At 71.0% G+C, this 56,775-nt stretch carries 51 protein-coding genes (2 of these 51 only partly in view); 19 read left to right on the top strand and 32 right to left on the bottom strand.

Translation table 11 applies throughout. The annotated features are described in order from the left end of the window. Positions 1-175 carry the end of an IucA/IucC family C-terminal-domain containing protein gene (locus EDD27_RS41325; RefSeq protein WP_127937230.1) on the top strand. The gene continues 1,400 nt to the left of window position 1, outside the view, so only the last 175 of its 1,575 coding nucleotides appear in the window; its start codon lies off the left edge, out of view; its stop codon occupies positions 173-175. A 5-nt stretch (positions 176-180) separates the two neighbouring features. Here EDD27_RS41325 and EDD27_RS41320 read toward each other — a convergent pair whose 3' ends face one another. Continuing rightward, the gene (locus EDD27_RS41320; protein ID WP_127937229.1) at positions 181-642 is read right to left on the bottom strand and encodes a hypothetical protein; all 462 of its coding nucleotides are present in this window, start codon (positions 640-642) and stop codon (positions 181-183) included. A gap of 28 nt (positions 643-670) precedes the next feature. After that, the gene (gene rfaE2, locus EDD27_RS41315; RefSeq protein WP_127937228.1) at positions 671-2,116 is read right to left on the bottom strand and encodes a D-glycero-beta-D-manno-heptose 1-phosphate adenylyltransferase; all 1,446 of its coding nucleotides are present in this window, start codon (positions 2,114-2,116) and stop codon (positions 671-673) included. Positions 2,117-2,185: 69 nt separating this feature from the next. Here rfaE2 and EDD27_RS41310 point away from each other — a divergent pair, with 69 nt between their 5' ends. The 5 genes from EDD27_RS41310 (at position 2,186) to EDD27_RS41290 (ending at position 5,269) form a co-directional block, all read left to right on the top strand. Next, positions 2,186-3,301 carry a glycosyltransferase family 9 protein gene (locus tag EDD27_RS41310; RefSeq protein ID WP_241564532.1) on the top strand — a complete coding sequence of 372 codons (1,116 nt, stop codon included), beginning with the start codon at positions 2,186-2,188 and terminating at the stop codon, positions 3,299-3,301. Beyond that, positions 3,279-3,548, top strand: coding sequence for a hypothetical protein (locus tag EDD27_RS41305; RefSeq protein ID WP_127937227.1), 270 nt, complete (start codon positions 3,279-3,281; stop codon positions 3,546-3,548). The genes EDD27_RS41310 and EDD27_RS41305 overlap by 23 nt, the downstream gene beginning before the upstream one ends. Before the next feature lie 125 nt (positions 3,549-3,673). After that, on the top strand, positions 3,674-3,862 hold the full coding sequence (locus EDD27_RS41300; protein WP_127937226.1) for a hypothetical protein: 189 nt from the start codon (positions 3,674-3,676) through the stop codon (positions 3,860-3,862). 53 nt (positions 3,863-3,915) lie between these two features. After that, positions 3,916-4,494, top strand: coding sequence for a TetR/AcrR family transcriptional regulator (locus EDD27_RS41295; protein ID WP_127937225.1), 579 nt, complete (start codon positions 3,916-3,918; stop codon positions 4,492-4,494). Between the two features lie 16 nt (positions 4,495-4,510). After that, entirely contained in the window at positions 4,511-5,269 is a 759-nt protein-coding gene (locus EDD27_RS41290) for an SDR family NAD(P)-dependent oxidoreductase (protein ID WP_127937224.1), read from the top strand. Between the two features lie 90 nt (positions 5,270-5,359). Here the strand turns inward: EDD27_RS41290 and EDD27_RS41285 are convergent, their stop codons facing one another. Continuing rightward, complete coding sequence (locus tag EDD27_RS41285) at positions 5,360-8,728, bottom strand: putative Ig domain-containing protein (RefSeq protein ID WP_127937223.1); 3,369 nt, start codon at positions 8,726-8,728, stop codon at positions 5,360-5,362. Positions 8,729-8,742: 14 nt separating this feature from the next. Beyond that, positions 8,743-10,524, bottom strand: coding sequence for an Ig domain-containing protein (locus EDD27_RS41280; protein ID WP_127937222.1), 1,782 nt, complete (start codon positions 10,522-10,524; stop codon positions 8,743-8,745). A 248-nt stretch (positions 10,525-10,772) separates the two neighbouring features. Here EDD27_RS41280 and EDD27_RS59020 point away from each other — a divergent pair, with 248 nt between their 5' ends. Next, on the top strand, positions 10,773-11,057 hold the full coding sequence (locus EDD27_RS59020) for a DUF5753 domain-containing protein (protein ID WP_421917357.1): 285 nt from the start codon (positions 10,773-10,775) through the stop codon (positions 11,055-11,057). 197 nt (positions 11,058-11,254) lie between these two features. Here the strand turns inward: EDD27_RS59020 and EDD27_RS41265 are convergent, their stop codons facing one another. Continuing rightward, entirely contained in the window at positions 11,255-12,094 is an 840-nt protein-coding gene (locus tag EDD27_RS41265) for a PhzF family phenazine biosynthesis protein (protein ID WP_241564531.1), read from the bottom strand. A gap of 84 nt (positions 12,095-12,178) precedes the next feature. Here EDD27_RS41265 and EDD27_RS41260 point away from each other — a divergent pair, with 84 nt between their 5' ends. Continuing rightward, positions 12,179-13,165: an ABC transporter substrate-binding protein gene (locus EDD27_RS41260; protein WP_127937219.1), complete on the top strand. Its 987-nt coding sequence runs from the start codon at positions 12,179-12,181 to the stop codon at positions 13,163-13,165. A 52-nt stretch (positions 13,166-13,217) separates the two neighbouring features. Here EDD27_RS41260 and EDD27_RS41255 read toward each other — a convergent pair whose 3' ends face one another. Continuing rightward, the gene (locus EDD27_RS41255) at positions 13,218-14,732 is read right to left on the bottom strand and encodes a golvesin C-terminal-like domain-containing protein (protein WP_127937218.1); all 1,515 of its coding nucleotides are present in this window, start codon (positions 14,730-14,732) and stop codon (positions 13,218-13,220) included. A gap of 156 nt (positions 14,733-14,888) precedes the next feature. Here EDD27_RS41255 and EDD27_RS41250 point away from each other — a divergent pair, with 156 nt between their 5' ends. From EDD27_RS41250 to EDD27_RS41240, 3 genes are all read left to right on the top strand, one after another. Further along, positions 14,889-16,832, top strand: a complete 1,944-nt coding sequence (locus EDD27_RS41250) for a family 10 glycosylhydrolase (protein WP_127937217.1) — start codon at positions 14,889-14,891, stop codon at positions 16,830-16,832. Positions 16,833-16,884: 52 nt separating this feature from the next. Then, positions 16,885-17,982 carry a sensor histidine kinase gene (locus EDD27_RS41245; protein WP_127937216.1) on the top strand — a complete coding sequence of 366 codons (1,098 nt, stop codon included), beginning with the start codon at positions 16,885-16,887 and terminating at the stop codon, positions 17,980-17,982. Between the two features lie 96 nt (positions 17,983-18,078). Beyond that, positions 18,079-19,218: a monooxygenase gene (locus EDD27_RS41240; protein WP_127937215.1), complete on the top strand. Its 1,140-nt coding sequence runs from the start codon at positions 18,079-18,081 to the stop codon at positions 19,216-19,218. On the opposite strand, the gene EDD27_RS41235 is transcribed toward EDD27_RS41240, so the two are convergent. The 10 genes from EDD27_RS41235 to EDD27_RS41190 form a co-directional block, all read right to left on the bottom strand. Beyond that, positions 19,215-20,645, bottom strand: a complete 1,431-nt coding sequence (locus tag EDD27_RS41235; RefSeq protein WP_127937214.1) for a pyridoxal phosphate-dependent decarboxylase family protein — start codon at positions 20,643-20,645, stop codon at positions 19,215-19,217. The genes EDD27_RS41240 and EDD27_RS41235 overlap by 4 nt on opposite strands. Before the next feature lie 77 nt (positions 20,646-20,722). After that, positions 20,723-21,901, bottom strand: a complete 1,179-nt coding sequence (locus tag EDD27_RS41230) for an ABC transporter permease (protein WP_127937213.1) — start codon at positions 21,899-21,901, stop codon at positions 20,723-20,725. Next, complete coding sequence (locus EDD27_RS41225; protein WP_127937212.1) at positions 21,901-22,575, bottom strand: ABC transporter ATP-binding protein; 675 nt, start codon at positions 22,573-22,575, stop codon at positions 21,901-21,903. The genes EDD27_RS41230 and EDD27_RS41225 overlap by 1 nt, the downstream gene beginning before the upstream one ends. Then, positions 22,568-24,298: a peptidoglycan-binding protein gene (locus EDD27_RS41220; RefSeq protein WP_127937211.1), complete on the bottom strand. Its 1,731-nt coding sequence runs from the start codon at positions 24,296-24,298 to the stop codon at positions 22,568-22,570. The genes EDD27_RS41225 and EDD27_RS41220 overlap by 8 nt, the downstream gene beginning before the upstream one ends. Positions 24,299-24,307: 9 nt before the next feature. Further along, entirely contained in the window at positions 24,308-25,189 is an 882-nt protein-coding gene (locus tag EDD27_RS41215; RefSeq protein ID WP_127937210.1) for a hypothetical protein, read from the bottom strand. After that, positions 25,189-26,058, bottom strand: a complete 870-nt coding sequence (locus EDD27_RS41210) for a protein-tyrosine phosphatase family protein (RefSeq protein WP_127937209.1) — start codon at positions 26,056-26,058, stop codon at positions 25,189-25,191. Before EDD27_RS41210 ends, EDD27_RS41215 begins: the two co-directional genes overlap by 1 nt. A 33-nt stretch (positions 26,059-26,091) precedes the next feature. Beyond that, complete coding sequence (locus EDD27_RS41205) at positions 26,092-27,054, bottom strand: hypothetical protein (RefSeq protein WP_127937208.1); 963 nt, start codon at positions 27,052-27,054, stop codon at positions 26,092-26,094. Further along, positions 27,051-27,374, bottom strand: coding sequence for a PadR family transcriptional regulator (locus EDD27_RS41200; protein ID WP_127937207.1), 324 nt, complete (start codon positions 27,372-27,374; stop codon positions 27,051-27,053). Before EDD27_RS41200 ends, EDD27_RS41205 begins: the two co-directional genes overlap by 4 nt. Positions 27,375-27,449: 75 nt before the next feature. After that, positions 27,450-29,963, bottom strand: a complete 2,514-nt coding sequence (locus tag EDD27_RS41195) for a glycoside hydrolase family 9 protein (protein ID WP_127937206.1) — start codon at positions 29,961-29,963, stop codon at positions 27,450-27,452. Positions 29,964-30,074: 111 nt separating this feature from the next. Next, positions 30,075-33,284: an ATP-binding protein gene (locus EDD27_RS41190; protein WP_127937205.1), complete on the bottom strand. Its 3,210-nt coding sequence runs from the start codon at positions 33,282-33,284 to the stop codon at positions 30,075-30,077. A 170-nt stretch (positions 33,285-33,454) separates the two neighbouring features. Here EDD27_RS41190 and EDD27_RS41185 point away from each other — a divergent pair, with 170 nt between their 5' ends. After that, positions 33,455-33,937, top strand: a complete 483-nt coding sequence (locus tag EDD27_RS41185; RefSeq protein ID WP_127937204.1) for a hypothetical protein — start codon at positions 33,455-33,457, stop codon at positions 33,935-33,937. 370 nt (positions 33,938-34,307) lie between these two features. Continuing rightward, positions 34,308-35,318, top strand: a complete 1,011-nt coding sequence (locus tag EDD27_RS41180) for an N-acetylmuramoyl-L-alanine amidase (protein WP_241564530.1) — start codon at positions 34,308-34,310, stop codon at positions 35,316-35,318. Here the strand turns inward: EDD27_RS41180 and EDD27_RS41175 are convergent. After that, on the bottom strand, positions 35,299-35,943 hold the full coding sequence (locus EDD27_RS41175; RefSeq protein ID WP_127937203.1) for a TetR/AcrR family transcriptional regulator: 645 nt from the start codon (positions 35,941-35,943) through the stop codon (positions 35,299-35,301). The genes EDD27_RS41180 and EDD27_RS41175 overlap by 20 nt on opposite strands. Before the next feature lie 103 nt (positions 35,944-36,046). On the opposite strand from EDD27_RS41175, the gene EDD27_RS41170 reads away from it, so the two are divergent. After that, positions 36,047-37,144: a serine hydrolase domain-containing protein gene (locus EDD27_RS41170; protein WP_127937202.1), complete on the top strand. Its 1,098-nt coding sequence runs from the start codon at positions 36,047-36,049 to the stop codon at positions 37,142-37,144. Positions 37,145-37,186: 42 nt separating this feature from the next. Here EDD27_RS41170 and EDD27_RS41165 read toward each other — a convergent pair whose 3' ends face one another. Further along, positions 37,187-37,372 (bottom strand): hypothetical protein, encoded by a 186-nt coding sequence (locus EDD27_RS41165; RefSeq protein ID WP_127937201.1) that lies wholly within the window; start codon positions 37,370-37,372, stop codon positions 37,187-37,189. Between the two features lie 234 nt (positions 37,373-37,606). Between EDD27_RS41165 and EDD27_RS41160 the strand changes: the two genes are divergently transcribed. Next, positions 37,607-38,425 carry an SAM-dependent methyltransferase gene (locus tag EDD27_RS41160; RefSeq protein ID WP_127937200.1) on the top strand — a complete coding sequence of 273 codons (819 nt, stop codon included), beginning with the start codon at positions 37,607-37,609 and terminating at the stop codon, positions 38,423-38,425. Here EDD27_RS41160 and EDD27_RS41155 read toward each other — a convergent pair. From EDD27_RS41155 to EDD27_RS41145, 3 genes are all read right to left on the bottom strand, one after another. Continuing rightward, complete coding sequence (locus tag EDD27_RS41155; RefSeq protein ID WP_127937199.1) at positions 38,415-38,975, bottom strand: hypothetical protein; 561 nt, start codon at positions 38,973-38,975, stop codon at positions 38,415-38,417. The genes EDD27_RS41160 and EDD27_RS41155 overlap by 11 nt on opposite strands. A gap of 33 nt (positions 38,976-39,008) precedes the next feature. Continuing rightward, on the bottom strand, positions 39,009-40,157 hold the full coding sequence (locus tag EDD27_RS41150; RefSeq protein ID WP_127937198.1) for an FAD-dependent monooxygenase: 1,149 nt from the start codon (positions 40,155-40,157) through the stop codon (positions 39,009-39,011). Positions 40,158-40,682: 525 nt separating this feature from the next. After that, the gene (locus EDD27_RS41145; RefSeq protein ID WP_206641876.1) at positions 40,683-43,838 is read right to left on the bottom strand and encodes an AfsR/SARP family transcriptional regulator; all 3,156 of its coding nucleotides are present in this window, start codon (positions 43,836-43,838) and stop codon (positions 40,683-40,685) included. A gap of 187 nt (positions 43,839-44,025) precedes the next feature. On the opposite strand from EDD27_RS41145, the gene EDD27_RS41140 reads away from it, so the two are divergent. Continuing rightward, positions 44,026-44,847: an AfsR/SARP family transcriptional regulator gene (locus EDD27_RS41140; protein WP_164904016.1), complete on the top strand. Its 822-nt coding sequence runs from the start codon at positions 44,026-44,028 to the stop codon at positions 44,845-44,847. Positions 44,848-45,012: 165 nt separating this feature from the next. On the opposite strand, the gene EDD27_RS41135 is transcribed toward EDD27_RS41140, so the two are convergent. From EDD27_RS41135 to lepB, 4 genes are read right to left on the bottom strand one after another with little or no spacing between them, the layout of a single operon-like run. Then, positions 45,013-46,893, bottom strand: a complete 1,881-nt coding sequence (locus EDD27_RS41135; RefSeq protein WP_241564529.1) for an ABC transporter ATP-binding protein — start codon at positions 46,891-46,893, stop codon at positions 45,013-45,015. Positions 46,894-46,898: 5 nt separating this feature from the next. Next, positions 46,899-47,444 (bottom strand): TlpA family protein disulfide reductase, encoded by a 546-nt coding sequence (locus tag EDD27_RS41130; RefSeq protein WP_127937195.1) that lies wholly within the window; start codon positions 47,442-47,444, stop codon positions 46,899-46,901. Between the two features lie 14 nt (positions 47,445-47,458). After that, a complete protein-coding gene (locus EDD27_RS41125; RefSeq protein ID WP_164904015.1) occupies positions 47,459-47,974 on the bottom strand; it encodes a MauE/DoxX family redox-associated membrane protein in 516 nt (171 codons plus the stop codon). 20 nt (positions 47,975-47,994) lie between these two features. After that, entirely contained in the window at positions 47,995-48,438 is a 444-nt protein-coding gene (lepB, locus tag EDD27_RS41120) for a signal peptidase I (RefSeq protein ID WP_206641875.1), read from the bottom strand. Between the two features lie 382 nt (positions 48,439-48,820). Between lepB and rarD the strand changes: the two genes are divergently transcribed. Continuing rightward, positions 48,821-49,783 (top strand): EamA family transporter RarD, encoded by a 963-nt coding sequence (gene rarD, locus EDD27_RS41115; RefSeq protein WP_127937193.1) that lies wholly within the window; start codon positions 48,821-48,823, stop codon positions 49,781-49,783. Here the strand turns inward: rarD and EDD27_RS41110 are convergent. Continuing rightward, on the bottom strand, positions 49,677-50,510 hold the full coding sequence (locus EDD27_RS41110; protein WP_127937192.1) for a phospholipase D-like domain-containing protein: 834 nt from the start codon (positions 50,508-50,510) through the stop codon (positions 49,677-49,679). The two genes, rarD and EDD27_RS41110, sit on opposite strands and share 107 nt — an antisense overlap. 203 nt (positions 50,511-50,713) lie before the next feature. Here EDD27_RS41110 and EDD27_RS41105 point away from each other — a divergent pair, with 203 nt between their 5' ends. Further along, positions 50,714-50,917, top strand: a complete 204-nt coding sequence (locus EDD27_RS41105) for a hypothetical protein (protein ID WP_127937191.1) — start codon at positions 50,714-50,716, stop codon at positions 50,915-50,917. 1 nt (position 50,918) lies between these two features. Here EDD27_RS41105 and EDD27_RS41100 read toward each other — a convergent pair whose 3' ends face one another. Next, the gene (locus EDD27_RS41100; protein WP_164904014.1) at positions 50,919-52,121 is read right to left on the bottom strand and encodes a tetratricopeptide repeat protein; all 1,203 of its coding nucleotides are present in this window, start codon (positions 52,119-52,121) and stop codon (positions 50,919-50,921) included. Then, complete coding sequence (locus EDD27_RS41095; RefSeq protein ID WP_127937189.1) at positions 52,115-53,512, bottom strand: ATP-binding protein; 1,398 nt, start codon at positions 53,510-53,512, stop codon at positions 52,115-52,117. Before EDD27_RS41095 ends, EDD27_RS41100 begins: the two co-directional genes overlap by 7 nt. A gap of 133 nt (positions 53,513-53,645) precedes the next feature. Between EDD27_RS41095 and EDD27_RS41090 the strand changes: the two genes are divergently transcribed. Continuing rightward, positions 53,646-54,368, top strand: a complete 723-nt coding sequence (locus EDD27_RS41090) for a hypothetical protein (RefSeq protein ID WP_127937188.1) — start codon at positions 53,646-53,648, stop codon at positions 54,366-54,368. An 83-nt stretch (positions 54,369-54,451) separates the two neighbouring features. On the opposite strand, the gene EDD27_RS41085 is transcribed toward EDD27_RS41090, so the two are convergent. The 4 genes in view from EDD27_RS41085 to EDD27_RS41070 are tightly spaced (at most 23 nt apart) and all read right to left on the bottom strand, a layout consistent with a single transcriptional unit that may run on beyond the window. Beyond that, positions 54,452-55,000, bottom strand: coding sequence for a GNAT family N-acetyltransferase (locus EDD27_RS41085; protein WP_127937187.1), 549 nt, complete (start codon positions 54,998-55,000; stop codon positions 54,452-54,454). Continuing rightward, positions 54,997-55,233, bottom strand: coding sequence for a hypothetical protein (locus tag EDD27_RS55985; RefSeq protein WP_206641874.1), 237 nt, complete (start codon positions 55,231-55,233; stop codon positions 54,997-54,999). The genes EDD27_RS41085 and EDD27_RS55985 overlap by 4 nt, the downstream gene beginning before the upstream one ends. Positions 55,234-55,250: 17 nt before the next feature. Further along, a complete protein-coding gene (locus EDD27_RS41075; protein ID WP_127937186.1) occupies positions 55,251-56,018 on the bottom strand; it encodes a sulfite exporter TauE/SafE family protein in 768 nt (255 codons plus the stop codon). A 23-nt stretch (positions 56,019-56,041) separates the two neighbouring features. Further along, on the bottom strand, positions 56,042-56,775 hold the 3' portion of the coding sequence (locus EDD27_RS41070) for a long-chain-fatty-acid--CoA ligase (protein ID WP_127937185.1). The gene runs 772 nt beyond the window's last position; 734 of the gene's 1,506 nt are visible here — the last part of the coding sequence; the start codon falls outside the window, past its right edge; it ends in the stop codon at positions 56,042-56,044.

The following is a 56,775-nucleotide window of genomic DNA, read 5'->3' as shown; positions in this document are numbered from 1 at the left end:
GGCCGTGTTCGCCGGCACGGCGAAGGAGTACGGCGATCCTGAGGAACTGCGGGCCCTGCTCGCCGATGCCCACATTCCGGCCAAAGCCAACCTGCTCCTGCGGTGGACGGACGCCGAGGGTGAGGCGATGCGGTGTGTGCCCGTGCCGAACCCGCTGCGGCTCCTTACGGCCTGACCTGTTCAGCGGTCGCGGTGCGGCCAGGGAGAGGCGGCCACCACGGCGCCGTACAGGATGTGGTCGGCCAGCAGGGCCAGCCGTTCCACTCCGGTCTCCGGCTTGCGGGGCAGGCCGAGGACAGGCGCGATGGCCATCTCGAACCCGGCCCAGAACAGCACGCCGTAGAGCGGACCGGCCCACGGCCGAGTGCGCACCGCCTGCGGCAGCATGCCGAAGAACGCGCCGCCGCCCGCTCCGTACAACCAGTGCACCGCCTCCACGACGGCGGGCCGGCGCTCGACCGGGACACGGTGGAACGCCTCAGGCGCGGTCTTCTTGATCACGGCCTCCGGCGGCGTCTGCGCCACCAGCCCGAGCGAGGTGGTGAGCTGCCGCAGCCCGGACATCGCCATGGAAGCGATCGCGCCGCGGGCGGCCGCGCGCACGATCGGCTGACGGCCGGCGTCCTTTGCCTGGTCGTTCATGGTCAGTGGCTACCGAAGGGCGCGCCGGCTAAACCTCGGGCGGCAGGAGTCGCTCGGGCAGGGATCTCATGCGGCCGATGATGGCGGTGGTCGAGCGGTCGGGAAGGTAACCGAGCACGCGTACCTCGCCGCCCAGCGCGCGCACCAGCGGTGCTTCCGGCAACATCTCCGGCAGGTAGTCGCCGCCTTTGACGTAGAGCTCCGGGCGGATCATCCTGAGCAGCCGCTCCGGGGTGTCCTCGTCGAACTCGACCACGTAGTCCACGTCGTTCAGCGCCCCTAGCACGGACATCCGGTCCTCGCACGGGTTCACCGGCCGTCCGGGGCCCTTCAGCCGGGCCACGCTCGCATCGCTGTTGACCGCCACCACCAGCACGTCGCCGAGCCGCCCGGCCTCCTCCAGATAGGTCACGTGCCCTCGGTGCAGCACGTCGAAGCAGCCATTGGTGAACACGATCCGCTCACCCCTGCGCCGGTGCTCGTCCAGCAGCTCGGCCAGCCGCTCGGGGGTCTGCACCGCGCCCTCTCGGCGGCGCAGGGCACGCAGCAGGTCGTGCCGGGTGCAGATGGCCGTTCCGGAGCGGCGCACGACCACGCCTGCCGCGGCCTGGCCTGCCTGCGCCGCCTCCTCCGGCGACGCGCCGCTCGCCAGCCAGAGCGCGAAGGCGGCGGTGTAGGTGTCGCCGGCGCCCGTCGCCATGTGCTGCGGCGCGGGCTCGGCGTAGGTCCGGTACGGCGGGCAGCCGCTCCTGTGCATCAGCGTGCCCTCGCCGTCCAGCGTGGTCACCACGATCCCGGCGCCGGTGAGCTCCAGCAGCCGGTCACTCCGCGCCATCAAGTACGCCGGCCGGTCCACCTCGTCGTCCTCGTCGCCCAGCAGACGGACGACCTCGGCGTAGTTCGGCAACACCGCGGCCGGCGCGCACTCCCGCCACGGCGCCACCGCGTGCGCGTCCACCACCAGCAGGTCGACCCCGGCGAGCGCCCCTCGCACGGTGGGAGTGAACACGCCGCCGCCGTAGTCGCAGGCCACCACCACGTCGGCCCGGCGCACGGCCGCCGACACCCGCCGCCGCAGCTCCCGCTCGGCCTCGGCCGGGATGACGTCGTGGTCCTCCTCGTCGTAGCGGGCCGTGAGCTGGCCGCTGGCGACCAGCCGCCGCTTGTGCGCGGTGCGCCGCCCCGGCACGGTCACCAGGTCCGTCTCCACGCCGAGCAGGCGCAGCGACTGCACCAGCTCCTCCCCGGGAGGGTCGTCGCCCACGACACCGACGAGCCGGACGCGGGCCCCGAGCGCCACGAGGTTGGCCGCCGTGTTGGCGGCGCCGCCCGGCGCGTTCTCGGTCGCCTCCAGGTTCATCACGGGCACCGGCGCCTCCTGGGCCAGCCGTTTGGCCGAGCCGAGCAGCCACGAATCCAGCATGACGTCGCCAATGACCACGGCGTTGACCGTCTTCTCGTTCGCGATGCCCATGATGAGCGAGTACCTGTGAAAGCTCTGCTCAAACCCATGGGGTCACGGCCTGCGCCAGGTATGGAGGGCATGTCCTGGGGTAGCCGGGCGGCTATGCACGGCTGCTCGGACCTGGTCGACGGCGTGGAGCGGATCGCGGTGCTGAGAGCCAACGCGATCGGCGACTTCCTGCTGGCCGTGCCGGCGTTGGAGGCGCTCAAGCGGGCCTACCCCGGCGCCCGGCTGACCCTGCTCGGCACCGACTGGCACGCCAGGTTCCTCACCGGGCGGCCCGGGCCTGTGGACGACGTGGTGGCACTGCCGCCGATCTCGGGGGTCTCGACGTCGGAGCGCGGGCACACGGCACCGGCCGAGCTCTGCGAGCGGCTGCGGGAGCGCGGGTTCGACCTGGCCGTGCAGATCCACGGCGGCGGCCGCTTCTCCAACCCGTTCATCCGGCGGCTCGGGGCACGGGTGACGGCCGGGCTGCGGGCGCCGGACGCCGAAGGGCTCGACCGCTGGGTGCCGTACACGGACTACCACCACGAGACGCTGCGGTTCCTGCAGGTCGTCGCGCTGGTCGGCGGGGTCGCGGACGGGCTGGAGCCCCGCCTGACGGTCACCGGCGAGGACCGGGACGAGCTGGCTCGCGCCTTCGGCGAGCCACCGCCGGGGCTGGTCGCCGTGCACCCGGGTGCGAACGATCCGCGCCGCCGATGGCCGGTGGAGCGCTTCGCCGCGGTAGCCGACCGGCTCGACCGGCCCATCGTCATCACGGGCACGGACAAGGAGCGGGACCTGGTGGAGGGCGTGGTGGCCGCCATGCGCCGCCCGGCCGTCCCAGTCGTGGGCACCCTCAGCCTCGGCGGCCTGGCCGCCCTCTACGAGCGCTGCGACCTGGTGATCGCCAACGACACCGGCCCCCGGCACCTGGCCGCCGCCGTCGGCACGCCCACGGTCGCCGTCTACTGGTGCGGCAACCTCATCAACCACGGGCCGCTGACCAGGACCCGGCACCGGCCGCTGATCTCGTGGACCACGGCGTGCCCGGTATGCGGCGCGGGCGGCGTGGACCCGCGGGCGGAGCGTTGCCCGCACGACCCGTCGTGGGTGACCGACGTGTCCGTGGGCATGGTGATGGAACAGGTCAGAGACTTGCTCACGGTGGAGGGGAGATGTGGACATGAGTCATCACGCGGTGCTTGACGAGCTGCGCCAGGCCATCGACGAGGCGTTCGGCGGGCGTGACCGGGTCTCGATCCGGGAGGTGTACTCGCACGCCTCCGAGCACGTGAACCTGCCCGCCGACCTGCTCGCGCACCTCAACGAGTTGCCCGAGGGCGCCTACAACCGGCAAGAGGTGACCGAGGCGATCAATGACGTCATCCGGCGCCGGGGTGAGCAGGACAGCCTGGGGCTGCTGGATCAGGATTCTCCGGAATCGGGCGCATAGCGGGCTCGCCGGTGACGGTACACGATCCGCAGGGAGCAGGTCGCGGAGGGGGTGCCCCTTCAACGTGAGCGCCCGCCAGGACCATCACCGATCGCGAGACCGGTCAGGTCGTCGGCCGCCAGAACGTGCTGCAGCTGCACGCATGGGCGGACGACGACAACGTTCTCGCGCTGGGCTGCGCGGGCTCGTGCGAGAGCGAGTTCAACAACGGCCTGGTCCTGGTGAGCATCGACGGGAAGCGGATGACCCAGCTCGCCGCCAACCGCGACACCAACAAGGACGACGCCTGGCGGTGGGTCCTCACACCCAGGTGATGCCGGCGGACAGTTTTTGACCGATCGTTCTTGATAGTGCTAGCTTCGTCCCCGTGGCACGGAGCAAGGAGTTCAATCCTGAGTCGGCGCTGGAGAAGGCGCTCGAGCTGTTCTGGGAGCGCGGTTACGAGGCGACCTCGATGGCCGATCTCGTGGCGCACCTCGGCATCGCGCGGGCCAGCCTCTACTCGACCTTCGGAGGCAAGCGCGAGCTCTATCTCAAGGCGCTGGAGCTCTACCTGGCCCAGCGCGACGTGGTGGAGCCGCTGTCCCAGCCGGGTCCCGCGCTGCCCGCGCTGCGGGCCTTCCTCGACTCCTACGTCGCGGAATGCCTGGCCGACGAGCTGCGGCGCGGGTGCATGGTGGTGAACACCGCTGTGGAGTTCGCCTCCCGCGACCCGGCCGTGTCCCGCAAGGTCGCGGCCAGCTGGACGGGGCTGGAGACCGCCCTGGCCGCAGCGCTGATGAGGGCTCGCGCTCAGGGGGAGATCCCGGAGGGCAAGGATCCCCACGCGCTCGCCAGGTTCCTGCTCGTGCTGCTGCAGGGCATGAGGGTGCTCGGCCGGGCCGATCCGGACCCGCGCCGGCTGCGTGACGCGGTCGATCAGGCCATGGCGGCCGTCCAAATATGAGAACGATTGGTATGGAATGAAGAAATTCGAGGGCAAAGTCGCGCTCGTCACCGGCGCGACCGGAGTCGTGGGCGGGGCGGTCGCGCGGGCGTACGCGCAGGAAGGCGCGGCCGTGCTGGCCGCCGGGCGCGACGCCGGCCGGCTGGCCGCGCTCGTGAAGGGCATCGAGGAGGACGGCGGGCGGGCGAGCGCGTTCACCGGGGACGTCACGAAGTCCGCCGAGGCCGCCGCCATGGTGCGGGCCGCCGTCTCCCGCTATGGCGGTCTCGACGTCGCCTGCAACGCGGCCGGGATCTTCGGCATGCTGGCGCCCGTGGCGGACTACGACGAGGACGTCTGGGACCAGGTGCTCGCCGTGAACCTCAAAGGCGTGTTCCTGTCGATGAAGCACGAGATCGCCCACATGCGCGCGCACGGCGGCGGCGCCATCGTCAACGTCGCCTCCAACCTGGGCGCGCACTGGCGCCTACCGGGGGCCGCCGCCTATGCCGCCTCGAAAGCCGCGGTGAGTCACTTGACCCGCACCGCCGCCCGCGACCACATCGCCGACGGCATCCGCATCAACGCGGTCAGCCCCGGCCCCATTGACTCCCCGATGTCCATGCGACCGAGGGAGACCCGGGAGGAACGGGACGAGCGTATGCGCGGCGCGCTGCCTATCGGCCGGGTCGCCATGCCTGAGGAGATCGCCGCGTCGGTGTTGTGGCTGTCGTCCGAGGAGTCGAGTTTCGTCGTCGGCCAGGACCACGTGATCGACGGCGGCGCCACGGCCTGATCTTCATCACAGAGCCCTCGGCGGGCGGTCCGGCCGGCCGCGCGGCGCCGCGCGGCCGGCCCAGGTGCGGCTCTTGATCGCCGGTGTCCCTCAGGTACGCCACGTGATCTGGTCGAACACGGCGGTGGCCAGGGTGTCCGGGCTCCCGGACGTCACGGCGAGGCCCGCGTAGTACGGGGCATCGCCGAAGGCCGCCAGTGTGTCCTGGCTCACCGTCGTCCAGGTCGTACCGTCGCCCGACACGGAGGCAGTGAAGACCATGCCCGTGCGCCGCAACCGCAGCCACACCGGGGCTCCGGAGAACGACGGGCCGTTCACCGCCGGCGCGCTGCCGGCCACCTTCGTCCGCCGGATCAACTGGCACACGCCGCTTCCTCCGGCGGTCACCACCGTCCCCGCCATCAGGTCGAAGGGATTGAGTGACTTCGCCATCACCACCCCGATCCGGCCGGGTTCGCCGGTCGGCCGGGTCAGCCGGGCCGTGAACTCCGCGTCCCCGGACAAGGGCACGTACGCGAAATGGGCGCTCGCGCCCTGCCCGTTGACGTTGAGGTCGGCGCCCGCGCCACGTACGGTGAAGACCCCGTCGTCGTGGTGGGTGACGCCCGGAGTGCGGACGAACGCCACGCCGTACGTGCCGTGGAGCCGCTCGTCATAGACCACGTCGCCGAGGTCCCGGTACGCCCAGGGGTCCGGTGGAGCGGCGGCCACGGTTAGAGGGAGCGCTGCCGTTCCCGAGCCGCTCGCGTTCTCCGCCGTCAGCCGGATGGTGTGCTCTCCGGACTCAGCGGGGGTGCCAGTGATCACACCGGTCCGAGGATCGAGGCTCAGCCCGCCGGGCAGTCCCGTCGCCGTGAACCGTACCGGATCGCCCGTGGCGCGCACGACGAGGCGGAACGGCCGCCCGGCGGCGCCGTACGCGATCTTGGGGGTGGACAGTGCGGGCGCCGTGGAGGGCTGGGGCATCCGGGCGCTCACCGGACGCGAGCGCGGCCCCGTCCCGGCCGTGTTGCCGCGCGCGACGACGTAGTGGTACGTGCGGCCGGGAACGCCGGTGGCATCCCTGAACCGGGTCCGCGTGCCGAACCCGACAGGGGCGACGCCGGTGGCCAGCACCTCGTACGGGCCTCGCTCAGCGTCCCCGCGCCACACCGTATACCGCCCGGACAGGTCGTCGTCCCGCCACGTGAGCTGAACCGCGGAGTCGTCCTCTGCCGCCTCCGCCTCGCTCACGCCGCCCTGCGGCTCGGAGACCGACCAGCCGGTGCCGCCTGCCGCCTCGATCGTGACGTTGTCGAAGCAGGCCGTGCCGGTCTCCGCATAGTCCTGCGCGACCCCAAGGCACGAGGTGAAGGCCAGCCCCACCAGGGCGTGCCGGCCCAGCGGCAGCTCGTCCGAGCCCACCGTGGTCCACTCGTGCCCGTCCGGCGAGATCTCTCCCGTGAGGAGGGATCCCTTGCGCGTGATCCGCACCCAGTAGGGCATCCGCAGCCGGTAGCCGTCGCCCGCCGCCTCCACATAGGGAGATTCCAGCGGCGTCGCCGACTCGGGCAGCGGCCCGAGCTCAGAGATCGGGAAACCGGCGTTCACCGTGATCGCCGAGCGCTGTGACGGCGGCACGGGGATGGAGCCGGTGCCGCGCGTGGCGCCGCCGGGAGTGGCCCGTACCGTCCACACCCCGCTCCAGGTGTGCAGCGGCAGACCCTGTAGCAGCATCGCCGCGTGCGGCGCCCCCGCCTCGAGCGAGCCGCGTACCATGACACCCACCTGGGAGTACTGCGAACTGAGTGGGTACACGACCCGGGCGGTGACGGTGCCGTCCGCCGCCAGCGGCAGCCAGGCGAAGCGGAAGGAGTCGGCGTTTTCGGCGATTCCCGTGCCGCCCGCCTCCATGGTGACGCGCTCACCGTCGTATCCGGTCCGGCCCTTCGGCCGGGTCGCGCCGATGTCACCGGTACGCCAGGGCGCGGGCAGTCCGGAAGCCGCCACGGCAGGCAGTGATCGAGGGCCGGCGCCTTGGCCGTTGGCCGCCGTGACCGTGTAGGCGTAGGCGCGGCCCGCGCCTGCGGTGCGGTCGGTGTAAGAGGTCGCGGTGAGGTCGTCGGCGAGCCGCGTGTACGCGTCGGCGTCCGGCTCCTTCCGCCACACCGCGTAACTCTGGGCGCCGACCGCCGGCGCCCAGGCGACCTCGATCCCCGCGTCGCCGGAGGCCGCCGTCACACCGGCCGGGGCAGTGGGCGCGCCGGCCGGCAGGCCCGCGCCGCGCTCCGTACCGGCGAAGGTGAGGGTCCCCCACGACGGGTGGTCGTCGTTGTAGCCCTCGACCACGCGCGTCCCGCCCTCGCCCCGGAAGATCACCTTCTCGGTGTAGGGTGCGGGCTTGCCGAGGCGTCCCGCGTAATGGGCGTACCCCATCTCCCACAGCGGCCGGAACACGGCGCGCTGCCGGTTGGAGACGGCCGTCTTGATGTACTTGCCGGTGCGGTCGAGATCGGGAGTGAACGGCACGGAGTCGTCGCCGAGGTTGTAGCGGGCAAAGTACTCGAAGTTGGCGAGCATCCGGTCGTCGGCGAAGCCGAAGAGATCCACGCCCTGCTGCCAGGCGACCTCGGCCGCGTCCGCGAGCAGGCCTACCGCGAGCTGCTCGTGGGCCTGGTCGCGGCCGGACTCCTGGCCCTGCCCGGCGGCCGTGACGACGCGGTTGAGCACGGAGCCGTTGCCGGCCCCGGCCGTCGCGAACCGCATGGCGTCCTCGAACATCACCCGGTCGTCGCAGAACACCGCGATGGCGAGGATCGTACGGAGCGCGCCGAGGTCCCAGTTGCCGTTGGCGTACAGGCAGTAACTGGACACCGCCGGGTACCAGACGTCGGTGAAGGAGCGGACGCAGCGCCGCACCGACGCCTCGGGCCAGCCGTCGTAGCCGGTGTGCCGGAGGATCTCCGCGGCGTTGACCAGCTTGAACCCCTGGATTCCTGCGCCGAGCTGCCCGTCCGCGCCGGTGATTCCGGTGAGGGAGGCCGCCCAGGCGTCCAGGATGTCGCGTGCCTTGTCGGCGTGGCGGACGTCGCCGGTGATCGCCCACATCAGGGCGTTCTGGTAAGCGGCGGCCGCGTCGGCGGCGGCCTGGTTGGCGAAGTTGGTGGGGCCGCGGCCCCAGGTTGTGATCTGCCCGGTGTTCTGGACGGTGTAGGCGTGCTGGGAGCGGGCGTGGGCGGCCATCGCGGCGAAACCGGCGGCGATCGGCTCGCGTCCGGCCGCGACCGCGGACTTCATCCGGTCCAGGTCGGCGCGGGAGTGGAGGAGGCCAGGGTGGGCGAAGGCGAATGCTTCTTCCGCATTCGTTCCTTCCGGGCTCAGGGCCCACGCGGGAGTGGCGGAAGCGGACAGCAGCCCGCTCCCGGCCACGGCCGCGAGCCCCGCCGCGCTGAGGAACGACCGTCGGCTCAGGGGATTCACGGGAGTCTCCTTGCTCAGGCGGGGTGCCCGACGGTGACGGTGAGGGACTTCGTCGCCGTGCCCACGTTGTTCGTGGCCGCGACGGTGACCGTGTAGGTGCCGGGGACCTGCGGGATTCCGGAGATCAGACCGGTGTTCTTGTCGACCGTGAGGCCCTTCGGCAGGCCTTCGGCGTTGAACGACGTCGGCAGCGCGGTCGCGGCGATCAGGTGGTTGAAGACCTGCCGCGCGGTGGCCGCCGCCTCGCCCGGGCTCGTGATCTGCGGCGCGACGGTGGCCGCCGGCGCGGCGGCGTCCAGAAAGCGCAGGTTCTTCACGTGTTCGTTGACGAACATCGGGACCATGTCCTGGGTCAGGTACCAGCGAGGCTTCTGCATGGTGTCGGCGATGACCGTGCCGTTGATCGCCAGGTTCTGGAAGGTGACGTTCGTGACCGGGCGGTCCGCGTCGTAGCCGACGATGAGCGACATGTTGGCGCGGGTGCCGTCGTACTTCAGGTTCCGCACGTACACGTCCTCGATGCCCCGGCCTGGCGAGGAGTTGTACCGGTTGGCCATGACCCGCATGTTGATCAGCTGGCCCCAGCGGAAGTCTTCCACCCGTACGTCCTGGATGCGGACGTTGCGGATCAGGTTGCTGTCGCCGGTGTTCATGGCGAAGCAGCCCTGGTAGAGGACCTGCGGCTCGCGGTGGTCGAGAACGTCGATGTTGCTGAACACGATGTTCTCGATGACCTCCGGTTTCTCCGGGTTGCCGTGCGTGCCCATGTTCACCGGGTGCGCGACGTCGGCCCAGAGGATGGAGTTGCGTACGGTGACGTTGCGGGTGTCTCCGTAGTAGTCCCAGCGGTGGGCGTAGATGGCGATGCAGTCGTCGCTGTTGCGCATGAAGACGCCCTCGATCAGGACGTCCTCGCTGCTGAACACGTCGATGCCGTCGCCCCACTGGCCGCTGCTGTAGGAGTGCAGGTTGCGGACGGTGACCTGCCTGGACTGGCCGATGGTGCAGGCGTAGCCGGTGCGTGGGTTGAGCACCATGATGCCGTCGATCTCGATGTTCTTGGAGAACGCCGCGGTGATGCCGCCATCGGCGTTCCACAGGATGCCCCGGCCGAGCAGCCGGGCGTTCTCGACGTTGCGGAACTCCACCCGGGCCTTCAGCACCGCGCCGCCGGCCAGGTACACCGTCTTGCCGCTGGGCACCATCAGCACGTTGTTGGGGACGGTGTGCAGGCCGGGGCCGAAGTAAATGACGGTCGGGTCGTCCTGCTCGGGCCGTTGCGCCTCGATCGGGTTGGCGTGCAGTTGCAGGTTGTCGAAGATCTCGCCGTCGACCTCGATGGAGAGGTTGCGCGGCTCGCTGAGGCTGAAGCACACCGTGTCGCCGGCCACATCGGGCTTGATGCCGTACGACAGCGGGCGGATCCGCGCGGAGCCGATGGCGCCCTTGGCCGAGGTGACCTCGACCTCCACGGTGCCGTTGAAGTCGAAGGTGGCGACCGAGGTGTTCCGGAGGATGCCGGCACCCGTCTTCTCGTTGATCGTCTTGGTCGTGCCGCGGAGGACGGGCACGGGCTGCCACTGGCCGTTCGGGGTGCGAGCCTTGACGGAGAAGCTCGCGTTGGTCGGCACCCCGTCCGGGACGGGGTACACCACCAGCCGGTCGGCGACCTCGGACCTGTCGTCCGCATGCGCGGCGCCGGCCATTGTGCCGATCAATGGGTATGCGACCGCGGTGGCGCCCGCGGCCTGGAGGAGCGTGCGCCGGGTCAGCCCGATGCCGTGGGGGTCGGTCATTGGGAGTCCTTGGGGGTGAGGGTGAATCGGGATGGGAGCGTGATGTGCCCGTGCCGAGGGGTCGAAGGACGGCACAGTCAGGCATAGAAACCGGTCTCCATGCCCTGCGTAGATATATCGCGGATAGCCCTCACAGGTAAACGGCTTGACCTAGATTTGCTCACAGGCTAGGTTTCGCTCCGGTGCGTGAAGCGGTAGGCACCGGTAACTGTTGCCGTCGTGCGCCGCGGCGCCGTAACTGACGGGCCCTGCTCTCTGCCGAGCCGGGGGCCACCGAGCGGTGGATCGAAGGCGCCGTCGAGACGCGGCTCCGGCGGCAGTCCGTATTTCAGCGCGAGGACCCGCCCATGTACTGGGCGCTGCTCGACGAATGCGCTCTCCTTCGGCCGGTCGGTGGGAGGGAAGTGATGCGAGAACAGCTGGAGCATTTGCTGAAGCTGACCGAGCGACCCAATATCTCGATCCAGGTCGTGCCGCTGGAGGTTGGGTGCCACAGCAGGTCTGCTGGGAGGCTTCGCCCTCGCGCAGGGTGACGACATCCCAGACCACATCTCACTCGAAGACGCCGCACAGGGCGCTGTATCCGCTCATGAGGACATGGTGCGGCGCGTTAGCCTCATCCGGGACTCCGAGCAACCCGACGTCCCACCGATGATCCTTCGGGGCGATGTCTTCCGCGCTTTCGTGGGCGGCGCGAAGCTCGGAGAATTCGACTTCTGAATCGTGTCCGCTACGGGATGGGCACCGCGGTGCCGGATACCTTGACGCGGGTGTCGCCGGGGATCGCGGTGCATGTCAGGAGGCTTGGCCGCCCCATGTCGACGCCCTGGTGAATGGTGATGCTGCTGCCGTCCTGGAGGTGTCCCAGGGTGCGCAGGTAACCGGTGAAGGCGGCCGCCGCCGCGCCGGTGGCCGGGTCTTCGACCACGCCGCCGGGTGGGAACGGGTTGCGGGCGTGGAAGACGGCGGGAGACTCGGCCCAGAAGAGGTGGACAGTGGTCCAGCCCAGCTCCGCCATGATCTTGGCGAGGGCGTCGTAGTCGTAGTCGAGGTCGGCCAGGCGGTCTCGGGTGGCCGCCGCCAGGACGAGATGGTCGTTGCCGGCGTTGGCGACGTGTGCCGGATAGGCGGGGTCCAGATCGTCGGCCGACCAGCGCAGTCCGGCGAGCGTCCGCCGTATCTCCTCCTCGGTGGCTGGGCGGGTGGAGGCAGGCGGGCTCGTCAAGACAGCGGTGATGTCACCGGCCGGGCCTGGGACGATCTCCACCGGGACCGGGCCCGCCTGGGTGGCGAGGTGCACGGTTCCCTGGCCGATCCGCTCGCCGAGCGCGACCGACGTCGCGATCGTCGCGTGGCCGCAGAAGGCGACCTCGGCCAGCGGGCTGAAGTATCGGACCCGGTACTGACGCTCTCCCGTGGGAAAGAGGAAGGCCGACTCGGAGTAGCCGAGCTCGGCGGCTATGGCCAGCATCTCGGCGTCGGACAATCCCTGGGCGTCCAAGACCACTCCGGCGGGATTGCCCCCAGAGGGGGTGGTGGTGAAGGCGGTATATCTCAGGACTTCGGTCACCTGACCATCATTGCGCCTGCCCATCGGCGGTCAACGGGGGTAGGGGCGTGCCGGGAAACGGGTTTCCGCTGGAGGGGGAGTGGGATGACTCGTCGGCTTCGGGTCGGGGCGGCGCTGTCGCTGTCCGGGAAGCATGCCCGGTTCGGGAAGCAGGCGAAGCTGGGCCTCGACGTCTGGCAGACCTTCGACGAGTCGGCAGAGCTGATCGTCGAGGACGACCGGAGCGATCCCGAGGTGCTGGAGCAGGTCCTGGTCTCGCTGGCGGCGCGCTGCGACCTCCTGCTGGGGCCGTACTCCACCGGGCTCATGCGCAGGGCGGGACGTGTCGCGGCGGCGATGGACCGGCTGATCTGGAATCACGGGGGTTCGGGCGATGACGTGGAAGAGGCCCATCCCGGGCATGTCGTCTCGGTCCTTACGCCGACGAGCCGGTACGCCGAACCCTTCGTCCGCCACCTCGCGGAGAACGGCCACCGGAGCCGGTTGTGGATCGCCGAGGGCAAGGGGAGCTTCGGGCGGCAGGTGGCCGAGGGCGCGGAGGCCTGCGCGAGGGAATGGGGCATTCCGGCGAGCCGTATCGGGTCCGGGGAAAGCCTTCCGGCGCATGGGGAGTGGAATCTGCTGTGTGCCGGGTCGTTCGACGAGGACGTCGAAGTGATCAAGCGGGCGGGCGGTCCGCGGGTCGTTTGTGCTGTGGCGGCGGGAGTGCGGGAGTTCGGCGAGGCCGTGGACGATCCGCGGGGGATTTACGGGGTCGGGCAGTGGTTCCCGGGGAGCGGGCACGCGGAACTCGGTGTTTCCGAGCGGGAGTTTCTCGACGCCTACCGGGAGCGGGCCGGGGCCCTGCCCGGTTATCCCGCCGTCCAGGCCGCGGCCACCGCGATCATCGCGACTCACTGCGCCGCCGAGGCCGGAAGCGCTGAATGTGCGCAGTTGTGGGCGGTCGCCGGTGCGCTGGAGACCACCACGTTGTTCGGCGCGTTCGCGATCGACCCGCACACCGGTCTCCAGGTCGGCCATCGGGCGGCGCTCACCCGGTGGGAGGCTCATGGGCCCGTTGCCGTCGGCTGAGCGAAGGGTGCGGCCCGCACCCGCCGGAGCGGGCGCGGGCCGCACGAAAGGGTCAGACCCGGCTGATGCGGACCGCGTCGGCGATGACGAGGCCAGTGCCGGAGGTCCACCGGCTCACGCCGACCACGTTGTACGTGCCCGCGTTGAGGGTGAACGTCCCGATGCTGCGCCATGTCCCGCCGCCGGAGCGTTGGTCGACGTACACGGTCTGGTTGCCGCCCGACGCTGCCACGATGTACGGCGCCGAGCTGTTGTACCCGGGATCAGCCGGATACCAGACCTCGACCCGGTACGTGCCGGCGCTGGGGATCGTGGCCGAGTACCACGCCGGGTCGCTGGCGGCGACCGGGTCGGCGAAGCGGTAGTCGGCGCCGTAGCGCTGGCTGGAGTAGGCGGAGGTGCCCCAGTTGGCGCTGGCGGTGAACTGGCCGGCCGTGGTGTTGTCGACGGTCGTCGTCCACGACGGGGTGCCGCCACCGGTCACGTAATTCATGTACGTGGTCCAGTTCCAGTGCGGACCCGGGTCGGTGTGGGTCGCGCCGGGCACCTCGTTGTGGCCGATGATGCCGGTACGGGTCTTCGGGATGCCGTACTTGTCGCACAGGTAGCGGGTCAGCGCGGCCGAGGACCGGTACATCGCGTCGGTGAACCACGAGGCGTCGTTGACCCAGCCCTCGTGCTCGAGGCCGATGGAGCGGGTGTTGTAGGTCCAGTTCCCCGCGTGCCAGGCGATGTCCTTGTCGCGGACCATCTGGGTGATGGCGCCGTTCGAGGACTTGATCACGTAGTGCGCCGAGACGTTGGCGCTGGGGTTCTGGAACCAGGAGATCGTCCCCGCGTACGAGCCCTGGGTGACGTGGATGATCACCCGGTCGATGTTGTAGCTGGACTCGCGGCTGGAGACGGTGTAGTTGCCGGAGTTGGCGGGAACCCACGCGGCGTCCGGGTAGTCCGGGCTGGCGACCTCGGCCTGCGCGTTCAGGTCGCGGGCCTTGGCCAGATCGCCGCGATCGGCGGTGACCTCCTGCGGCTTGACCTGCACGCCGCGGGCGTCGATGCCGAGGCCGAGTTGCTCGTACACGGCGTCGGCGTACAGGCGCGCCAGCTCGGGCGAGGAGGCGTTGCCGTACTTGGCGACGGCCTGGTACCAGCGGCCGATGTCCTTCCTGGCGGTCTCGTCAAGGGCCAGCGCGTCGGCGTGGGAGCGCAGGACCGCGGCGCCGCCGAGGATGTTGGCCGCGTCGTCGGTCTTCAGCTTCTCGACCGGGAGCTTGGTGAGCTCGGCGGCCTTCTCGAGCGAGTGGTTGGTCGGGTTGCTGACCAGGTGCGTCATGCCGTAGCCGCCGCTGGCGCTGGGCTCGCCGTTGTGGCCGTCGAGGTGGGTCTCGGCGTAGGCGAGCGCGACGAGCAGGTCGCGCGGGACGTCGTATGCGGCCGCCGCCTTGGCGAACGCCGCGGGCAGTGGGGCCTCCTTTGCCGCAGCCATGGTGGGCTGGCCTGCGACGATGAGGAGGACGGCGAGAATCGAAGTGGCGAGGGCTGCTAATCGCGTGCGGGCGAGAGTCATGGGTGCTCCTCGTTCACAAGGGTGACGGGAGCAACGTATGGCATGTCCTGACTGATGTCGATAATTGACATTACTTCGGTGTTAGGTGAAACTTTCCGCCTATCGATCGCTTGAAGACTATTGCGCTTTAGTCTGATTGCCCTGAAAATTCCCTTCGTGACCGCGCTTCTGCGTACCGTCTTAGCGGCGCTCACCGCCGCATTCGTCAGCATCGTCACTCCCACCGCCTCCGCCGCCGCAGCCGCCTGCGCGACTGATCCCGCCACCCCCAAACGCCAGCTCAGGGCCATGTGGATCTCGTCTGTCGCGAACATCGACTGGCCGAGCCGCACCGGGCTGAGCGCGTCCGCGCAGCAGGCCGAGTTCCGCGCCTGGCTGGACCTGGCCGTCGCCAAACGGATGAACGCCGTGGTCGTGCAGGTCAGGCCGACGGCTGACGCGTTCTGGCCGTCGCCGTACGAGCCGTGGTCGCAATGGCTGACCGGCACGCAGGGCGGCAACCCGGGCTACGACCCCCTGGCGTTCATGGTCACCGAGGCCCACGCCCGCAACCTGGAGCTCCACGCCTGGTTCAACCCGTACCGGATCGCCAACCACGACGACCCGACCAGGCTCGTCTCCACGCATCCGGCGCGCCAGAACCCGAGCTGGCGCTTCGCCTACGGCGGCAAGCTCTACTACAACCCGGGCATCCCGACGGTACGCGACTTCATCCAGGACGCGATCATGGACGCCGTCTCCCGCTACGACATCGACGGCGTGCACCTCGACGACTACTTCTACCCCTATCCGGTCAGCGGCGAGAGCATCCCGGACGCGGCCACGTACCAGCAGTACGGCGGCTCGTTCAGCAACATCGGCGACTGGCGGCGCAACAACGTCAACCTCCTCGTCCGCGAGCTCGACCAGCGCATCCACGCCGCCAAGCCGCACGTGTCCTTCGGCATCAGCCCGTTCGGCATCTGGCGCAACTCCGGCACCGACCCGCTCGGCTCGCGCACCTCGGGCCTGCAGTCGTACGACGCCATCTACGCCGACAGCCGGCAGTGGGTGAAGCAGGGCTGGGTCGACTACATCGCGCCGCAGATCTACTGGCACATCGGCTTCTCCACCGCCGCCTACGAGGTCCTCACCGCCTGGTGGTCCGACGTCGTCCGGGACACCGGCGTGCAACTCGTCGTCGGCCAGGCCGCCTACCGCGCCGGCGCCTCCGGCCAGGACGCCGCCTGGCAGGACCCGGCCGAGCTCAGCGACCACCTCACCGACAACAGGAAACATCCCGAGATCGTCGGCGACGTCTACTTCAGCGCCAAGGACGTCAAGGCCGATCGGATCGGCGCGATCACCAGGCTCGTCAACAGCCACTACACCAAGCCCGCGCTGCTGCCCGCCCGCGGCTCGGCCGCCGCCCCCGCCGCGCCGGCCATCACCTCCGCCACCCAGGTCACGGGCGGCGTCCAGCTGGCCTGGACCGGGTCGGGCACGTCGTACGCGGTCTACCGCGTGGCCGGCTCCCCGTCCGCGGCGGACCCGTGCTTCTTCGCCGACGCCCGCAACCTGATCACCACCACCAGGAAGACGTCCTTCACCGACACGACCGCCAGTGGCACGCAGACCTACTACGTGACCGCGCTCAACAGGACGCACCAGGAGAGCGCGCCCAGCGCCGGCCGGGTCGCCTCCGGCGGCTCGGCGTTCAGCGTGGTGGTCGACAACGCCGGGTCCGGCTTCACCGCCAGCGCCAACTGGGGCACCTCGACGTACTCTGCGCAGCTGCACGGCACCGACTACCGCTTCGCCGACCCGGTCGCGGCCAGCGATCCCGCCTGGTTCCAGGCCGCCATCCCGAGCGCGGGCAGCTACCGGGTGGAGGTGTGGTATCCGGCCAACTCCGGCTACAACAGCGCGACGCCGTACATCGTGGCCGCGTCGGGCGGCAACCAGACGGTCACCGTGGATCAGCGGTCGGGGGGCGGGGCGTGGCGCGGCATCGGCACGTTCTCCCTCAACGCGGGCACGTACAACGTGGTCGGCGTGAGCCGCTGGACCTCCACCACGGGGTATGTCATCGCCGACGCGGTCCGCATCACCAAGGTCTGACCGCCGGTCGAGCGGGCTGGGCAGGCCGGGCCGATGATCGTACGATGAGCCGGTGGACGGTGCCCGTCCGCGGCCTGCCGACGTGGTCGCGGCCCTGGTCGCGGCAGGCTTGACGCTGACGATCGGCTACGAGGGCCCGCTGCTGCCGATCCTCCTGGCCGCCGCGCTGGCGGTGGTGTGGATGCGCCGCGCGCCGCTCACCGTGGCGTGGATCGCCGCCGGCGCGGCGGTCGCGCTGCCCGTGCTGTGCGTGCTGGCGCCTTCCGTCGTGCCGCCGCTGGATGACCTGCTGGTGTGGCCGCCGTCGTGCGCGTTCGGGGTGTACGCGGCGATGCGGTTCGCGGCCGGGCGGCATCGCCGCGTCCTGCGGTGGTTACCGGTGATCACGCTTGCCGCGGCCGTGCTGCTGCTCGCCGAGTGGCCGGCCGCCGCGCCCCTTGTCCTGCGTACTGAGGTGGTGATCGCGCTGGCGGCGCTGTACGGCCTGTACGCGGAGGTCCGGACGAGGCTGGACCGGGCGCTGGACGAGCGGGCCGAGCGGGTCGAACGCGAGCGGCTGGCCGGCGAGATCCACGACGTCGTCACCCACCGCGTCAGCCGGATGGTGCTGCAGGCCGGAGCCTTGGCCGCGGCCACCGCCGACGACCGGAGCAGGGCGGTGGCGGAGGAGCTGCGCGCCACGGCATTCGAGGCGCTGGAGGAGCTGCGTCACATGGTGGCGTTGTTGCGGCGCGGCAACGGGGAGGGCTTCGACCTGGGCTTGCCGCTGCCCGACCTGCGCTCGCTGATCTCGGAGTTCGCCTGCGCGGGCGTGCCCGTGGAACTGGTCGTGACCGGCACGCCGGTGCCCGTCTCCGGCGCTGTGGGGCGGACGGCGTACCGGGTGGTCCAGGAGGCCCTGAGCAACGTCTGCGACCACGCTCCCGGCGCGGACGCCCGCGTGGAGGTGCGCTATCTCCCCGGCATCGTGCGGATCAGCATCAGCAACACGCCGCCGGACAAGGCGGCGCCCATGCTCGACCAGGAGGACGCGGGCGGCCTGCACGACGTCCGGCAGTGGGTGGAGCTGGCGGGCGGCACGCTGAAGGCCGGTCCAGTGGCGGACGGCGGCTTCCACGTCGAGGCCGTTCTCCCCACGTCCCCGCCTTGACCGACCAAGGTCTTTAGTCGGCATCCTCCCAAGGAACGACAGAAACCGTCCCAGGGACGGATCCCCTGCGGCCCTCGCCAGGCGAGTCTGGAACCCATGAACCGACTAGCCCGGACAGCTGTCTTGGTCGTTGCGGCCGTCCTGATCGCGTCATGTGGCGGGCGCTCCACCACCGCCACCCCGGCGGGTGGGCACGCCGGCCATTCCGGCCACACCGCCACGTCCACGCCCGTGGCCGCCCCGCTCCGGGCCGGCGAACGGTTCGTGAATCTGACCATGGCGGAGCCGTACACGCCGGGCCCGCCCAACGGCGGCACGGACGACTACCGTTGCTTCCTCATCGACCCGAAGCTGGCGAACCGGATGTTCCTGACCGGCGCCCAGTTCCAGCCCCAGAACACCGACCTCGTCCACCACGCGATCTTCTTCCGGCTCAACCCCGAGCAGGCCGCGCGGGCCCGCGACCTCGACGCCGCCACCCCCGGTCAGGGCTACACCTGCTTCGGCGACTCGGGCGTCGACGAGGCGTCCTGGGTGGCCCATTGGGCGCCCGGCACGAACGAGACGCTCCTCGACGCGAAGTACGGATACGAGCTGCCGCCGGGTAGCCAGCTCGTCATGCAGGTTCACTACAACCTGCTGGGCGCGGCGGGCAAGCCGGGCACCGATCGTTCGGGGATCCGGCTGCGTCTCACCGAGCAGTCGCTGACGCCGCTCGAGACCGCGCTGTTCCCCGCCCCGGTCGAGCTGCCCTGCACGCCGAAGGAATCGGGCCCGCTGTGCGACCGGGCCGCCGCGGTGAAGGACGTGATCGGCAGGTTCGGCAAGGAGATCGAGGACCAGCTGGCCGGACTCGCCGAGTTCTGCCGCGCCGCCGAGCCCGGCCCCACGCAGCACTGCGACCTGCCCGTCCAGGGCCCGGCCACCGTCCATGCCCTGGCGGGCCATATGCACCTGCTCGGCCGCGCCATCAAGGTCGAGCTGAACCCCGGCGCACCCGGCGCTCGCACGCTGCTGGACGTCCCCGACTACAACTTCGACGACCAGTCGCTTCGCGTGCTCCCCGCGCCCGTCCAGCTCAAGAAGGGCGACGTCGTCCGGGTGACCTGCACGCACGACGCCGGTCTGCGCGCCCTGCTGCCGCAGCTCCAGAACCAGCCGCCGCGGTATGTGGTGTGGGGCGACGGCACCAGCGACGAGATGTGCCTCGGCATCGCCATCGTGTCCCAGGCCTAGGATCCGTAGACCACCGAGAGGAACCGCACCAGGACCGCCTCCCTGCTCGCCGCCGGCAGCGCGTCCAGGACTGTGTTGACCACCGCCATCTCCGGCTGTCCCGCCCCTGGCCGCAGGTCCACCCCCACGGACGCGGCCAGCTCGGCGAAGGTCGCGTCGTCCAGTGCCTCCAGATCCAGGCCCGCCACCAACTCGACCAGCCCATCGGGCAACACGACGGGCCCGCGCTCCCGGGCGGCCGCGGCCGAATCGGCGATCACCTTCAGCATGGCGTCGACCCCGGCCAGCGTCACCCCGGTCACGGTGATGTGCAGGTTGGCCGGGATGCCGGCGTACGACAGCTGCGGCTGCAGGAACCAGCCCCGGCCCCGCGCCTCGTCCGCCAGCACGAACACGTCGATCCCGTCCCCGGCGAAGGCCACCAGCGACGACTCCGGCTCACCCAGCACCGGCAGCCCGGGGATCGCGGCGATGCCCTTACGCAGCCGGGTCGTGGCCTCCAGCGTGACGCGGCCCAGCTCCTCGTACCCCTGCCGGCCGAGCGCCTGCAGGGTGGCCCAGGCGCCGCCGAGCGGGCCCGCCGACCTGGAACTCTGGACGGTCGCGTTGATGATCGTGTAGCCGGGCCAGCCGGCCGAGGCGAAGTACGCCTTGCGGCGCATCGCGGGGTCGGCGAAGAGCACGACCGAGGCGCCTTTGGGGGCGTACCCGTACTTGTGCAGGTCGCAGGAGATCGAGGTCACGCCGGGCACGGACAGGTCGAACGGCGGGATGGCCGCGCCCGCGGCACGCAGCCACGGCAGCAGCCACCCGCCCACGCACGCGTCCACATGACAGGGCACGCCGGCAGCAGACGCCACGGCGGCGACCTGCTCGATCGGATCGATCACGCCTTGCGGATAGGACGGCGCCGAGGCGACGACCAGGATCGTGCCGTCGTCGATCGCCGCCGCCACGTCCTCCGCCCGCACCCGGTACGTGTCCAGGTCCACCGGCACGGCGACGACCTCGACCCCGAGGTAGTGGGCGGCCTTGTGGAAAGCGGGGTGGGCGGTGACCGGGACCACCAGGTTGGGGCGGTCCTTGGCCAGGGAGTCCCGGGCCGCCTTCACGGCCAGCATGATGGACTCCGTGCCGCCGCTCGTGAAGATGCCGTGCCCGCCGGAGCTCGCGCCGAGCACGTCGGCGACCGCGCCGACGACCTGCCGCTCCATCTCGACCACGCTGGGGAACGCGGTCGGGTCGAGGCAGTTGACCTCCAGCATCTCGAAGTACGCCCGCGCCGCCGCGTCGTTGACCTCGGCCCGCCCGGTGTCGTAGACGTAGGCCGTCACCTGGCCGCCCCGCACCGGTAAGTCGTGCTGCTTGAGCCTGGCCACCTCGGCCAGCAGGTCCTCGACGGGCCGTCCGGTGAAGGGGAGGTTCACGCAGGCTCCTTGCTCACGGCCCCGCCGCCCACGGGTGTCATGCGCCCGAACATAGTTCGGCCACCTGTCGTGGTCAATCACCTCAGCGCGTCCACGGGCTCCATCCTGGCCGCCCGCAGGGCCGGGTACAGCCCGGCCAGCAGGCCCACCACGGCCCCCGCGACGGGCGCGGCGAGCGCCAGGCGCACGTCGAGGAGCGGCGTCCACTGCTTGGCGGCGGACACGCCGACGACCGTCACCACGCCCAGGCTCGCGCCGATCACCCCGCCCGCCAGCCCGATCAGCGTCGACTCCAGCAGGAACTGGGCGGCGACGTGCCGCCTGGCCGCGCCGAGCGAGCGCCGCAGGCCGATCTCGGCGATCCGCTCCATCACGGTGACGAGCGTGACGTTCGCGATGCCGACCGCGCCGACGACGAGCGAGACCAGGCCGAGGATCAGGAACAACGCGTTGGCGTCAGCCTGCGCCTGGTCCCTCGCCCGCGTCGGGCTCGGCGGGGCGATCACCTGCAGCATGTCGCCGTTCCCCGGGCTGAGCGCGTCCGGGGCCTGCCCGGCGATCAGGCCCGCGGCGCCCAGGCTGGTGTTGACCAGCACCCTGGTGACGTCGCGCAGGCCGAAGCGGCGGCCGACGGTGGGCGGCACGATCACGGCGGTGCTCAGGTTCCGTTCGCGGCGCAGGTCGCCCAGGATGCCGATGACGGTGTACGCGTGCCCGCCGACGAAGATCGCCGGCGCCCGGTCGAGGTCGCCGATCCCGAGCATCTTGGCCGCCTGGTCGCCGATCACCGCCACCCGGTCGCCGCGCCGGATGTGCCCAGCGTCGTAGAACCGGCCCCGCACGATCCTGCCGCGTGCCGCCTCCGGCAGGCCGGTGGTCGCCGCCATCACCGTCAGGGTCTGCGCGGTCACCCTGGTGGGGTCCACGATGGCGTTGGCGCGTACCGAGACGTTCGCGCCGTCCTTCGACTCGGCCACGGCGGCTGCCGACTCCACGCCGCGCAACCGGGTCAGCCGGTCGATCGCGTCCCACTCCACCAGCGGGACGTTCTCCGACTCCGGCACCTCCACCGTGATGGCGGTGGCGACCAGCTCGTCGAAGCGGCCGACGATCTGGTTGCCCGCCGTGGCCGCCACGCCGAGCGTGACGACCAGCGTGGTGATGCCGAGCACGGTGCCGAGCGTGGTGAGCGCCGTGCGCACGGGCCTGGCGAGCAGCCCCGCGAGGGCCTCACCGGCGAGATCGCGAATGTGCATCAGAGCTCCGTCAGCACGCCGTCGGTGATGCGGACCCGCCGGGCGGCCCGCTCGCCGACCTCCCGCTCGTGGGTGATCACCACCAGAGTCAGCCCCTGTGCGCGCAACTCGTCGAACAGGTCGAGCACGGCCTCGGTGTTGCGGCTGTCCAGGTTGCCGGTGGGCTCGTCGCAGAGCAGCAGCGACGGCTCGCCCATGAGGGCCCTGGCGATGGCCGCGCGCTGGCGTTCGCCGCCCGACAACCGGCCGGGCGGGAAGCCCGTCCGGTGGCCGAGCCCGACGCGCTCCAGCGCCGCCAGGGCCCGCTCCCTCCTCCCCTTGCGCGGCCGCCGGTGGTAGATCTCGGCGAGCATCACGTTCTCCGCCACGCTGCGGTGGGAGAGCAGGTGGAAGGACTGGAAGACGAAGCCGATCCGCTCGCCGCGCAACCTGGTCCTGGCGCCCTCCCGCAGCGTCGTGGTCTCGGCGCCGTCGAGGCGGTAGCTGCCCGCGCTCGGCCGGTCCAGCAGGCCCAGCACATTGAGCAGCGTGGACTTTCCCGACCCCGACGGGCCGGCGATCGCCAGGTAGTCACCCCGGTCCACCCGCAGCGAGACGTTGTCCAGGGCCCTGACCGGCGGCTGGGCGGGAAAGTCCTTGCGGATGCCGCGCAGCTCGATGACCGGCTCAGCCATCGCCGACCACCACCCGGTCACCCTCCTTGAGCGCGCCGGCGACCTCGACGTTCCCGTCCGCGGCCAGGCCGGTGCGTACGCCGACGTCCCTGGTCCGGTCGGGTGCGTACTCCACCCGGACACGGGCCCTGCCGTCGGCCCCGGTGATCACGGCGGCCACCGGCACCACCAGGACGGGCTTCTCGGTCGCGCCCACCGTAACCCTCGCCGTCACCGGGGTCCCCGCCCGCAGCCCTTTCGCCGAGCCCGGCGTGAGTAACACCGGCTGGGCCCCGTCCTCGGGCTCCTCGGCACCTGGCACTCTGGCCCGCTCGCCGACCGCGGTGAGCCGCGCCCGGTGCGTCTTGCCCGTGTCGAGCTCGATCACCGCCTCCATGCCCGGCCGCAGCAGCTCGGACTCGGCCGCCTCGACCGAGCCCGTCACCATGAAGGAAGACCCCGTGACGGTGGCGACCTCGTCCTCGATCCGCTGCCCCGCCTTCACCGCGGTCTTGTCCACCCGCGCGGGCAACGTGGGCAGGAACACCACCTCACCGGGCGGGACGGAGGTCCCATACGTACGCGCGAACTCGGCCAGCATCGCCCTGGCCGCCGCCACGTCCTTCCCGGCGCCCGCCACCTTGAGCCGGGTCGGCGAGAGCCGCCTGGCCTGGCGCAGCGCCTGCTCGGCGGTGGCGAGCGTCTCCCGGGCGGTGCGCACGGCCTTGCGCAGCTCCTCCAGTTTGGTCTCCCGGGCCTGCTCGGCCTCCTCGAGAACGCGTTGCCGCGTCGCGCGGGCGGCCGCGAGATCCTCCCTGGCGTTGGCCACGCGCAGCTCGAGAAGCCGCGTGTCGGCGGCCGGGGCAGCGGTGGACGGCGGGGCGGTGGTTCCGGGGGCGGCGGAGGGGGTGCTGCTGGGCGGGTTCCTGGCCGCGTCGAGCGCCTGCTCGGCCTCCAGCAGCTTCTCCTCCGCCGCCCGCACCGCCGCGTCGGCCGCCGCCAGCTTGGTCTCGTCCTCGGGCGTCAGGCGCCGCGACTCGGCCAGTCTCAGCGCCCGTTGCGCCGCGGCCAGGTCGGCCTTCGCGTTGCGGGCCTTGAGCTTCCACGGGAGCACGTCACGGCCCTCGTCGAGTGCCTTCTTCTCGGTCGCGAGCGTCTCCTGCGCCGTCTGCACGGCCTTGCGCAGCGTGTCGTACGTCTGACGGTCGGTCAACGACGGTTGCTGGGCCTCGTAGCCCTTCGCCGCGTACATCCTGGTGACGGCGGCGATCGTGGCCCGGTCGAACACGCCGGAGCGCGGCCCGCCGTATCCCAGCCTGCGCAGCGCCCCCTGCAGTTGCTCGACGTCGTCGCCCTTGGCGCCGGGCGCGATCGTACGGTGCATCGGCACCGGGCCGCGCAGCGCGAACACCGGGCGGCCGTTGACCTCCATCAGCACCGCGCCTTCCGCGAGCCGGCCCTTGCGCGGCGCCCGGGTGGCACGCTGCAGTTCGGACGTGCCGCCGACGGCCCCGGCGAGGCTGATCGGCAGTGGGGAGCCGTACTCCAGCGTGCCGCTGACCACAACGGTGCTGACGAGCTTGCGGCGCTCGACGGCGGCGGTGATGAGCGAGGCTTTCGGCGCGGCGCGGCGGGCGGCCTCGTCGGCGGGGGAGCGCAGCCGTGTGCTCAGCGCCCAGCCGATCGCGGCGACGACCACGACGCCCGCCATGACCGTGACGAGTAGCTTGCGTGGTGAGGTCATGAGCGGTCGTCACATGCCGAACTGCTCGTAGATCTGCTTCTGGATGGCGAGATCCTTCGGCAGGTAGGCCGCGTAGAAGTCCTTGCCGCATTCCAGGTCGTCGAGCGCGGCCTTGATCTCCTTGGCCAGGTACGGCCTGGCCTCCTCAGGGGTGAGCGTCGGCGAGTACCTCATCGGGATCTCGCCCTCCTTCAACGGAGGCGGGACATCGGGTATGTCGTCACGCTGGGCCCGTCCCAGCCGGTCCTCCTGATCGGCGAACTGCTTCGTGCCCCGCTCGGACAGGGCCTTCGGCGTGGTGTCGGAGATGGAGTAGCCCTTGCCCTTCAGGCACGTGGCCATGGCGGAGGCCAGCTCCACCAGCCGGGGATCGGAATTGAGGGTGCTCTCGATCGCCCGGTTGGAGGCCTTGTTCAACTGGGCGTAGTAGTCCATGTCCGACTTCACGTCCAGGCCGAGCACCTGCTTGACCGCCACGGCCATGCAGGCGTCGCTCGCCTTCCGATAAGCGCTCATCTGGGTCTTGGACAGCGAGGACTGAATCGCCCAGTTCGGGTTGATCTCGGGGTTGTCGGGCTTGACAGCCGGGTTGCCGAACTCCTTGGGGTAGACGTGCATGGCGAACACGCCGAACCCATATTTTTCGCGAAATTTCCGCATTACTGAGTAGTCGCCGGAATCGCGCTTGTCGTCCTGCAGGGCCCACTTCTGCTTTGACACGAAGGCGACGTACTTGAAGCCCTTCTGCTTCATGCAGTCCGCCTTGGCCGCTTCAAGCTGGTGCTTCTTGTCCCCGGCGGTCGGGGATGGCGGCGCGCTCTCGGCGGCGCCCCCGCAGCCGCTGAGAACGGCCACCGCGGCCAGGGCGAGGAACGTTCTCCTGGGCCTCATCAGAACGCCCCTCCACCGAACTGCTGGACGACCCGCTCGCTGATCTCGGTGTTCTTCGGCAGGTAGGCGGCGTAGAACTTCTTGCCGCACTCCAGGTCGTCCAGGGCTGCCTGGACCTCTTTGGCCAGGTATTGACGGGCGGCGGCCGGCGCGAGGCGCGGTTCGAAGTATCGCCCGCGGGGCAGGCCCTTCTCGGGGATGTCGTCGTTCATGGCGATCCGCTTCTTCTTGTCCTCGAACTCGTTCCAGCCCCGGTTGCTCATGTCCACCGGCCTGACGGAGTCGACGCGATAGCCCTTGCCCTTGAGACAGTCACCCATGGCGGCGGCCAGCTCGACAAGCCGGGGATCGCCGTTGAGCTCGCGGTCGAGCGTCTGCTTGAGCATCTGGTTCTCCTGCTCGGCCCAGTCCTCGTCGGACTTCACGACGCGGCCGTTGATCTGCTTGATCGCCTGTGTCCTGCAGGAGGTGAGCGCCTTGCCGTAGGCGGCCTGCTGAGCCGGAGAGAGCTCATTTTTGATCGCGAAGTTGGGACTGTCGGTCTCGCTCCAGATCGCGCGTTTGCGGTCCGGGTGGGCGAGGAGGAAGAAGACGCCGAAGCCCTCTTCCTGGCGCTGCTTGCGCATCGCCGCGTAGTCGCCCGAGACGGCCTTTTTCCATTGGTCGTCGATTTTCGGATCCGGGACCCAGGCGACGTACTTGAAGCCCTTCTGCTTCATGCAGTCGGCGATGGCTGACTGAATGCGTTGCGGCTGATCGGATGGGCTGCCGCTGGTCGTCTCCGGCGCGGGTCGCGCCTGCGTCGTGGAGGCGCATCCGGCCATCCCGACGAGGCAGAGCACGGCCAGAAACAGGGGTCTGTTCGGCATGCCGATGACCATACTCCGTTTAACGAAGCATGGTCAATCCAGACAATGCCGCCGGTGACGGAAGGGCGCGACGGCGGCCCATCCGGCCAGCACGACGAGCACACCCCAATAGGCGAGGTGTTGCCTGGTCAACTGCTCGACATGGATGATCAGCTGGCCGGAGGCGGCCAGCAGGTAGATGCCGCACGCCAGCGCCCACCGGTGGTCGCGCGCCAGGTAACAGCCCGCCGCCGCCAGCCCGAACGCTGCCGCCTCCACCGCCATCCTCGGCAGCCCGAGCGGGTACGACGTCTCCTCGGCCATCCACGCGGGACCGGCCCACGCCGCGGCGAGAACAGCCGCGCACCACCACCACGACCTGGCCCGCAGCGCCGGGCGAGGCACCGAGGCGAGCACCACCAGGCCGGCCAGCACCACGGCGTATGCGGCCGCCACCGCGAATGGGCTGCTGTCCGCGAAGAGGGCCCGGTCGGCGAGCCACGACGGGTGGACGGGCAGCAGCGTGACGTCGAACGGTTGCTCCCCGCTCGCGATCGCGACCGCTTTGACGCCGACGGCGAGGGTGAGGGGGACTGCCGCGCGGACCCGTCCCCGCAGGACGGCCAGCAGCGCCAGCGCCGACAGCAGCGTCCACACCGGTAACGCCCCCGCGTACGGCAGCAGTGCCGCCAGGTTCGCCGCCGCCACGGCCGTGACCGCAAGGTGCAGGCCGTCCACCCACACGTTGCCCGTCGCCTGATGGGCGACGCGGCTGCGCACGCCGCCCACGAGCAGGCCCCAGGCCTCCTTGAGCGCCGGGACGGACCGGCCCGGTTCGGCGGATTCCAGCAGGACGTCGAGCAACTCGTCGCCGTGCGTCGCGCGGTACTGCCTCGGATAGGCCAGCAGCAGCCTGCGGTAACGCCGCTCCAGCGGCGTCGAGGGGAGGGCCGGGGCCGTCGACGGGGCGGTCGGCTCGGCTGCGGGCAAGTGGCCGGTCGGCTCGACCACCGTCATGGAGCGGACGGTCTCAGGACGAGGGACGCGGCCGCCTGCATCCGTCTGGCCTCGGCCTCCACCAGCGCCTGGCCCTCGTCGGTGATCCTGAAGTATCGGCGGTTGCGGCCGTTGACGACCTCCTCGCGATCCACGGTGATCACGCCACGCTCGTTCAGGCGTTCCAGGATGCCGTAGAGGGTGCCGACCGACGGCTGGACCCGGCCCTCCGACAGCTCCTTGATCGACTTGCTGATCGCGTGTCCGTGCAGCGGGCCGGCGCGCAGTGCGGTGAGCACGAAGTACATCGGCTCGCTGACTTCAGACGTTCCCCTCGGCATGACGCCGACATTATTCCGTTGAACGGAGCGTGCGCAACGCCCGGCGGCCTTCCCCGAGCCGCCGGGCGTGCACGCTCACCTACACCGTTCGCCGTTCAGGTGGAACACCTCGGGCGCCGGGTTCGGTCCCCACGGGTTCGTGCCGGTGAAGCCGAAGGTCACGGACTTGCCCGCCCTGATCTTGCTCTCTCCTCTGGCCGTCACCACCGAGCCGGACTGCGACAGCTGCGCGCCCCAGTCCTGCCGGACCCGCTGGCCGCTCAGGAAGGACCAGCGCAGGCTCCAGCCGTCCACGGTGCGCCTGCCGGTGTTCTCGATCACGACCTGTGCGGCGAACGTGCCCGAACCGTGCGCGGTGTAGCGCACCCGGCAGTCCGAGCGCTCGCCCTTGTCCGCCAGGAAGGCCGACACCCAGGCCAGCGGGGAGTTCCAGTTGATGGTCAGCTCGTTCGTCGACCACGACTCGATGTGGTCGATGTAGCAGAACTGCGGCTTGCAGCCCTGGAGCAGCCGCTGCGCGAGCGGGTCTTGGATGCTGGAGTTCGGGCCGCCGGACAGCGTGCCGCGCGGCGGGTTGGGCAGCGCGGGGTCGAGCTGGCGGGCGTACCAGCGGCTGTGCTGGTTCTTCGAGGCCACCTCGCCATAGCCGGTCACGTACGACTGGTTGAGCGCGTTGCGGCCGAGGATGTAGTCCATGCCCTCGCGCACGGCGGCCCGGTACTTCTCCTGCCCGGTCAGGTCGAACGCCGTGGCCATGACGACCATGTTGTTCAGCACCAGGTTGTTGGAGCCCCAGTCGAAGTCCGGCGGGTTGTACGGCAGGCCGTACGGGTGCGCCTTCTGGACGGCCAGATACTTCTCGGCCCCTTCGATCACCGACTGCCGCACCCGCGCCCGGTCCGGCAGCCCGTTGGGCACGGTCGCCAGGTCGAGACGGCCGAGCTGGGCGGTGTTGCCCCAGTCGAAGCCGCGATCACGCCAGATGTCGCCGGTGTGGTGCGGCGAGGCCAGGATGAAGTCCTTGAACTCCTTCTCGCCCGTCGTGATGTACAGCTCGGCCGCCGCCCAGTAGAACTCGTCGGTCACGTTGTCGTCGCTGTAGGCGCCGCCGCCGGTGCCGTCGTTCGGGTCGGCGTATCTCGCCGGGTTGGCCTTGGCGGCCGCCCACGCCTTGCGGGCCGCCTGGAGGTTCTTGGCGGCGAACGCGGCGTCGTACGGGGCGTACAGCCGGGCCGCCTGCGCCGCCGTCGCGGCCAGGTTGAGCGTGGCGGCCGTCGAGGTCGGGTGCAGCTCGCGCAGCTGCGGGTCGAGGTGCGGCAGCAGCGGGAGCCCGGTCCAGTTCTGGTCGTGGATCTTGTGGTGCGCCATCCCGGCGAACGGCTTGCCGTCCGGCACTTGCATGCTCAGCAGGAACTCCTGCTCCCAGCGGGCCTCGTCCAGGATGTCGGGCCTGCCGTTGCCGCTCTCGGGGATGTTCAGCTGGCCGTCCTTGAAGGCCGCCTTGTCCCGCTCGTACGCGGCCATGAGCTGGTAGACCGAGATGCCGCCGTTGACGACGTACTTGCCGTGGTCGCCGGCGTCGTACCAGCCGCCCTTGACGTTCAGCGAGTAGTCGCAGACGCCCGGCTGGCAGGGCACGCTCACGTCACCCTGGTTCGGCGCCACGCCGACGTGGCCGGCGGGCCTGCCGTACCCCGGCCGGAGGCTGTCGAGGATCTCGATGCCGCTGCGCTGGGTGTAGTAGAACTTCAGCGCGTCCGCGGGAAGCTGGTCGTAGATGCCGGCGTCGATGTCGAACGGCCGGCTCGTCTCGCCGTCCGCCGTGATCGTGTAGTCCTTGCCGGTCCTGCGGTATGCGCTGAAGTCCAGCGTGTGCACGTTCTGCCCCGAGCTGGCGTCCACACCCTTGGGCGTGGTCGTGCCCTTGGCGACGGTCTCGTTGGCCGCGTTCTTGAGCTCCCAGTCGAGGGCGGTGGTCGCGGTGGTCACCACGGTCGCCTTCTTGGGGCCGGTCGGGAGGTAGCCGACCATGTTCACGCGTACGCGCGGGCCAGTGTCCGGCTCGTAGACCTCGGGCTCCGCGCCGCCCTTGAGCGACACGTCGTCCATGCAGAACCTCCAGGGCTCGGCGCTGCCGCCCAGCTGGAACACGACCTGGGAGTTCGGCAGCGACGCGGGGGCGGTGAAGGTGTAGGAGTAGGAGTCGCCCGAGTCGCTCATCTCGGGTGCGGCCGACAGATACTGCGTCCACGGGTCCACGGGCAGCTGGATCAGCGCCCTGCCGACCTTGGCCGGGGTCGCTGAGGCGGAGAACTTGTAGGCGTACGCCTCGCCTTCCACCAACGGGATGTCGTTCTGGCCGATGATGACGTCCCACGGGTTGGCGGTGCCGCCGGGGATGTCGGCGCAGAGCCGTCCCTCGTCGACGGCGAGCGTGACGTTGGAGGTGCCCCACCAGGGGGCGGTTCCGGTGTCGAAGGTGCCGTTCACGATCTGCTCGGGTCCCTCGTCCGCGGCGTGCGCCGCCGTGGCGGGAGACAGGGCGACCATGGTGAGAAGGGCCAGTAAGGCGGCCCGGCATCGGGTCATGGAGGTCCTTTGAGGGTTGGGAGCGCTCCCACTAGAGCGTTCCGATCCTCCTTTCCCGCCGCCCTCGCGTCAACGGGTCCGCACCATCGGCCCTCGAAGACGGTGAAAGTTTCATGCGTGAGAGCCGAACCGGCGGGCGAGGAGCTCGGCTCGTCGGTGGTCGTACGGCGCGTCCAGGCGCGCAGCGTCGGCCATGGCCCGCTCGGCCGCCCGCAGGGCCGCCTTCCGTCTGCCTGTCGCGGCCAGCAGCAGGGACCGGGCCCAACCGATCCTGGCGGCGGTGCCCGGATTGCGGACCAGGTAACGGGAGAGGTGGGCATACAGCAGGCGTGCGGCCGCCCGGTCCTGACGGACGGGCGACCGGCCGTCGGCTCCGGGGTGGTCGGTCGAGATGCTCCAGAGGAGCTCGGCCAGGCCGGTCCAGCATTCCAGCATGCCGGGCTGCGCCGACGGCAGCCGCGCCGCCAGCACGAGCGCCTCGGCCAGCGCGCTTCGTGCCCTGGTCGGGCCGTCGTCGCACGGCTCCTGTCGCGCCTCCAGGCGGGCTGAGGCGGTGAGCAGGCGAAGGTCCTGGATCGCCCGCATGCCCGGGCCGTCACGGAGACCCAGTTCCTTCTCGTGCGTGCGGCGCCGTTCAACCGAGGCGCGGGCCGCCGCCACCACCTTCCTGACCCGCTCCACCGGCACCTCGTCCAGGCGCAGCAGCGCCTCCGCCCGGCCCATCAGGCACCAGTGGCGGCCTATATCGTCGCCCACCCGCGCGACCGCGAGTTCCTCCGTCTTGGCGAACAGGTCCGCGGCCGCCGCAAAGTCCCCGCGCCACAGTGCCGTCTCGGCGAGCATGCCCACGCAGCTCTCCGCCATCCGCGGATCGAGCGTCCTGACCCGTCCCTCGGTGAGCGACCGCCGGGCATCCTCGAACCCGCCGGAGTAGAGCTGGTCGATCCCCCGCGCCAGCCGGGCCCGGTTCTCGGCGTCGGATGGGTGCTCGACGCTCGCCAGGGCATGGTCGGCGAGCGTGCCGTAGCGGGCGGCCAGGCGGTGGCGTCCGGCGATACGGGCAGCCGTGGCCACGTACGCGTAGGCCTCGGCTTTCAGCGCCGGGTCGGCCGTCCGCTCGGCGGCGTTGAGCTGGCGGAGCGAGGCGACCAGCATCCTGGGAAGGTCCTGCTGGTGGTAGGCGATCCTGGCCAGCAACGCCAGGGCCTGCGCGGCCTCGGCCCCTGCGGCATCCGTACGAGGAAGCCGCAGGAGGCGGTGCGCGGCCTGCCGGGCGGCGGCGGTCATGAACGCGGCCGCGAGACCGGCGGGGGACGTCGGCAGCGGCTCGCCCAGGGTGTCGAGCGCGGCTCCGGCCAGGCGGGTGGCCTCGCGTTCCCTGGCGAGCTGGTGCTCGCTCACCGCCGCCATCCTGAGCCGGCGGGCACGCAGGTGGGGAGCCTCAGGAGTATGGGCGAGGTGTCGCCGGACGATCGCCACCGACTCCTCGTACAGGCGTAAGCGCAGGCACAGCGTCCAGTAGTGGTCCAGGAAGCCGGCCTGCCCGGACACCGGCCAGGCCAGCCTGATGTTGTCCATCTCCGCGCCCAGCACCCGCGTGACCTCGGCGTCCGATCCGTCCTGGAGCGCCATGGCGTGGCGGTCGAGGAGGCGGGCGAAGTAGAAGGCGTGCCGCTCGCGTGCCAGAGGGTCCTTCAGATGGGCCGCGGCGAGCTGCTGGATGAGGGGGTGGATGGCATACCGGCCAGAAGGGGTGAAATGGATCATGCTCTGGTCCACCAAGCGGACCAGCACCTCCGGGGTGGTCCTGGCCACCTCCAGGGCCGCCGCCAGCGTGCAGCCGCCGCCGAACACCGACAGCGCGGCCAGCGCCTCCTGCCCCGCCGGTTCGAGCAGCTGCCAGGACGTCTCGAAGACCGTACGCATGCTCGCGTGCCGGGCGCGGACCGCGGGGCCGCCGGTGGAGAGCAGGCCAGGGTCCACGCCGAGGCGCTCGGCCAGGTCGGCGCAGGGGATGGCACGCAGCAGGCTGGCCGCCAGCTCGATCGCCAGGGGGAGGCCCCCGGTCGCGGTACAGATCGCGGCCACCAGCGGGGCCTCCCGATCCGGGTCGAACCCCGGTTGGGCCTTCAGAGCCCGCGCGGCGAAAAGGGCCTCGGCGGCCGGCCCCGGCAGGCCCTCCACCTGAACGATCACCTGGCCGAGCGCCTCCAGCCGTCGCCTGCTCGTCGCCAGCACGCGGACGCCTGGAGCGGCGCGCAGGATGTCGCCGATCACCGGGTCGAAGGAGGGCAGGTGTTCGAGGTTGTCGAGCACGAGGAGCATGGAGCGCCCGGTGAGGGCGGCGAGCAGCAGCTCCACGGCGGGACGGGGGGGCGAAAGATCAACACCGAGGCGGCGGGCGAGCGTGGTCACGGCCGCGTCGGGCCGCACGCCCGCGAAGGACACGAACGCGGCGTCGTGCTCGACGGCTTCGGCCGCGGCGATCGCGAGTCGCGTCTTGCCGATTCCGCCCAGACCCAGCAACGTGATCATGCGTTCCCGGGACAACAGGGAGCGGAGGCGGCGGATGTCACTCTCTCTGCCGATCAGTTCCGAGGCGGGGACGGGCAGCGGAGCGCGGCGCGCTGCCGGGGGTCGGGGCGCGAGGTCCTGCCTGAGCGCGCGGGTCTCCGGCGAGGGATCGACGCCCAGTTCGTTCGCAAGGCGGCGGCGCAGCTCCTCGTAGCAGGCCAGCGCGGCGGCCCGGTTGCCGGCTCGGGCCAGGGACGCGATCAGCAGCCGGTGGGCCTCCTCGTCGAACGGGTCCAGCTCCGTCACGATCCTGGCCAGCCGTACGACGTGCTCGGAGGCGGAAGCTCCGGAGCGTACGAGCAGCTCTCGCAGCAGCAGCCGCGTCCGCCGCCGCTCCGACTCCAGCCAGCTGGCGAAGGCGGGCGCGTCGCCGAAGGAGAAGCCGTCGAGAAACTCCCCGCGCCACAGCCGAAGAGCATCGGCCACTGTCGGGGCCCGCGTGAGCTGCCAATAGTCCACGAAACAGGAGTCGTCGGCGCGGAAGCCGACGTGGTCGCGGGTGATGTCCAGCCAGCCACCAACCTCCCTCCGCAGCTCCGACAGCGCCAGCCGCAGGCTGCCGCGCGCGTTGGCGTCGGGGCGCTCACCCCACAAAAGCGCCGCGAGCTCTGCCCGCGAGCGTGCGCCGGGCGTGGTGGCGAGATAACAGAGGAGAGCCCGGGTCTTGGCGGAGCGGATCCCCAGGGGCGCCCCTCCGACGGCCAGCTCGGGCGTGCCGAGCAGCAGAAGGGTAAGGGTGTCTCCCATACCTGAAGGAGACTAGGCACGGGCCCCCGGTCCCGCTGTGCCAGCCGTTACCGAGGTCGTGTGCTCTGCGCTACTGACCTGCGATCTAACGATGCGCTCACGATGCTTCCCGCACCCTGATGCCGCGTTTCGCGAAGGACGCGAAGCGTGAGCACACGGGGAGGAACAACATGCGCTCTCGCAAGACGATGGCCGCGCTCGCGCTGGCAGGGGGGCTCGTCACGCCGGCGGTTCTGGCGGCGAGCCCGGCGGCCGCCGCGGCCGACTCGTGCCGCGTGACCCTGTACGACATCGACGCCGGCAGCGTGGCCGACCGGGACGGGCGGGACGAGCTCCGCTTCAGGGTCGAGGGGAACCTGTTCCCCAGATTCGATGCCAAGTACCACCCCATGAGGGCCGGCGGGGATGGGGACCCCGCCGACTTCGAGCACCCGGTCGCGATCATCTCGCGTACTGAGGACGTGCGCTTCAACCTGCGCGAGACCGAGGGCCCGGCCTGGGGCGCCGGCGACAGCCTTGGATCCGTCGTCGCTCGCGGCTCCACCTGCGCCGGGCTGGACGAGGGCGAGACCGAGATCGTGTCGGAGACCCTCGAGGGGAGGCAGCCGACGAAGTACGAGTACGTGGTAAGGATCAAGCTGACCGGACAGTAACCGCCCCTTCGCGCGAAGGCCCCGGCCCGTCCCCTCGGGGCCTTCGTCACGCGTCCCCGGGGCCGCATCGGTCAGAACAGCGTCCCGTCCGGGAATCAGGCGACATCCCTGGCGGTGGCCGCCTTGTCGCCCATCCCGACGCGAGCGTAGACCGCCGGGTGTCTGGCCCGCAGCGTGATCGCCCACAGCGCACCCACCGAGCACGCTCTGCGCGATCGAGCCGCTCTTGGGCGCCCCGCTGCGGGCCCGCGTGCGGCCGAAGACGGCCGGCAGCACCCGCTCGCGCCCGAGCGCGAAGAAGTAGCGGGCGGTGGTGTTGTAGAAGGAGATCATCGCCGCGCACACGCTGGTAGCGAAGAGCACCCTGGCGATGTCCACCACCGTGGCGCCCAGGTGCTGCGCGGCGAGCACGAAGATGGTGTCGGCCTGGCCGCGCTGCGCCGTGGCCACGATGTCGGCCGGACCGGTGGCGACCGTCATCGCCCAGGACGACAGCGCGTACAGGCCGGCGATGATCGACGCCACGCCCGGGTCCGCCGTGCATTGGGTGTGCCGCCGAGCGGCGGGTACCGTCGGGATTATGCGCGCGTACCTCGTGGCTCTCACCGCGCTGGCCGCGCTGGCCACCGCATGCGGCGGCGTCGTGCCCACCGCGAGCGAGACGGCGCTGCCCGCGGCGGCGTCTCCCACCGAGTCACCCGCCACCCGCCCGCCCGCCGCGCGGGCGCTGGACGGGAAGGTCGTGGTGCTCGACCCCGGCCACAACGGCGGCAACGCCGCGCACCCGGAGCAGATCAACCGCCAGGTCGACATCATCACCGGCCGCAAGGCCTGCAACACGACCGGCACGCAGACCGACGACGGATTCCCGGAGCACGTCTTCACCTGGGACGTCGCCGGCCGGCTCAAGCCGATCCTGGAGCGGATGGGCGCCAAGGTCGTGCTCACCCGACCCAACGACAAGGGCGTCGGCCCGTGCGTCACCGAGCGCGCCGCCATCGGCAACGAGGCCAGGGCGGACGCCGTCCTGTCCATCCACGGCGACGGCGCAGAGCCGAGCGGGCACGGGTTCCACGTGATCATGCCGGGGCTGCTTCCCGGGCACAACGACGACGTCGTCAAGCCGTCCCGGCGGCTCGGGCTCGCCGTGCGCGACGCCTACCGGGAGGGCACCGGCATGCCGTACTCCACCTACCGCGGCCGCGAAGGGCTGGAGACCCGGACCGACCTGGGCGGGCTCAACCTGTCGAAGCGGCCGGCGGTGTTCATCGAGTGCGGCAACATGCGCAACCCCGGCGACGCGGCGAAGATGTCCGACCCGGCCTTCCGGCAGCGCATGGCCACCTCCCTGGCCGACGGGATCAAACGTTTCCTGAGCTAGAGGCCCCGTACGCCCGCAGAAAGGCGGCGACGCCGGCCTCGGAGAGCCGTTCGAGGTCGGCTTCCGTGTAGTGGTCGCCGCCTCCCCAGAACATGACCTTGTTCACCGGTATCCACAGCAGCAGGCCTACGAAGTGCTCGGCGGCCAACCGAGGGTCGTCCAGGCGGAGCAGGCCCCGACCGGCCAGGCGCTCCAAGGCGGTGGCCAGGGTCACCAGTGAACGTTCGAATCCCTGCTCGTACCAGGTGCGGCCGAGATCGGGGAAACGACCCGCCTCGGCGATCACCAATCGGCGCAGGCGCAGCAGGTCTGGCCGCATGATCGCGCCCAGGAACTGCCTGGCCAGCTTGCCCAGGTCCGCCGCCAGGTCCTCGCTGTCGTCCAGCGCCGTGATGATCATCTTCGTCAGCCCGTCCACCTGGCCGGTGGTGTCGAGGATGATGCTGGTGAAGAGCTGCTCTTTGTCGGTGAAGTGCTTGTAGACGGTCTGCTTCGACACCGACGCCAGCGCCGCCACCTCGTCCATGCTCGTGCCCACGTAGCCGTTACGCAGGAACACCGGCCGCGCGGCCTCCAGGATCTGCCTGCGCTTGCGTGCCGTCCGGCTGTCCTCTTCCGCTGCCATGGCCGCCCTTCTCTCGCCCGCTGACAAGACAGTACTAGACAGTTCCGTACTGACGCCAGTACTGTACCGTCTAGTTCCAACGACGACCGATGAAGGACACACCATGACCGACCTCCAGAAGCAGGTGCAGGAAGCCGCCGACAGGCTCGTCGAGTCCGGCGAGGAACGCGGGCTCCAGGTGGCCGTCTACCGTGACGGCGAGCAGATCGTGGACGTGGTGGCGGGCGTGGCCGACCCGGAGACCGGGCGGCCCGTCACCTCCGACACACCCTTCTACAACTTCTCGATCGGCAAGGGCGCCACCGCGACAGTGGCGCACGTGCTGGTGGAGCGGGGCATGTTCGGGTACGACACGCCGGTCGCGGAGCTGTGGCCGGAGTTCGCCCGGCACGGCAAGCAGGGTGTGACCGTGCGCCACGTGCTGTCGCACACGGCCGGCGTGCCGGGCGTGCCGCTCGACACCACGCCGGAGGACGTGTGCGACTGGGACACGATGGTGGCCGCGCTGGAGGACGCCGAGCTGTGGTGGGAGCCGGGCACCAAGGTCGGATACCACGCCTACACGTTCGGCTTCCTCGTCGGTGAGATCGTCCGGCGGGCCACCGGCAAGCCGATCTCACAGGTGCTGCTGGAGGACGTCACGACCCCGCTGGGCGTGGCCGACGAGCTGTACTTCGGGATGCCGGAGAAGGAGCACGCGCGCCTGGCCAGGCTGGAGGACGCCCCTATGGACATGTCGGCGTTCGCGGACATGCCGGCGGACCTGCCGATGTTCAAGGCCGGCCCGATGACGCTGATGCCGACCGCGGCGCTGGGCAACCGGCCCGACTACCTGTCCGCCGACATCCCCGCAGGTGGCAAGACTTCGGCCAGGGCCATCGCGCGCATGTACGCGGCCCTGCTCGGCGAGGTGGACGGGACGCGGCTGATCTCCGCCGAACGGTTGCGGGAGGTGACGTCCATGGTCTCCAGCGGCGTGGACGAGGTGTTCGGCATGCCGTCGACCTGGGGGCTCGGATACTCCATCGGCGGTCACGCGACGGCTGAGGAAAACCCGGCGAGGTTCGGGATGGCGGGGGCGGGCGGGAGCACGGCCTGGGCCGACACCGCGACCGGCGTGGTGTTCGCCCTCACCAAGAACCGCCTCACCAACGACTTCGCGGCGGCCGAGCTGATCGGCGGGATCGTCACGAGCGGCTGAGCGACCCCGGCAGCCAGGCCGGGAGCGGGCGGGAGGGTGGCGTCACCCGTCGCGGCAGAGCGGCCTCCCGCCGACCACGCACGCGATGTCGCCGAGCTGACAGCTGAGCAGGGTGCCGTCCATGCCGAGCACGAGCACGAGGTCGCGCCGAGACGGATGAGCCAGCATGACTCTGCCCACCACGCCATTGTCCAAGACAACGGTGGGGCGGTCTGCCGCGATCTCCATGCCCTCGTGACTCCTCTCCGATGAAAACCCTCCTCACCAGGATGCACAGGCAAGGGTCCAAAGCGCATCGGCCATCCGGCTGTATTTACGGTCCTGCCCGGACGTACAATCCCGCCCCCGCAACGCGGCCGCCCGGCAAACGAGAACGTGTTCTCTTTCAACCCGCCTGTCCCGTCCGACGAGCCGAGTAGGATAGGCGACAGCTTGTACCTTGGCGAAGGAGACGGCCCCCTCGTGACGGAGCTAGAACGCGTTCCGCCCGGCATCGACCCGAGTGTCCCGAGTTCGGCTCGGGTGTACGACTATCTGCTCGGTGGGAAGGACAACCTCGCCATCGACCGCGCGGTCGCCGAGAAGCTTCTCGCGGTGGCTCCGGACACGCGTCTGGTGGCCAGAGCCAACCGGGTCTTCCAGATCGAGGCCGTACGTCACGTGGCGAAGCTGGGCGTACGACAGTTCATCGACCTGGGCACCGGCATCCCGACCTCGCCCAGCATCCACGAGACCGCCCGAGAGGTGAGTCCGTCCTGCCGGGTGATCTACGTGGACTACGACCCGGTGGTGCGCATGCACGCCCAGGTGATGCTGGCGGACGCCCCCGGCATCGCCTCCATCCAGGCCGACCTGCGCCGCCCCGCGGACATCCTCGAGGACCCGCACGTCACCGGTTTGATCGACTTCGACCAGCCGATCTGCGTGCTGATGGTCGGCGTGCTGCACTTCGTGATGGACGAGGAGGATCCCGCCGGCATCGTGGGCGCGTTCCGCGAGCGTATGGCGCCCGGCAGCTATGTGATCCTCTCCCACGCGATGGCGGAGAGCGACCCGGAGGCGATCGGCCAGCTCCAGATGGCGACGGCCGGCACGGCGGCCCAAGGCAGGTTCCGCACGCACGAGCAGGTGCTGCGGTTGCTCGACGGGTTCGAGCTGATCGGGCCGGGCCTCGTGTCCGTCCAAGACTGGCACGTCGGCCCGGCCGAGGATCACATCCCGCTGCTCGAAGGCGCGCCGCGGCTCCTGATCAAGGGCGGGGTCGGGCGGCTCAAAGCTTGATCCACCTGATGATCTGGCCGAGCTGGGGGACGAGCGGCTCGGAGGCCATCACGGTGACGATGACACCCTCGCGCTGAAGCCAGCCGGCATACCGGCCGGGGCCCAGCGCGCCGTCACCTTCCTTGGTGAGCACCTTGCGGCCGCCGATCTTGGCGAGCTTCGCATGGCCGAACGTCCCTAACTGGAGCGGCGCCTTCTTCAGCTGGGCGAGCGTGCGTGCTTCCGGCCAGCACACCACCCGCACCCACAGCATCTTGCGCTTCCTGTCCATGTCGTCGCGATCGTCCGACCACAGGTAGCCGTACTCGGTGAGGCCGTCGTGCTCGTCGACGACGAGCTCGCCGTGCGTGAAGCCCTTCGGGAGGTAGTGCAGCCGGACGCCCTTGAGCGCCTTGTAGCCCTCGGCCGGCTCATCGGTCCTGGACTTCGCGTCGGCGGGAATCGGGCACGAGGGGCGGTCGGCGGCGGCCAGGGCGGTGCCCGGGACGGCGATCATCGCGGCGGCAACGGTCGCGGCGGACAGAGCTGCAAGCTGCTGAAATCTGGTCACGTCGGGGTTGGATGCGGCGAATGTGGCAAAGGTTCAATAGGTCTTGAGGTCGATGTCGGTCGCGAACTTGTCGCCCACTTTCATCATCAAAGCCAGCAGGAAGCGGTATTTGAACATCCAGTTGCGCATCCGGATCCTCGCCGGGGTCCCGGGCGCGAGGAAGGAGCCGGCGTTGCCGTTCTTGGCGATCTTGGCGTAGCCGCGGAGCCGGCGCTCGTACTCGGCGAAGGCCACTTGGTGGTCGCCGCCTGCCGCGGCCAGCTCGCCCGCCAGCACGTAGGCGCCCACCACGGCCAGGCCGGTGCCGAAGCCGCCCAGCGTGTTGCCGTACGCCGAGTCGCCGAGCAGCACCACGCGGCCCTTGCTGTAGCGGTCGATCCTGACCTGGCTGATCGAGTCGAGGTAGATGTCGTCCGCGCGGCGCACCGCGTTCATGATCGCGGGGACCTTCCAGCCCATGCCCGCGTAGGCCCGCGTCAGGATGTCCTTCTGCCGGCCGGTGTCGTAGCGGTCGTAGTCCAGCTGGTCGGAGGCGAAGACGAAGAACGCCGGCGCCTTCGGCCCGCCGACCGCGGCCAGCCTGCCGGGCTCGTTGTACATCATCGGGACCGGGCCGAAGTCCTCGTCCATGTCGACCAGGGCGTAGTGGTAACCGAGATGCCGGACATAGTCGGACTCTGGGCCGAAGGCCAGGCGGCGCACGGTCGAGTGGATCCCGTCCGCCCCCACGACCAGGTCGAACGTGCGGGGCGCGGAACGTTCGAAGGTGACGTGCACGCCGCTTCCGGCCGGGGTCTCGGTGAGGGAGGTGATCGAGTCGCCGAAGACGTACTCGCAGGACGGGGCCGTCTTCTCGTACAGGAGGTTGGACAGGTCGCCACGCTGGATCTCCAGGTCGCCGCCGGTGAACTCGCCCGGCATGACCGCCAGCGTGCGGCCGTTCGCGTCGACGATCTCCTGGTCCATGCCGCCGGTCTGGAGCTTGCGCACGTCGTCCAGGATGCCCATCCGGTCGAGGACCGTACGGTGGGTCTCGCCCTTGAAGTCGACGGCCTGGCCGCCGAGGCGCAGGGCCCGGGCCTTCTCGACGACCGTGACCTTGAAGCCGTAACGGAGGAGCCAGTGGGCGAGGGCGGGGCCGGCGATGCCGGCGCCGGAGATGAGGACGTTCGCGTTGCTCATGCCCGCAGCCTCGGCGGGTGCGCTGACAACCCAGCGACCACCGACTGACAACCACCCCACCCGCTGTCAGCACCCCACCCGCTAGCGTCTCCGCCTCGCCCCGGCTTCCCCGCCGCCCCGGCCCGCGCCGCCGCCCTTTCCTCTCGCGCCACCGTGTTGGGCGCGCGGCCCATTCCGAGTGCGCCGCCGTGTCGCACGTGCCGCGCTCTCCCCTCGCACCGCTGTGCCGTCGGCACCGCTGCGTGCTGCGCTCTCCGCTCGCGCCGTCGTGTCACGCATGTGCGCTGACGGCTGCGCCGTCGTGTCACGCGTGTGCGCTGACGGCGTCGTGTCGGGCGCGTCGCTGTGCTGCCTGTGCTGCCGTGCTGGGGCTGTGCCGTCGGCACCGCCTTGTTGGCTGCGCCGTCGCGCGCTCAGTCGGTGCTCTGCCCTTGTTGGGCGTGCTGCCCTGTCCGGTGTGCTGCTTGGATTGGCCGTATTGCCCTCGTTGACGGTGCTGTCCGTGTCGGCCATGGGGCGTGACGCCTACGGGCCAGGCGTTGGGGTGTCGCCTGCTCGCAGCATCGACCGTGCGTCGTCCCGCCCCATACCTGCACCCTTGGCGTACGCCGCCGCGAACGCCTCCGGACCCAGGACGCGGCTGGCGGCGGCGGCGACCTCCGCGACGTCCCGGTCCCCGGCCACCGTCGTCCCCCGCAGCGCCACCGCCACCCCGAGCAACACCGCCGCCTTCTCACCTGACTGGGGCGAGGTGCCGGCGAAGAGGGCGTGGCCGGCGAGGCCCTCGGCGGCGTCGGCCAGGTCCGTCACCAGCGGTGAGGCCAGCGCCGCGGCCAGCGCCTCCTGGTGCCTGCGCCCCGCCTCCGCCGCATCTCCGGCGGCCTCGGCCAGACGACCGAGCGCCGTCAGCACGCGTGACCTGGTGCCCGTGGCGGTGAACACGCCGTCCCCCGAGGAGACCGCCAGCGCGGCGCCCAGCCGATCGGCCGCACCGGCCAGGTCGCCCTCCCACCGGGCGTTCTCGCCCAGCAGCAGGTGCACCTCGGCCGTGAGCCCGGGTCTGCCCATCGCACGCACCAGCTCCCCGGCGCGCTCGCAGTCGGCACGCGCCCCCGACGCGTCTCCGGCACGCATGCGGGCGTCCGCCCGCCGGCCCAGCACGTCCGCCAGCTCATCCAGCGAGCCCAGCTCCTCCAGCAGCCCGATCGCGTCCTTCCACAAGCCCATGGCGCGCGCCCACTCGCCACGCCACCCAGCGATCAGCGCCAGCCAGTCGAGTGCCTGCGCCTTCCCCCAGCGCTCTCCCACCGCGCCGAAGTCCGCCAGCACCGTCTCCAACTCCCGCTCGGCCCACGCGACCTCGCCGCCGAACAGCGCCATCAACGCATGGCTGAGCCGGCCCAGCGCCCGGCTCCACGGATCGGAGCCCAGCACCTGTGACCCCGGTGCCTCCGCGCCCCGCTCGGCGGGCGGACCCGCGATCATCCCCCAGAGCGCCAGACCGAACCGGGAGCGCATCGGCCGGCCCAACGACCCGACGATGGCCCGCGCCCGTTCCCAGTGCGGGGAGCCCGCGTCGGGTACGGCGTGCAGCACGGTCAGCACGTACTCCTCGCCGAGCCCGGCGGGCGGTTCCGGCCCGATCGCGTCGAGCAGGCGTACGGCGGGCCCGGTGGCCTGGTCGCGCCGCCCGCTCAGCCACCAGTACATCGCCAGCGCCGCCACCAGCCGCAACGCCGTCGGCCTGTCCTGCTCCACGCTCCACCGCAGCGCCGCCCGCAGGTTGGCGTTGTCGGCCGACAGCCGGGCCAGCCAGTCGAGCTGCTCCGCCCGGTACAGGTGGTCGTCGGCGCGCCTGGCCAACTCCAGGAACCAGGCGGCGTGGGCCTGGCGGAGGCGTTCCTCCTCGCCGGCTTCCGCCAGCCGTTCCGCGCAGAACAGCCGGATGGTGTCGAGCATGTGGTAGCGCTCGCCGTCGGTCTCGACCAGCGACTTGTCCACCAGGCCCGCGAGCGGCCCGGCGGCGTCCTCGCCGCAGACCCGCTCGATCGTCTCCAGGCCGGCGCCTCCGGCGAACACCGAGAACCGCCTGGCCAGCGCCTGCTCCTCGGCGTCCAGCAGGCTCCAGCTCCACTCGACCACCGCGTGCAACGTCTGGTGGCGGGCGGCGGCCGTGCGGTCGCCGCGCGAAAGCAGCCTGAACCGGCCGTGCTCGGCCAGGCGGGTGGCGATCTCGTCCACGCCGAACGTACGCACCCGGGCCGCCGCCAGCTCGATGGCCAGCGGCAGCCCGTCCAGCGCGGCGCAGATCCGCCGTACGGCGTCCAGGTTGCCCGGCCCGACCGTGAAGCCCTGACGCACGGCCGCCGCCCGATCGGCGAACAACCGGACGGCGGGGTAGTCGAACGGGTGGTCGGCGTCGGACGGTGGGATGGGCAGAGGCGTCAGCGGGACGAGATGTTCGCCGGTGATGCCCAGGGGCTCCCGGCTGGTGGCCATGACGGTGAGTCCGGGGCAGGCGGCGAGCAGGCGCCGGGCGAGTGTGGCGGCCTCGTCGATCACGTGCTCGCAGTTGTCCAGGATGAGCGTCAGGTCCTGCTCGGCCAGCGCCGCCACGAGACGTTCGGCGGGGTCGGGCGCCGATCCGGCTGCGATCGGCGGCCGAAGCGCCGACTCCCGCAACCCCAGCGCCCCGAGCACCGCCATCGCGACCTGTCCCGCGCCCGCGCCGTCCACCAGCGACAGGTCGGCAAAGCACACGTCCGCGGCGCGGCGGCTCTCACCTCGAGTGGTGGCTTCGACGGCGAGGCGGGTTTTGCCTGTGCCGCCGGGGCCGACGATCGTGACCAGACGGGTCTCGCGGAGCGTGCCCAGACGTGCCAGCTCCTCCTCCCGCCCCACGAAACTGGTCAGCTGGGTCGGCGGCGCCGTCCGGGTGACCCGTTCGCGGGGTTGCTCGCCCCGCAGGATCTCCAGATGCAGGGCCGCCAGCTCGGGCGACGGGTCGGCGCCGAGTTCGTCGGCGAGAAGGCGCCGCGTGTCGTCGTACACCGCGAGCGCCTCCGCCTGCCGGCCGGCCGCCAGCAGCGCGCGCATGAGCAGCCCCCGCGCCCGCTCGCGCAGCGGGTGGGCGGCCACCAGCTCCCGCAGGGCGCTCACCGGGCTGGCCTCGGGGAGGGTCAGCTCGGCCTCCATCAGGTCCTCCACGGCCGCCAGCCGCAGCTCCTCCAGCCGCCGCGCCTGCGCAGCCGCGAACGGAACGTCGGACACGTCCACCAGCGCGGGCCCCCGCCACAGGTCGAGTGCGTCCCTGAGCAGGGCGGCCGCGCCGGCGAAGAGCCCGTTCGCGAGCAGCCGCCGCCCCTCTCGGACGAGCCGCTCGAACCGGTGCGCGTCCACGTCCTCCCGATCGACGGCCAGCCGGTAACCCGCTCCGTGGAACTCGATCAGCCCGGCGGGTAGACGGCGGCGGAGCCGGGAGATCTGCGCCTGCACGGCGTTGGCGGCCCCGGCCGGCGGGTCGTCGCCGTACTGGCCGTCGATGAGCCGCTCGACGCTGACGGTCCGGCCGGCGTCGAGCAGGAGCAGCGCGAGCAGGGCCCGCGGCCGGGGACCGCCGACCTCGACCGCCTCGCCGTCGCTCGATCGCACGACGAGTGATCCCAGGATGCCGAACTGCACGCCCCGATTGTCCCGCAAGAGAAGGTGCGATGGGTGCGGCTCTGGCCTGGGGCAATGTATGAAAGTTTCACGCGGTGCGGCCCTTTTGGACACACCGGCCTTGCTCCTGTTGAGAGGCCATTGACACATGATCGACACGTACGTACCGTGTCGTGGGAGCGCTCCCAAAACCGCGTGCGGGGGGAATATGGGTCTTCGATTCGGCATCCTCGGACCGGTACGACTGTGGCGAGACGGCGCTGTCGTGCCGCTCGGGACGACGAAACAACGGCTTCTCCTCGCCCGCCTCCTGCTGGAGCCCAACCGCGCGGTCTCTCACGACCGGCTCTTCAACGCGCTCTGGGAGGACAGCCCGCCCAAGTCGGCGCTGGCCAACGTACGCAGCTACGCGAACCTCCTGCGCAAGGACCTGGACCACCGCCTGCGCGCACATCCGCCCGGCTACCAGCTCGCCGTCGAGCCGGGCGAGCTGGACGTCGCCGACTTCAACGAGCTGGTACGCCAGGGGCGCGGCGCGATGAGCGGCGACCGATACGAGGAAGCGCTCGGACACCTGACCGCGGCGCTGGCGTTGTGGCGGGGTGCCGCGGCCGAGGACCTTCCCAGGACGGTCGGTCTGGCCGCCCAGCTCGACGCGCTGGAAGAGCAGCGTTACCTGGCGATCGAGGAGTGCGCGCGAGCCCGGCTGGCGCTCGGCAGGCACAGCGAGATCATCGGCGGCCTCCGCGAGACGCTGGCGCTGCAGCCCACCAGAGAGCGCCTGTGGGGGCATCTCATGCTGGCGCTGTACCGCACCGGGGACGTGGCGGGCGCGCTGACGGTGTACGGCGAGGCGCGGCGGGCGCTCGACCGCGAGCTCGGCATCGAGCCCGGGCCGGAGCTGGCGGAGCTGCACCAGCTCATGCTGAACCGGGACTCGCGTCTGAGCGGTCCCGTGCTGGGCTGGCGTGGCCGCCGACCCCGCTGCCACCGCCGCGTCGTCCGGCTCCGCTTCACCGGCCGCCGCTGACCCCGCCCACCCCCTCCACCTCCGCCCGCCTCCGCACGTCGGCTGAGGTCCTTTGGGGAGGGGAGGGGCCCTTGGCGGCCAGCGCCCCCGTCAAGGCGCGTCCGCTGCTGCGGGACGGGCACCGTGGATCACGCGTCCGAGGACGGGCGGCCGGGAGACCACGCGTCAGGCGTCGGCGGGGTGGTAGCCCTGGGCCTGGAGGTCGAAGAGCTTCCGGTAGAGACCGTCGAGCGTGATCAACTCGTCGTGCGAGCCCTGCTCGACCACCTGCCCGTCGTCGAGCACCACGAGCACGTCCGCCTCCCGCACGGCCCCCAGCCGATGCGAGATCAGCAGGCTCGTACGCCCCGCCCGATGCTCGCGCAGCCGGTTGTGGATCTCGTGCTCGGCCTCGGCGTCGAGCCCCGAGCTCGGCTCGTCCAGGACCAGCAGGTCGCGCCCCTCACCCAGCACCGCGCGGGCCAGCGCGAGCCGCTGCCACTGCCCGCCCGACAACACCACCCCGGCCTCCGGATCGGGCCCGAAGAACATCCTCGTCAGCAACGTGTCGTAGCCGCGCGGCAACGCGCTGATCGCGTCGTGCACGCCTGCCTTCCTGGCCGCGGCCTCGATGCGGGCGGCGGAGGCGGCCGGCTTGTCGCGGCCCGCCACGTCGCCGATCGCGATGTTCTCCGCAGCGGTCAGGTCGTACTCCATGTAGTCCTGGAACACCGCGCCGATCCGGTCGCGCAGCTCGGCGGGATCGAGGTCGCGCAGGTCGACGCCGTCCCACAGGATCGCGCCCCGGTCCGGGTCGTAGAACCTGCACAGCAGCTTGACGAGCGTGCTCTTGCCCGCGCCGTTCCTGCCCACCAGGGCGACCGCGGAGCCGTACGGGATCGTGAAGCTGACGCCGCGCAACGACCAGGGATGCTCGGGGGAATAGCGGAACCACACGTCGCGGAACTCGATGCCGTACCGTAGGGTGGGCGGCACCACCGGCCTCGCCGGCACCGGCAGGTCGGGCCCGGCGCCGGTCACGGTCAGGTAGTGGTCGAAGTTGAGCAGCTGCTGATGCGCCATCGTCACCTCGCCGACGAGCCCGGCGAGCGCCGACTGCACGCCGACGATCGAGGTGGCGAGCAGGGCGATGTCACCTGCGGTGAGCCGGCCCTCGACGGCGGCGAACAACGCCCAGATCAGCCCACCGCCGGAGATCACGCCGGACAACAGCCCGAGCCCGCCCTCGACGCTCAGCTCGCGGCGGTCGAGGCGGCGGCGTTCCGAGTCGGCCGCGAGCCGCTCGGCGTTCATCCTGGACCGGAAATATCGGCCGGCGCCGAACAGACGCAGCTCCTTGGCGGCTCGCACGCTGGTCAGGAGCTGCCGGTAGAACAGCTCGCGCCGTTCCATCGGCCCGATCCGCCACATCATGGACGCGCGCTGGCGCGACAGACGCAGCTCGGCGGCCAGCGCGGGCAGCGCCGCCACCAGGACCGCGCCGGCCAGCAGCGGGCTGAGGACCAGCAACGAGCCGAGGAAGCCCAGCACCGTGACGAACCCACGGCAGACCGCCAGCGTCCCGGAGACCACCGCGCTCGGGGCGGCGCCGCCTGACGTGTGAGCCAGGCTCATCCGGTCCAGGAACGCGGGGTCTTCGAACTTGGCCAGGCCGGCGAGGCGCTCCACGCCGGCGAAGAGCCGGTCCTGAGCCAGGCGGCCGGTGCGGCGCTGGAGCTCTTGGCGCAGATAGCTGGAGACGTGCGGGAGCGTGATGGCCGCCACGCCCGCCACCGCCAGCCCCGCGCCCGCCGCCACCAGCGCGGACGAGCCGGACGAGCCGGACGCACGGTGCGCGATCACGTCCAGCGCCGACTTGGTCAGCCAGGCGGCGGCAACGGGCACGGCCGCTTCGAGCAGGGCCAGGATCGCGTACGCGAGCACGTGCCACCGGCCGGCCTGCCAGGCCAGCCCGAGTGCGCGGGCGAGTGCCGCCGGGCTCGCCTTCATCCGCACGTCCGCCGCCATCGGTGCGGTGATCTCCGGGTTGGTCGTCTCCGAGGTCACGGTCGTTATGCCCGGGCGAACGAGAAGACCTGGTTCAACCGCAGTCCGCTGGCCATGATCCGGCCGCCGCCGCCCACGATCGCGAAGACGGGGAACGCCTGCACCTGCAGCGCCGACGTGACCGGTCCGCCCATGTCCTCGACCACCACCCGGGCCACGGGCTCCAGCTCCGCCCGCAGCGGCCCGGCGTCTCCCTTGTCATCGACGATCACGGCGAGGACCTGCTCCGGACCCCCGGGGAAGCGCTCGGCCGAGGCGAGGAAGTCCGGCATCGCCTTGTGGCAGGCGTCGCAGCCGGGAGAGAAGACGCCCACCAGGACCGGCTCCGAGTTCAGGTCCCGTGAGACGGTGGCTCCGTTCGTGGCCACGGTGTCGTACGGCGGCGCGACCGCGCCCTCGGGCAGGATCGCCTGCCGCCCGTGCCCGTCGTCGGAGCGGGCCGCGAGGGCCTCGGAATGCTTGCGCAGCCGCCGGATCACGCCGACGGTCAGCGCCAGGTTCAGCAGGCAGAGCACGCCCAGCAGGATGACGAGCGTGACGACATAAGGCATGGCTGACCTCCAGGTCAGGCAGTCGGGCTGAACAGGTCGATCAGGTCGTCGCCGAGGGCCACGACGATCGCGGCGACCGCTCCGGCGGCGACGGCGGTCAGCATGGCCGCCACGTCGCCGGTCACGGGCGCGTACGTGAGGAGTCCCAGGGCGGACACGGCCATGAGGATGAGGTTGCGTGCCACGTGGCCGTGGCCGAGCGGGCGGTCGGAGGCGCCGAAGCACGCACAGGGGGCGCGCTCGGCCCGCCGCAGCGCGGCCGCGATCGCGCAGGTGAACGCCGCCAGTAAGCCCATCGCCAGGGCGAACCCCGCCTGTACGGTGCCGGGCACGGCGACGAGCACCACGATCGCGAGCTCGGCGGCCACCACGGTCGCGGCCGCCACGCGGACCGGCGGCCACGGTGGTGCGAGCCTGCGGGTCGCGGCCAGGAAATCGGCGTATGCGCTCCTGCCGCGCAGCTTGCTCGCCGCCGACACGAGGAACAGCAAAGCCACCAGACTCCGGCAGCCCAGGGCGACGTACTCCACGGAGCTTTCCTCCAACCAGGTCAGGACATGCGGCGGAGCGCCACTCCCAGCAGGGTGCCGGCGTCGACGAAGCCGCACTGCCGGGAGTCGAAGCTGGCCGACGGGTTGTCACCGAGGACGACAAGACGGTCCGGCGCCACCCGGCGCTCCGGCACCACGGCCCGGACCGAGTCCGGGACCGGGTCGCCGGGCAGCGCCACCACCCGCTTGACCATCCAGCGCCGCTCGGGCGGCGGCGGCTCGCCGATGCCCAGCCAGTCGGGCGTCTCGAACACGACGACGTCCCCGACGGAGATCCGGGCCAGCCGCGTCCGCCTGACCAGGAGCCGATCGCCCGCGTGGAAGGTCGGCTCCATGCTGAGGCCGGACACCACGACGACGGCGAGCCGGCGTCGCAGGACCAGCAGGACCAGCAGGAGTCCGGCGACCGCGAGGAGACCGGCCGTCCACGCGAACATGGTCATCTACGTGGCCGTCAGCAACAGTTGCAGTGCCAGGGACCGCACGACTCGCCGGTACCGCAGGAGGCGCCCCACGTACAGCACTTGCGGACGAGGCAGGAGTTGCCCTCGTACCAGCACGGGCACGCCGCCTGGGCCGAGTGCTCCGGGACCACCTTGGACAGCAGCCAGTCGCTCAACTTTCCGATTTTCACGCGAACCGCCTCTCTTTGGGCGTTTTGGGGATCACCGGAGACGTTAGAAACGGACGGGACAATTCACATACCAGGCAGGTACGCCACGCATACATTCCGGCCCTCGCCCGGCCGCGTTGCCACCGCCGGGACCGGGCGGCCGGCTGAGCACCGGGCCGATCACGGGAAGGGCGAGCACGTACTGTGGATGGATGTCCGTTGCGCGGCAAGGTGTCCTGCTCGGCGTGGCGGCGTACGTGCTGTGGGGATTGTCGGCACTTTATTGGCCACTGGTCGAGCCCACAGGCGCGGTCGAGATCCTGGCGCTGCGCGTGCTCTGGTCGCCGGTGGCGGTCGGGCTCTTGGTGCTGGCCATCGGCCGCCGCCGGCAGGTGACGGCGATCTTACGCCGTCCGCGCGACCTGGCACTGCTCGCCCTCGCCGGCGTCCTGACGTCCGCCAACTGGGGGTTGTTCATCTGGGCGACGATGAGCGGCCACGTGGTCGACGCCTCGCTCGGCTACTTCATCACCCCGCTGGTCAGCGTCGCGCTTGGGGTGGCGCTCCTGGGTGAACGGTTACGAGCCTGGCAATGGGCCGCGATCGGGCTGGGCGCCGCCGCCGTGGCCGTTCTCACGGTCGCGTACGGCGGGCTGCCCTGGATCGCGCTCGGCCTGGCGACCACCTTCGGCGCGTACGGTCTGATCAAGAAGCGGGTCGGGGTCGGAGCCGCCGAAGGGTTGATGGTGGAGACGGCGGTGCTGTTTCCCTTCGCCGTGGTCTACACGGTCGTGATCCAGACGTCCGGCCAGGCCACGTTCGGTCACGTGTCCGTGGCCAACACGCTCCTCGGCATCGGCTCCGGGTTCGTCATGATGCTGCCGATGCTGCTGTTCAGCGCCGCGACCACGAGGATCCCGCTCAGCGTCGTCGGCATGCTGCAGTTCATCGAGCCCGTCGTGCAGTTCGTGATCGGGGTCCTGGTGTTCCGTGAGGTCATGTCGGCGGCCAGGTGGGCGGCGTTCGGGCTGCTGTGGGTCTCGCTCGCCATGCTGACCGCCGAAGGGCTCAGGAGACGGAGTCCGGCGTCCGCGGCTGATCCAGCTCCACGGCGTTCCTCTCGATCATCTCGAACTGCGTCATCAGCCGTTCGAGATCAGGAGGGGAGACCGTGAAGGTGTCGTAGACGGCCTCGCCCGCGGCGGTGTAGCTGAGCTCGTGGCCGCACGAGCCGTCCCACAGGGCGCTGATCACCCGCATGGCCGGGGGTAGCCGGTCGACATGCACCCGGCGCACCTGGACCCCGGCGGCGATCTGCTCGCGCGCCAGCTCGTCGAGCTCGTCGGTCCACTCGCGGTAGATGAACACCCTGCGGATCTTCACGCCGCGCTTCAGCGCATTGAGCTGGGCCTCCCAGTATTGCCTGCCGACCGGCTCGCGCCACCAGGCGAGATCCACCGAGGGCACGCTGGTGGCGCACATGGTGCGCTTCGTCTGGTCGATCAGGCGCTGGAAAACCGCGTTGTCGCCGTAGGGCGTGCGGAAGTGCCCCCGCTCCAGGTCGGTGAGAGTGCGCAGGCATTCGTCGAACGCCGCCCGGCAGGCGTCGACGGCTGGAGTGCCGGGGTATTCGCGCTCCACGTGCTTGGCCGCACGGAGGATGGGCACCATCAGCTCCGTCAGCCATGGGATCTTCTCGATCGTGGAGACGAGCTGGCCCACGGTCGTCTCGTGATCGACCCTGCGCTTCTCTCTGAGCAGGGTCTGCACCTGTAACGTGATGACGCCGCCGATGAGCCCGGCCAGCAGCGCCAGTCCCTGGGCGGTGTCCTCACGGACGTAGAAGATCACGCCGAGCAGGACCGACAGGGTGGTGCCGATGATCAGGACGGGGTCCAGCACGAGTGGCGAAGACTTCTTCGCAGGCCTCTTCACGGAGTCTCCTGAAGACGGGGGGTGATCGCAAATACAGTGTGGCATGCTCCTGTGCGTCACCCCCTATCACAGAACGTGAATATCGCCGGCGCCGGTTCAGCCCATGGTCGCCGTCATCAGATCCCGGCCCACGGTGATCCGCCCCCGATAGCCGCCCGAACGCACGTCCGATGCGAACTCCGCTTCACCGGCACGTGGCGCTGGCCGGGGCGGGCGGCTCGCTGCTGGGGTTCCTGCAGCTCTGGCTTGAGCATCCGGACCTCGTGACCGAGGACTCGCCGGACGAGCTGGCCGAGCAACTGCTGCGGATGTTCGGGATGGGCCACGAGGAGGCTCGCGCCATCGCCCGCCGCCCACTCCCGGACCGCGCGTGAGCTACAGCTCGGCTGCGGTGCCGTCGAGGAAGAAGCGTCGTACGCCCGCCGCCACCCAGATCGTGCCAAGCCCGGCGTAGACGCTCAGCAACGCGACGGCCGGCGAGCCCGCGACAACCGCCGCCGCGATGGCCAGGACCAGCAGCCCCGCCCACCCGTAGAGCACCTTGCGGCCGCGGGGCGAGCCGGTGTGCGTGGCCTCCTGCACAGGGGTGACCAGAGCCATGACCGCCACGCCCGCGGTGCCGACCGCCTCATGGCCGAGCGCGATGCCCAGCGCGAGCACCGCCGCCCCGGCGAGGAGCAGGGCGCAGCACGCCATGGCCACGCGGGCCTCGGAGCCCTCGAAGAGCAGCCGGGTGGCCTTGGCCCGGGCCAGCCGCAGCACGGTCACCGTCTCGCCCACCCACGCCGCCCAGTGCAGCAGCGCGATGAGGACGAAGACGGCGATCAGCGGCGGGGCCACGGGCAGCAGGAACACCAGCCGCCAGCCGCCGAGGTAGCGGCGCCGCAGGTTCGAGAGCATGCGCTGGAGCGGGTTGCGCTGCTTGAGCGCCGCCACCAGCAGATCCCTGGCGGGGCCGAAGCCGGGGTCGAGGCGGAGCACCTCGCGGAAGGAGTCGGCGGCCGCCTTGGGGTCGCCGAAGGCCAGCGCCGCCCGGCCGGCCGCCAGGTGCGCGGTGGCGCTCTCCGGGTCCAGCTGTACGGCGTGCGCGGCGGCGGCCCTGGCCGGTCCGGCCTCACCGAGCTTGGTGTGGGCCATCGACAGCAGGCTCACCAGGTCCGACACCTGCGGATCGAGGGCCAGCCCGCGCTGGGCCGCATCCGCCGCCTCACGCCACTGCCCCTTGATCATGTGGGCGCGGGCCAGCAGCTCCCACGTTGACGTCTCCTCGGTGGAGTGCGCCAGTGACTCCTTCGCGGCGGCGATCGCCGGGTCGGCCAGGCCGATGCGGTAGAACACCTGCCCGGCCACGTATTGCGGATACCAGTGATCCGGCACCAGGCGTATCGCCTCCCGCGCCATGACCATCGCCTCGGCCGCCTTGCCCTGGTGGACCAGGGCAATGGCCAGCAGGCAGTGCGCCATGTCCTGCTGCGGCTCGATGGCGAGCACGCCGCGCAGCTCCCGCTCGGCGTCGGCCGGTCGCTGCAGCCGCAGCAGCATCCTCGCCCGATCGAGCGACTGGTCGATTTTCACCATTTGGCCTTGATCCATGGCATCAGCTCGTCCCACGCGCCTGACTCGTTGGCGTGCAGCACGTAGTTCCGGGCGGTGGCCATCCATTCGCGCACAGAGGAGGGCCGGGTGCCCTGGGCGGCGGCCAGCAGGTCGGCCGTGGACAACGGGATGGCGCGGCCCGCGCTGATCGACTGCTGGAGCTTGACCTCCACCGCGCGGTCCACCAGGCCCTTCAGGTCCGCGCCGACGTAGTGCTCCGTGGCCCGCGCCACCGCGTCGAAGTCCATCTCGGCCAGCGGCTTGTCACGGCAGAGGATGCGCAGGATGGCCGCCCGCGCCGCGGTGTCCGGCGGCGGCACGAACACGAGCTGGTCGAAGCGCCCCGGGCGGCGGAAGGCCACGTCGATGTACCAGGGCGCGTTCGTGGCGGCCAGCACCAGGACGCCCTCGTTGGCGTCCTGGTCCACGCCGTCGAGCTCGGCCAGGAACTGGTTGACGAGCTGCCTGGTGTGTGCCTGGCGCATGTCGGAGCGGCGCGCGGCCAGCGCGTCGACCTCGTCGAAGAACAGCACGCACGGGCGGTTGCGGCGGGCCAGGTCGAACGTGGCGCGCAGGTTGCGCTCGCTGGAGCCGACGTACATGTCGAGGATGTCGGCCAGGCCGACGTTGACGAACGACGCGCCAAGCTCGCCGGCCGCGGCCCTGGCCAGGTGGGTCTTGCCCGCTCCCGGCGGGCCGTACAGCAGGACGCCGCCGCCGGCGCGCTTGCCGTACGCGGCGAACAGCTCCGGCTGCTGGATCGGCAGTAGGAGCTTGACCCGCAGCGCCTCCTTGACCGCCTCCATCCCGGCCACGTCGGCGAAGGTGTGCTTCGACCGCTCCACCTCCGCCCCGCCGGGCGCGGAGTCGGCAGCCGAGGGCGCCGGCGCGCCCGCCAGGGCGGCGTACGCCGGCGCGGGAGCGGCGGGCGCGGGCGGGGCCGCTGGGGCGGACTTGGAGGGCACGATCGGGATCGGCAGCCGCTCGGCCAGCTCGGGGTCGGCGAGGGACGGATCGCGGGAGATCGCCTCGTAGTAGCGGTAGGCCGCCTTCCCCTGCTCACCCTCCCCGAGTAGCGCCCTGGCCGCGAGAATCCCCATCCGCGGCGGGTAGGCGTGGAAGTCGGCCAGGAACGGTTCGAGCACCGCCAGCGCCTCTCCGTGCGCGCTCTGCCGGACGAACGCCTCGGCCAGCCCGGCGACGACGTCCGTGTCCTTGGGGGCCAGCACGAGCGCGGCCCGGAACTCGGCCTCGGCTTCGGCGAGGTACCCCTTCTTCAGGAGCTGATCGGCGAGATGCCGCCGAAGGGGAAGATTGTCCGGAGACAGGCGCGCCGCCTCACGGAGTGCCTGGAGGCCGCCATCGTCGAGCACGTGCTCGTCCCTTCTGTCGCAGGAATCCCGTTATTACCAAACTACGCAGGCTATCGAAGGTGGTGCTGGCTCTACCCCGGCTCTCGCCTGAGCGCCCGTGTGCCGGCGCGCGGCCGCCGGTTCAATCGGTGGCATGACGATCAATCAGTTCCCCGGCCGCTGGGTCGAAGGGACCGGGCTGGTGCTCGGGCCGCTCCTGCTGCTCGCCGCGGTGCTGGTCCGGATGGGTGAGGACGACTTCTTCCCCGGTCAGCTCGCCGCCTACGCGGCGGAGCCGGCGAAGATGGCGTTGTCCTACAGCCTGTTCGCGGCCGGGGTCGTGCTGCTGTGGCCGGCCGTGGCCGCGCTGGCGCGCCGCATCGGGGCGACGCACCCGGGGTGGGCCGCATGGGGTGGCACGCTGGTGGTGCTCGGGCTGTTCGGGCGGGTCTTCCACGCGGGGGTGAGTCATCTGGCGTTCCAGATGGTGGACGTGCTGGGGCCGGCGGCGGCGCAACAGGCGGTCTCCTCCACGTACGGTGCCTTCCACCTCTTCAAGGCGGCCAACGTCGCGATCATGGGCGGCTGGATCGTGCTGGCGATCGGCGCCTACCGCGCCAGGGCCTTCGGCGGCGGCGTCGCGGGCACCGCCAGATGCGCGAGCTCCGTTGCGCTGGCGCTCGCGAGCGCGCTGCCGCTGGGCGTGCTCAAGGGCAGCACCGACCCCGTCTCGCTGGTCGCGCTGGCCGGGCTTGCGGTCGCCCTCGTGCCCTTGGGCGTCACGGTGCTGCGCAATGGCCCGGCTCCGCGCTGGTGGGCCGTCGCGCTCACGGTCGCTCTGATCCCCGTGGCCTTCGTCGCCGGCCTGTCCGGCTGAGCCGACGAACGGGACAACGATCCGGGGACTCACCCGGACGATCCTGGCGTACTTCACGACCGAAATTCGGGATTCCGGACAAACTAATGGGGACTTTCACACGACGTCGGCATCGGGAGCTCGAAATGCAGGGTCTGAAGGTGGTCGGGGTCGCCGTCGCGGTCGTCGAAGACCGGCTCGGCCATTGAGCGCCAGAACGCCTCCGCCCCCGGCACCCGAGTGTCGGTGTGCAGGTAGATCGACCGGTAGTCGCCGCAGTCCGCGACGAAGCGGCAGGCCTGGCGGACCATGTCGCGGGCCAGACCGTGCCGGCGATGGGCGGGGGCCACGTACACCCGGAAGAGCTGCGCCGTCTTGCCGTCCGGGTAGAGCCTGGCCAGCCACTCCGGGTGGGGCGGGCTCTTCGGGCCCTGCGCGCGCACGGCCGTGGTGCCGACCACTTCGTCGCCGTGCAGAGCCACGAGGAGCGTGTGCCTGCAGGGCAGCAGGTACGTGCCCTCCAGGTCGATCACGTCCCCATGCCATTGAGGCTGGTAGCCGTAGCCGAAGTCGCGGTAGAAGGTGTCCAGCATGATCTGCCGCGCGCCGTCGAGGTGGCGGAGTGCGGCGCGCTGGATGACGTAGGGGTTCATGGCTTTCCCTCCCAAGTGAGCCGGCCGACGTCGAGCGTGGCGACGCGGTCCGCCAGTCTGGCGACCACGTCCATGTCATGGCTGATGAGCAGCAGCGTCAGGCCACCCCTTCTGGGCTGCGACGACATGGCCCCGGTTTCAGATTGAGCGGCGCATCCGGCAAGGACGATGGCGGCAGCGAAAGGAAGGCACGACGACCGAGGCGCACGGCCGACAATGGTAACGATTTTCATCTAAGCTGCAAAGCCTTCTAATCTGTGAGGAGTTTCACGATCGCCACGACGCCAATGCAGACGATCACACCGCGCAGGACCGCGGCCGGCAGCCTGCGCCCCACCCTGGCCCCGACGAAGCCGCCTGCCATGGAGCCCAGCGCCACCAGCAGCACCGCCAGCCAGTTCACGTCCGCCACCACCACGTACAGCACAGCGGCCACCGAGTTGACCAACAGCACGAGCACGTTCTTCGCCGCGTTGAGCCGCTGCAGGTCATCGGCGAGGAGGATGCCCATCAGGCCGAGGAGCAGGATGCCCTGCCCGGCGCCGAAATAGCCGCCGAACATGCCGGCGGCCAGCGTGCCCAGCCACAGCCACGGCCCGCCGTGCTCGCCGGAGCTCGGCGGGGCGCCGAGCTCCGGCGCGGTGAGCAGGCGGCTGAGTCTGGGCTGGATCACCACAAGCGCGCAGGACACCCCGATCAGCACGCTCACGATCACGTTGAAGCTGCTCTCCGGCAGGTTGAGCAGCAGGAAGCTGCCGATCAGGGAGCCGATGACGGAGGCCGGGGCGAGCGCGAGCAGGCGCGCGCGCTGGCCCTTCAGTTCGGGCCGGTAGCCCATGACACCGGTGAAGCCGCCGGGGACGAGGCCGATGTTGTTGGAGACGTTGGCGGTGATCGGCGGCAGGCCGACGGCCAGGAGCGTGGGGAACGTGATCAGCGATCCGGAGCCCACGACGGTGTTGATGGCCCCGCCCGCCACGCCGGCCGCCAGCACCGCGGCCATCTCCCAAGGTGTCATGCCGGGAGACTCTAGAGGATGTCTTAATTAGTAAGACGATTGCTCTCGATATATGAGACCCGGGACGCCGTGAGTGCGCGTTTGAGGATCTTTCCAGTGTGGCTCACAGGAAGTTCGTCCACGAACGAAATGTGCCGGGGGTATTTGTAGGCGGCCACCCGCTCTCGTGCGAAGTCACGCAGTTCCTCGCCGCTCACCGGCTCCCGTACGGCCACCACGGCCTCGATCTCCTCGCCCAGCTCCGGGTGCGGCACGCCGAGCACGGCCGCCTGCCGCACCGCCGGGTGCTCGTAGAGGACCTCCTCCACCTCACGCGGATAGACGGTGTAACCGCCGCGGATGATCACGTCGCGGCGGCGGTCCACCAGGAAGAAGAAGCCGTCCTCGTCGACGCGGCCGAGGTCGCCGGTGTGGAACCAGCCGTCGCGGATGGCCTCGGCGGTGGCCGCCGGGTTGTTCCAGTAGCCCTTCATGACGTTGGGGCCGCGGATCACGATCTCGCCGATCTCGCCGTGCGGCGCCTCCCGGCCCTCCTCGTCGACCACCTTCATCTCCACGCCCCTGATCGGCCAGCCGATCGAGCCCGGCCGGCGGCCGTGGCCGCCCCGGTTCGTGGCGGCGACCGGTGAGGTCTCGCTGAGCCCGTAGCCCTCGATGATCTGGCAGCCGAAGCGGGACTCGTACGCCCGCAGCACGTCCAGCGGCAACGCGGCTCCGCCGGACGTGCACACACGCAACATCGACATGTCGGAGGCGC

The organism is Nonomuraea polychroma (assembly GCF_004011505.1).
Lineage (GTDB): Bacteria > Actinomycetota > Actinomycetes > Streptosporangiales > Streptosporangiaceae > Nonomuraea > Nonomuraea polychroma.
This window is presented reverse-complemented; position numbering and strand designations above follow the sequence as displayed.

Bases quoted from the DNA above. Each gene is read 5' to 3' on its own strand.
- EDD27_RS41180 (WP_241564530.1), top strand. From the start codon at position 34,308: ATGTCCACCACCGTGGCGCCCAGGTGCTGCGCGGCGAGCACGAAGATG.
- EDD27_RS41075 (WP_127937186.1), bottom strand. From the start codon at position 56,018: ATGACACCTTGGGAGATGGCCGCGGTGCTGGCGGCCGGCGTGGCGGGC.
- EDD27_RS41255 (WP_127937218.1), bottom strand. From the start codon at position 14,732: ATGACTCTCGCCCGCACGCGATTAGCAGCCCTCGCCACTTCGATTCTC.
- lepB (WP_206641875.1), bottom strand. From the start codon at position 48,438: ATGACCATGTTCGCGTGGACGGCCGGTCTCCTCGCGGTCGCCGGACTC.
- EDD27_RS41205 (WP_127937208.1), bottom strand. From the start codon at position 27,054: ATGACGGTGGTCGAGCCGACCGGCCACTTGCCCGCAGCCGAGCCGACC.
- EDD27_RS41215 (WP_127937210.1), bottom strand. From the start codon at position 25,189: ATGAGGCCCAGGAGAACGTTCCTCGCCCTGGCCGCGGTGGCCGTTCTC.
- EDD27_RS41240 (WP_127937215.1), top strand. From the start codon at position 18,079: ATGAACCGACTAGCCCGGACAGCTGTCTTGGTCGTTGCGGCCGTCCTG.
- EDD27_RS41185 (WP_127937204.1), top strand. From the start codon at position 33,455: ATGCGCTCTCGCAAGACGATGGCCGCGCTCGCGCTGGCAGGGGGGCTC.
- rfaE2 (WP_127937228.1), bottom strand. From the start codon at position 2,116: ATGGGCATCGCGAACGAGAAGACGGTCAACGCCGTGGTCATTGGCGAC.
- EDD27_RS41150 (WP_127937198.1), bottom strand. From the start codon at position 40,157: ATGAGCAACGCGAACGTCCTCATCTCCGGCGCCGGCATCGCCGGCCCC.
- EDD27_RS41320 (WP_127937229.1), bottom strand. From the start codon at position 642: ATGAACGACCAGGCAAAGGACGCCGGCCGTCAGCCGATCGTGCGCGCG.
- EDD27_RS41200 (WP_127937207.1), bottom strand. From the start codon at position 27,374: ATGCCGAGGGGAACGTCTGAAGTCAGCGAGCCGATGTACTTCGTGCTC.
- EDD27_RS41105 (WP_127937191.1), top strand. From the start codon at position 50,714: ATGCGAACTCCGCTTCACCGGCACGTGGCGCTGGCCGGGGCGGGCGGC.
- EDD27_RS41100 (WP_164904014.1), bottom strand. From the start codon at position 52,121: ATGGTGAAAATCGACCAGTCGCTCGATCGGGCGAGGATGCTGCTGCGG.
- EDD27_RS41085 (WP_127937187.1), bottom strand. From the start codon at position 55,000: ATGAACCCCTACGTCATCCAGCGCGCCGCACTCCGCCACCTCGACGGC.
- EDD27_RS41090 (WP_127937188.1), top strand. From the start codon at position 53,646: ATGACGATCAATCAGTTCCCCGGCCGCTGGGTCGAAGGGACCGGGCTG.
- EDD27_RS41165 (WP_127937201.1), bottom strand. From the start codon at position 37,372: ATGGAGATCGCGGCAGACCGCCCCACCGTTGTCTTGGACAATGGCGTG.
- EDD27_RS41130 (WP_127937195.1), bottom strand. From the start codon at position 47,444: ATGCCTTATGTCGTCACGCTCGTCATCCTGCTGGGCGTGCTCTGCCTG.
- EDD27_RS41170 (WP_127937202.1), top strand. From the start codon at position 36,047: ATGACCGACCTCCAGAAGCAGGTGCAGGAAGCCGCCGACAGGCTCGTC.
- EDD27_RS41310 (WP_241564532.1), top strand. From the start codon at position 2,186: ATGTCCTGGGGTAGCCGGGCGGCTATGCACGGCTGCTCGGACCTGGTC.
- EDD27_RS41225 (WP_127937212.1), bottom strand. From the start codon at position 22,575: ATGGCTGAGCCGGTCATCGAGCTGCGCGGCATCCGCAAGGACTTTCCC.
- EDD27_RS55985 (WP_206641874.1), bottom strand. From the start codon at position 55,233: ATGAAAATCGTTACCATTGTCGGCCGTGCGCCTCGGTCGTCGTGCCTT.
- EDD27_RS41190 (WP_127937205.1), bottom strand. From the start codon at position 33,284: ATGGGAGACACCCTTACCCTTCTGCTGCTCGGCACGCCCGAGCTGGCC.
- EDD27_RS41195 (WP_127937206.1), bottom strand. From the start codon at position 29,963: ATGACCCGATGCCGGGCCGCCTTACTGGCCCTTCTCACCATGGTCGCC.
- EDD27_RS41230 (WP_127937213.1), bottom strand. From the start codon at position 21,901: ATGCACATTCGCGATCTCGCCGGTGAGGCCCTCGCGGGGCTGCTCGCC.
- EDD27_RS41260 (WP_127937219.1), top strand. From the start codon at position 12,179: ATGACTCGTCGGCTTCGGGTCGGGGCGGCGCTGTCGCTGTCCGGGAAG.
- rarD (WP_127937193.1), top strand. From the start codon at position 48,821: ATGTCCGTTGCGCGGCAAGGTGTCCTGCTCGGCGTGGCGGCGTACGTG.
- EDD27_RS41210 (WP_127937209.1), bottom strand. From the start codon at position 26,058: ATGCCGAACAGACCCCTGTTTCTGGCCGTGCTCTGCCTCGTCGGGATG.
- EDD27_RS41175 (WP_127937203.1), bottom strand. From the start codon at position 35,943: ATGGCAGCGGAAGAGGACAGCCGGACGGCACGCAAGCGCAGGCAGATC.
- EDD27_RS41280 (WP_127937222.1), bottom strand. From the start codon at position 10,524: ATGACCGACCCCCACGGCATCGGGCTGACCCGGCGCACGCTCCTCCAG.
- EDD27_RS41140 (WP_164904016.1), top strand. From the start codon at position 44,026: ATGGGTCTTCGATTCGGCATCCTCGGACCGGTACGACTGTGGCGAGAC.
- EDD27_RS41220 (WP_127937211.1), bottom strand. From the start codon at position 24,298: ATGACCTCACCACGCAAGCTACTCGTCACGGTCATGGCGGGCGTCGTG.
- EDD27_RS41305 (WP_127937227.1), top strand. From the start codon at position 3,279: ATGAGTCATCACGCGGTGCTTGACGAGCTGCGCCAGGCCATCGACGAG.
- EDD27_RS41290 (WP_127937224.1), top strand. From the start codon at position 4,511: ATGAAGAAATTCGAGGGCAAAGTCGCGCTCGTCACCGGCGCGACCGGA.